At 69.9% G+C, this 54,094-nt stretch carries 55 protein-coding genes and 2 tRNA genes (1 of these 57 cut by a window edge); 30 read left to right on the plus strand and 27 right to left on the minus strand.

Features of this window, described 5'->3' with window-relative positions; translation table 11 throughout:
* The first annotated feature begins 465 nt into the window (after positions 1 to 465).
* Entirely contained in the window at positions 466 to 1,653 is a 1,188-nt protein-coding gene (locus ACFPMG_RS26770) for an arabinose transporter (RefSeq protein WP_417281721.1), read from the plus strand.
* A gap of 6 nt (positions 1,654 to 1,659) precedes the next feature.
* Here ACFPMG_RS26770 and ACFPMG_RS26775 read toward each other — a convergent pair whose 3' ends face one another.
* From ACFPMG_RS26775 to ACFPMG_RS26785, 3 genes are all read right to left on the minus strand, one after another.
* The gene (locus tag ACFPMG_RS26775) at positions 1,660 to 2,610 is read right to left on the minus strand and encodes a flagellar motor protein MotB (RefSeq protein ID WP_376998276.1); all 951 of its coding nucleotides are present in this window, start codon (positions 2,608 to 2,610) and stop codon (positions 1,660 to 1,662) included.
* A 9-nt stretch (positions 2,611 to 2,619) separates the two neighbouring features.
* On the minus strand, positions 2,620 to 3,507 hold the full coding sequence (gene motA, locus ACFPMG_RS26780) for a flagellar motor stator protein MotA (RefSeq protein WP_109070357.1): 888 nt from the start codon (positions 3,505 to 3,507) through the stop codon (positions 2,620 to 2,622).
* 70 nt (positions 3,508 to 3,577) lie between these two features.
* A complete protein-coding gene (locus ACFPMG_RS26785; protein WP_376998277.1) occupies positions 3,578 to 5,986 on the minus strand; it encodes a hypothetical protein in 2,409 nt (802 codons plus the stop codon).
* A 143-nt stretch (positions 5,987 to 6,129) separates the two neighbouring features.
* Here ACFPMG_RS26785 and flgF point away from each other — a divergent pair, with 143 nt between their 5' ends.
* The 10 genes from flgF to ACFPMG_RS26835 all read left to right on the plus strand — a co-directional run bounded on the left by flgF (position 6,130) and on the right by ACFPMG_RS26835 (position 14,033).
* On the plus strand, positions 6,130 to 6,858 hold the full coding sequence (gene flgF / locus ACFPMG_RS26790; RefSeq protein ID WP_376998278.1) for a flagellar basal-body rod protein FlgF: 729 nt from the start codon (positions 6,130 to 6,132) through the stop codon (positions 6,856 to 6,858).
* A gap of 18 nt (positions 6,859 to 6,876) precedes the next feature.
* Positions 6,877 to 7,662 (plus strand): flagellar basal-body rod protein FlgG, encoded by a 786-nt coding sequence (gene flgG, locus ACFPMG_RS26795; RefSeq protein WP_094305780.1) that lies wholly within the window; start codon positions 6,877 to 6,879, stop codon positions 7,660 to 7,662.
* Between the two features lie 5 nt (positions 7,663 to 7,667).
* Complete coding sequence (gene flgA / locus ACFPMG_RS26800) at positions 7,668 to 8,399, plus strand: flagellar basal body P-ring formation chaperone FlgA (protein WP_376998279.1); 732 nt, start codon at positions 7,668 to 7,670, stop codon at positions 8,397 to 8,399.
* Between the two features lie 23 nt (positions 8,400 to 8,422).
* Positions 8,423 to 9,166 carry a flagellar basal body L-ring protein FlgH gene (gene flgH, locus ACFPMG_RS26805; RefSeq protein ID WP_376998280.1) on the plus strand — a complete coding sequence of 248 codons (744 nt, stop codon included), beginning with the start codon at positions 8,423 to 8,425 and terminating at the stop codon, positions 9,164 to 9,166.
* 18 nt (positions 9,167 to 9,184) lie between these two features.
* Complete coding sequence (locus ACFPMG_RS26810) at positions 9,185 to 9,679, plus strand: hypothetical protein (RefSeq protein ID WP_137107356.1); 495 nt, start codon at positions 9,185 to 9,187, stop codon at positions 9,677 to 9,679.
* A gap of 211 nt (positions 9,680 to 9,890) precedes the next feature.
* The gene (locus tag ACFPMG_RS26815) at positions 9,891 to 10,067 is read left to right on the plus strand and encodes a periplasmic nitrate reductase, NapE protein (RefSeq protein ID WP_376998281.1); all 177 of its coding nucleotides are present in this window, start codon (positions 9,891 to 9,893) and stop codon (positions 10,065 to 10,067) included.
* A gap of 7 nt (positions 10,068 to 10,074) precedes the next feature.
* A complete protein-coding gene (locus ACFPMG_RS26820; RefSeq protein ID WP_376998282.1) occupies positions 10,075 to 10,368 on the plus strand; it encodes a chaperone NapD in 294 nt (97 codons plus the stop codon).
* Between the two features lie 43 nt (positions 10,369 to 10,411).
* Entirely contained in the window at positions 10,412 to 12,922 is a 2,511-nt protein-coding gene (gene napA / locus ACFPMG_RS26825) for a nitrate reductase catalytic subunit NapA (RefSeq protein ID WP_376998283.1), read from the plus strand.
* 11 nt (positions 12,923 to 12,933) lie between these two features.
* The gene (locus ACFPMG_RS26830) at positions 12,934 to 13,416 is read left to right on the plus strand and encodes a nitrate reductase cytochrome c-type subunit (RefSeq protein ID WP_035682930.1); all 483 of its coding nucleotides are present in this window, start codon (positions 12,934 to 12,936) and stop codon (positions 13,414 to 13,416) included.
* Positions 13,413 to 14,033, plus strand: a complete 621-nt coding sequence (locus ACFPMG_RS26835; protein ID WP_035682928.1) for a NapC/NirT family cytochrome c — start codon at positions 13,413 to 13,415, stop codon at positions 14,031 to 14,033. Before ACFPMG_RS26830 ends, ACFPMG_RS26835 begins: the two co-directional genes overlap by 4 nt.
* 73 nt (positions 14,034 to 14,106) lie before the next feature.
* Here the strand turns inward: ACFPMG_RS26835 and ACFPMG_RS26840 are convergent, their stop codons facing one another.
* From ACFPMG_RS26840 to ACFPMG_RS26865, 6 genes are read right to left on the minus strand one after another with little or no spacing between them, the layout of a single operon-like run.
* On the minus strand, positions 14,107 to 14,757 hold the full coding sequence (locus tag ACFPMG_RS26840; RefSeq protein ID WP_376998284.1) for a flagellar hook assembly protein FlgD: 651 nt from the start codon (positions 14,755 to 14,757) through the stop codon (positions 14,107 to 14,109).
* Positions 14,758 to 14,772: 15 nt separating this feature from the next.
* Positions 14,773 to 16,113, minus strand: coding sequence for a flagellar hook-length control protein FliK (locus ACFPMG_RS26845; protein ID WP_376998285.1), 1,341 nt, complete (start codon positions 16,111 to 16,113; stop codon positions 14,773 to 14,775).
* Between the two features lie 48 nt (positions 16,114 to 16,161).
* Positions 16,162 to 16,896, minus strand: a complete 735-nt coding sequence (locus ACFPMG_RS26850) for a MotE family protein (protein WP_376998286.1) — start codon at positions 16,894 to 16,896, stop codon at positions 16,162 to 16,164.
* Positions 16,897 to 16,899: 3 nt separating this feature from the next.
* Positions 16,900 to 17,547 carry a DUF6468 domain-containing protein gene (locus ACFPMG_RS26855; protein ID WP_376998287.1) on the minus strand — a complete coding sequence of 216 codons (648 nt, stop codon included), beginning with the start codon at positions 17,545 to 17,547 and terminating at the stop codon, positions 16,900 to 16,902.
* Positions 17,528 to 18,646 carry a flagellar motor switch protein FliM gene (gene fliM / locus ACFPMG_RS26860; protein WP_376998288.1) on the minus strand — a complete coding sequence of 373 codons (1,119 nt, stop codon included), beginning with the start codon at positions 18,644 to 18,646 and terminating at the stop codon, positions 17,528 to 17,530. Before fliM ends, ACFPMG_RS26855 begins: the two co-directional genes overlap by 20 nt.
* Before the next feature lie 17 nt (positions 18,647 to 18,663).
* Positions 18,664 to 19,113 (minus strand): flagellar basal body-associated FliL family protein, encoded by a 450-nt coding sequence (locus tag ACFPMG_RS26865; protein ID WP_244947804.1) that lies wholly within the window; start codon positions 19,111 to 19,113, stop codon positions 18,664 to 18,666.
* Between the two features lie 238 nt (positions 19,114 to 19,351).
* Here ACFPMG_RS26865 and fliF point away from each other — a divergent pair, with 238 nt between their 5' ends.
* The 7 genes from fliF to ACFPMG_RS26900 are packed head-to-tail and all read left to right on the plus strand — an operon-like array spanning position 19,352 to position 24,945.
* Positions 19,352 to 21,049: a flagellar basal-body MS-ring/collar protein FliF gene (gene fliF / locus ACFPMG_RS26870; protein ID WP_376998289.1), complete on the plus strand. Its 1,698-nt coding sequence runs from the start codon at positions 19,352 to 19,354 to the stop codon at positions 21,047 to 21,049.
* Complete coding sequence (locus ACFPMG_RS26875; protein WP_376998290.1) at positions 21,049 to 21,780, plus strand: FliH/SctL family protein; 732 nt, start codon at positions 21,049 to 21,051, stop codon at positions 21,778 to 21,780. Before fliF ends, ACFPMG_RS26875 begins: the two co-directional genes overlap by 1 nt.
* Positions 21,768 to 22,109 carry a flagellar motor switch protein FliN gene (fliN, locus tag ACFPMG_RS26880; protein WP_094305794.1) on the plus strand — a complete coding sequence of 114 codons (342 nt, stop codon included), beginning with the start codon at positions 21,768 to 21,770 and terminating at the stop codon, positions 22,107 to 22,109. Before ACFPMG_RS26875 ends, fliN begins: the two co-directional genes overlap by 13 nt.
* 32 nt (positions 22,110 to 22,141) lie before the next feature.
* Positions 22,142 to 22,924 carry a flagellar type III secretion system pore protein FliP gene (gene fliP / locus ACFPMG_RS26885; RefSeq protein ID WP_376998291.1) on the plus strand — a complete coding sequence of 261 codons (783 nt, stop codon included), beginning with the start codon at positions 22,142 to 22,144 and terminating at the stop codon, positions 22,922 to 22,924.
* Positions 22,925 to 22,928: 4 nt separating this feature from the next.
* Positions 22,929 to 23,252, plus strand: coding sequence for a hypothetical protein (locus ACFPMG_RS26890; protein ID WP_051658806.1), 324 nt, complete (start codon positions 22,929 to 22,931; stop codon positions 23,250 to 23,252).
* Between the two features lie 15 nt (positions 23,253 to 23,267).
* Complete coding sequence (locus ACFPMG_RS26895) at positions 23,268 to 24,290, plus strand: flagellar motor switch protein FliG (protein WP_348770970.1); 1,023 nt, start codon at positions 23,268 to 23,270, stop codon at positions 24,288 to 24,290.
* Positions 24,291 to 24,315: 25 nt separating this feature from the next.
* Complete coding sequence (locus ACFPMG_RS26900) at positions 24,316 to 24,945, plus strand: hypothetical protein (protein WP_376998292.1); 630 nt, start codon at positions 24,316 to 24,318, stop codon at positions 24,943 to 24,945.
* A gap of 29 nt (positions 24,946 to 24,974) precedes the next feature.
* On the opposite strand, the gene ACFPMG_RS26905 is transcribed toward ACFPMG_RS26900, so the two are convergent.
* The gene (locus ACFPMG_RS26905) at positions 24,975 to 25,754 is read right to left on the minus strand and encodes a response regulator transcription factor (protein WP_376998293.1); all 780 of its coding nucleotides are present in this window, start codon (positions 25,752 to 25,754) and stop codon (positions 24,975 to 24,977) included.
* On the opposite strand from ACFPMG_RS26905, the gene ACFPMG_RS26910 reads away from it, so the two are divergent.
* Both ACFPMG_RS26910 and ACFPMG_RS26915 read left to right on the plus strand, forming a co-directional pair.
* A complete protein-coding gene (locus ACFPMG_RS26910) occupies positions 25,753 to 26,031 on the plus strand; it encodes a hypothetical protein (protein WP_376998294.1) in 279 nt (92 codons plus the stop codon). The genes ACFPMG_RS26905 and ACFPMG_RS26910 overlap by 2 nt on opposite strands.
* A 73-nt stretch (positions 26,032 to 26,104) precedes the next feature.
* Positions 26,105 to 26,923 carry a coiled-coil domain-containing protein gene (locus ACFPMG_RS26915; protein ID WP_376998295.1) on the plus strand — a complete coding sequence of 273 codons (819 nt, stop codon included), beginning with the start codon at positions 26,105 to 26,107 and terminating at the stop codon, positions 26,921 to 26,923.
* A 17-nt stretch (positions 26,924 to 26,940) separates the two neighbouring features.
* On the opposite strand, the gene ACFPMG_RS26920 is transcribed toward ACFPMG_RS26915, so the two are convergent.
* From ACFPMG_RS26920 to ACFPMG_RS26930, 3 genes are all read right to left on the minus strand, one after another.
* Positions 26,941 to 27,174, minus strand: a complete 234-nt coding sequence (locus ACFPMG_RS26920; RefSeq protein ID WP_376998296.1) for a hypothetical protein — start codon at positions 27,172 to 27,174, stop codon at positions 26,941 to 26,943.
* 123 nt (positions 27,175 to 27,297) lie between these two features.
* On the minus strand, positions 27,298 to 27,981 hold the full coding sequence (locus tag ACFPMG_RS26925) for a class I SAM-dependent methyltransferase (RefSeq protein ID WP_376998297.1): 684 nt from the start codon (positions 27,979 to 27,981) through the stop codon (positions 27,298 to 27,300).
* 61 nt (positions 27,982 to 28,042) lie between these two features.
* The gene (locus ACFPMG_RS26930) at positions 28,043 to 29,086 is read right to left on the minus strand and encodes an alpha/beta hydrolase family protein (protein WP_376998298.1); all 1,044 of its coding nucleotides are present in this window, start codon (positions 29,084 to 29,086) and stop codon (positions 28,043 to 28,045) included.
* Positions 29,087 to 29,284: 198 nt separating this feature from the next.
* Here ACFPMG_RS26930 and ACFPMG_RS26935 point away from each other — a divergent pair, with 198 nt between their 5' ends.
* A complete protein-coding gene (locus ACFPMG_RS26935; RefSeq protein WP_376998299.1) occupies positions 29,285 to 29,950 on the plus strand; it encodes a MarC family protein in 666 nt (221 codons plus the stop codon).
* 7 nt (positions 29,951 to 29,957) lie between these two features.
* On the opposite strand, the gene ACFPMG_RS26940 is transcribed toward ACFPMG_RS26935, so the two are convergent.
* The 3 genes from ACFPMG_RS26940 to ACFPMG_RS26950 all read right to left on the minus strand — a co-directional run bounded on the left by ACFPMG_RS26940 (position 29,958) and on the right by ACFPMG_RS26950 (position 33,474).
* Positions 29,958 to 31,016, minus strand: a complete 1,059-nt coding sequence (locus tag ACFPMG_RS26940; RefSeq protein WP_376998300.1) for a Glu/Leu/Phe/Val dehydrogenase dimerization domain-containing protein — start codon at positions 31,014 to 31,016, stop codon at positions 29,958 to 29,960.
* A gap of 388 nt (positions 31,017 to 31,404) precedes the next feature.
* Entirely contained in the window at positions 31,405 to 32,166 is a 762-nt protein-coding gene (locus ACFPMG_RS26945) for a DUF2076 domain-containing protein (protein ID WP_376998301.1), read from the minus strand.
* Positions 32,167 to 32,346: 180 nt separating this feature from the next.
* Positions 32,347 to 33,474 (minus strand): AI-2E family transporter, encoded by a 1,128-nt coding sequence (locus ACFPMG_RS26950; RefSeq protein ID WP_376998302.1) that lies wholly within the window; start codon positions 33,472 to 33,474, stop codon positions 32,347 to 32,349.
* 198 nt (positions 33,475 to 33,672) lie between these two features.
* Between ACFPMG_RS26950 and ACFPMG_RS26955 the strand changes: the two genes are divergently transcribed.
* A complete protein-coding gene (locus tag ACFPMG_RS26955) occupies positions 33,673 to 34,350 on the plus strand; it encodes an HAD family hydrolase (protein WP_014200114.1) in 678 nt (225 codons plus the stop codon).
* A complete protein-coding gene (locus ACFPMG_RS26960; RefSeq protein ID WP_376998427.1) occupies positions 34,347 to 35,231 on the plus strand; it encodes a lipid kinase in 885 nt (294 codons plus the stop codon). The genes ACFPMG_RS26955 and ACFPMG_RS26960 overlap by 4 nt, the downstream gene beginning before the upstream one ends.
* A gap of 101 nt (positions 35,232 to 35,332) precedes the next feature.
* Here ACFPMG_RS26960 and kduD read toward each other — a convergent pair whose 3' ends face one another.
* From kduD to gap, 6 genes are all read right to left on the minus strand, one after another.
* On the minus strand, positions 35,333 to 36,097 hold the full coding sequence (gene kduD, locus ACFPMG_RS26965; protein WP_376998303.1) for a 2-dehydro-3-deoxy-D-gluconate 5-dehydrogenase KduD: 765 nt from the start codon (positions 36,095 to 36,097) through the stop codon (positions 35,333 to 35,335).
* A gap of 31 nt (positions 36,098 to 36,128) precedes the next feature.
* A complete protein-coding gene (kduI, locus tag ACFPMG_RS26970) occupies positions 36,129 to 36,965 on the minus strand; it encodes a 5-dehydro-4-deoxy-D-glucuronate isomerase (protein WP_137117881.1) in 837 nt (278 codons plus the stop codon).
* Between the two features lie 56 nt (positions 36,966 to 37,021).
* Positions 37,022 to 37,774, minus strand: coding sequence for a GntR family transcriptional regulator (locus ACFPMG_RS26975; protein ID WP_376998304.1), 753 nt, complete (start codon positions 37,772 to 37,774; stop codon positions 37,022 to 37,024).
* A 136-nt stretch (positions 37,775 to 37,910) separates the two neighbouring features.
* Entirely contained in the window at positions 37,911 to 38,933 is a 1,023-nt protein-coding gene (kdgT, locus tag ACFPMG_RS26980) for a 2-keto-3-deoxygluconate transporter (protein ID WP_376998305.1), read from the minus strand.
* Positions 38,934 to 39,128: 195 nt separating this feature from the next.
* Positions 39,129 to 39,500 carry a hypothetical protein gene (locus ACFPMG_RS26985; RefSeq protein WP_376998306.1) on the minus strand — a complete coding sequence of 124 codons (372 nt, stop codon included), beginning with the start codon at positions 39,498 to 39,500 and terminating at the stop codon, positions 39,129 to 39,131.
* A 202-nt stretch (positions 39,501 to 39,702) separates the two neighbouring features.
* Complete coding sequence (gene gap, locus ACFPMG_RS26990) at positions 39,703 to 40,710, minus strand: type I glyceraldehyde-3-phosphate dehydrogenase (RefSeq protein ID WP_376998307.1); 1,008 nt, start codon at positions 40,708 to 40,710, stop codon at positions 39,703 to 39,705.
* Between the two features lie 312 nt (positions 40,711 to 41,022).
* Between gap and ACFPMG_RS26995 the strand changes: the two genes are divergently transcribed.
* The 4 genes from ACFPMG_RS26995 (at position 41,023) to ACFPMG_RS27010 (ending at position 45,165) form a co-directional block, all read left to right on the plus strand.
* Positions 41,023 to 43,368, plus strand: a complete 2,346-nt coding sequence (locus ACFPMG_RS26995) for a mechanosensitive ion channel domain-containing protein (protein ID WP_376998308.1) — start codon at positions 41,023 to 41,025, stop codon at positions 43,366 to 43,368.
* A 137-nt stretch (positions 43,369 to 43,505) separates the two neighbouring features.
* Positions 43,506 to 43,592, plus strand: a tRNA-Leu gene (locus ACFPMG_RS27000).
* 30 nt (positions 43,593 to 43,622) lie between these two features.
* Positions 43,623 to 43,698: transfer RNA gene (locus ACFPMG_RS27005), tRNA-Ala, on the plus strand.
* Between the two features lie 300 nt (positions 43,699 to 43,998).
* Positions 43,999 to 45,165 (plus strand): PQQ-dependent sugar dehydrogenase, encoded by a 1,167-nt coding sequence (locus ACFPMG_RS27010; protein ID WP_376998309.1) that lies wholly within the window; start codon positions 43,999 to 44,001, stop codon positions 45,163 to 45,165.
* A 24-nt stretch (positions 45,166 to 45,189) separates the two neighbouring features.
* Here the strand turns inward: ACFPMG_RS27010 and ACFPMG_RS27015 are convergent, their stop codons facing one another.
* Entirely contained in the window at positions 45,190 to 45,411 is a 222-nt protein-coding gene (locus tag ACFPMG_RS27015; protein ID WP_376998310.1) for a hypothetical protein, read from the minus strand.
* Between the two features lie 149 nt (positions 45,412 to 45,560).
* On the opposite strand from ACFPMG_RS27015, the gene ACFPMG_RS27020 reads away from it, so the two are divergent.
* Positions 45,561 to 46,400, plus strand: a complete 840-nt coding sequence (locus ACFPMG_RS27020) for a TrmH family RNA methyltransferase (protein ID WP_376998311.1) — start codon at positions 45,561 to 45,563, stop codon at positions 46,398 to 46,400.
* Here ACFPMG_RS27020 and ACFPMG_RS27025 read toward each other — a convergent pair.
* A complete protein-coding gene (locus tag ACFPMG_RS27025; RefSeq protein ID WP_376998312.1) occupies positions 46,386 to 47,321 on the minus strand; it encodes a LysR substrate-binding domain-containing protein in 936 nt (311 codons plus the stop codon). The two genes, ACFPMG_RS27020 and ACFPMG_RS27025, sit on opposite strands and share 15 nt — an antisense overlap.
* Before the next feature lie 133 nt (positions 47,322 to 47,454).
* On the opposite strand from ACFPMG_RS27025, the gene ACFPMG_RS27030 reads away from it, so the two are divergent.
* Positions 47,455 to 48,939: a catalase gene (locus ACFPMG_RS27030; RefSeq protein WP_376998313.1), complete on the plus strand. Its 1,485-nt coding sequence runs from the start codon at positions 47,455 to 47,457 to the stop codon at positions 48,937 to 48,939.
* A gap of 70 nt (positions 48,940 to 49,009) precedes the next feature.
* Here ACFPMG_RS27030 and ACFPMG_RS27035 read toward each other — a convergent pair whose 3' ends face one another.
* The gene (locus ACFPMG_RS27035) at positions 49,010 to 49,423 is read right to left on the minus strand and encodes a winged helix-turn-helix transcriptional regulator (protein ID WP_376998314.1); all 414 of its coding nucleotides are present in this window, start codon (positions 49,421 to 49,423) and stop codon (positions 49,010 to 49,012) included.
* Between the two features lie 115 nt (positions 49,424 to 49,538).
* On the opposite strand from ACFPMG_RS27035, the gene ACFPMG_RS27040 reads away from it, so the two are divergent.
* Positions 49,539 to 50,387, plus strand: coding sequence for an SDR family oxidoreductase (locus ACFPMG_RS27040; protein WP_376998315.1), 849 nt, complete (start codon positions 49,539 to 49,541; stop codon positions 50,385 to 50,387).
* A gap of 82 nt (positions 50,388 to 50,469) precedes the next feature.
* On the opposite strand, the gene ACFPMG_RS27045 is transcribed toward ACFPMG_RS27040, so the two are convergent.
* Both ACFPMG_RS27045 and ACFPMG_RS27050 read right to left on the minus strand, forming a co-directional pair.
* Positions 50,470 to 53,547, minus strand: a complete 3,078-nt coding sequence (locus ACFPMG_RS27045; protein ID WP_376998316.1) for a MexW/MexI family multidrug efflux RND transporter permease subunit — start codon at positions 53,545 to 53,547, stop codon at positions 50,470 to 50,472.
* 10 nt (positions 53,548 to 53,557) lie between these two features.
* On the minus strand, positions 53,558 to 54,094 hold the 3' end of the coding sequence (locus ACFPMG_RS27050) for an efflux RND transporter periplasmic adaptor subunit (protein WP_376998317.1). Its footprint extends 660 nt past the window's final position; only the last 537 of its 1,197 coding nucleotides appear in the window; the start codon falls outside the window, past its right edge; the stop codon is at positions 53,558 to 53,560.

Genomic DNA, 54,094 nt, shown 5'->3' on the forward strand with positions numbered 1-54,094 from the left:
CCGATGGTACTGCGTCTTAAGACGTGGGAGAGTAGGTCGCCGCCAGGTCACCACGGCACACGCCACACCAGCCAAGGACGTGGACGCAGCAGGCTTCAAGCACACTTGACAATCGGCTTCATGAACGGCAAGGCCGGCGCTTTCCCCCCGTGGGAAGCGCCGGTTTTTCGTTGTGTTTGGGATCTCGATGCTGGCCCCTCGCCATCGCTGTCAGGACGGCCACCGGTCAAGCTGGAGCAAGGCCCGTGATGGCATCCAGGCCAACGCGACCTGTTGCATTTCTCCGCGGGATCGGTACCCTGTTCCGCATCGCCAGCCACGCTGGCCGTAAGCGTTCAACGTCAACCAACGCACTCAACGATCCTCGCCGATCGGAGTGCGTTCGCGTGTTCGGACGGACGGCCATCGGCGAGGACCAGTGTGGAGCACTCCATGGGTCCCCAGCAAAGGCCGGATCATAGGCCGGTGTCGGCGCGCGATCCGGCGCAAGGCCGCCTGATCGTCCTGACCGCCCTCCTCTTCGTCTCCTACCTCTGTGTCGCCCTGTCCCTTCCCGTCGTGCCGCTGTTCGTGGCCGGGGATCTCGGGATGGGCAATGTCTGGGCCGGGCTGGGCGTGGGAAGCGCCTTCCTCGCCACCATCCTCAGCCGCGGCTTCGCCGGAACCGTCTCCGACCGACGGGGCGCCAAGCGCGCGGTCGGGCGGGGGCTGGCCTTCTATGTGGCCGGTGGGCTGGTCTCGATGGCTGCCGGTCCTCTATCCTTCTCGCCATGGGCGGCCTTTTCCGTGCTGGTGGCTGGCCGCCTGCTCATCGGCGTCGGCGAAAGCCTCGTCGGGGTCGGGGTGGTCGCCTGGGGGATCGGCATCGTCGGGCCGCAGCGCTCGGGCCGCGTGCTGGCGCTGATCGGGGCGGCGCTCTACGGCGCCTTCGCGGCGGGCGGACCGCTGGGGTTGGCGCTGCTCGACCGCTTCGGTTTCTCCGGCGTCATGACGGTCAGCGCGCTGCTGCCCGCCCTCGGGCTTCTGGCGATCCGGCGGATGGAGGGCATCCCGGCCCATCCCGACGCCGAGCGTCCGCCCTTCCGCAGCGTGCTCGGGCGGATCTGGCGGCAGGGCGCCATCGTCAGCCTCCAGGGCATCGGCTTCGCCGCCATCGGCGCCTTCTTCTCGCTGCACTTCGTCCGCGAGGGCTGGCCCCACGCCGGGCTCGGCCTGACCGCCTTCGGCCTCGGCTTCGTGCTCGTCCGCTTCGCGCTGGGCCATTTGCCCGACCGCTTCGGCGGGCTGCGCGTGGCGATGGGATCGCTGGGGGTGGAGGCGGTCGGGCAGGCGCTGCTGTGGACCGCGGGCGATCCCGTCACCGCGTTGGCCGGCGCCTTCCTGACCGGGCTCGGCTGCTCGCTGGTCTTCCCTGCCATGGGCCGCGAGGTTGTCCATCTCGTCGAGCCGCCGCTCCGCGGGACCGCGCTCGGCGCCTTCGCGGCGTTCCAGGACGTCGCCTACGGCCTGACCGGACCGTTGGCCGGGCTGCTCGCCGACCGGGTGGGCTACGGCGGCGTCTTCCTGCTGGGGAGCGCCGCCGCCGTGCTGGGTTTCCTGACCACCGTCCAACTGCTCCGCGCGCGGCCGGTGGTGAAGACCAGCCCGACCTGAGGGGGCCTATTCCCCTGCCGCGGCCTTCAGGAGGGTGATGCTGATCCGCCGGTTCTGCGGGGCCAGCGGGTTGGCGGCGTCGAGATGGTCGAGGTCGGCGCGGCCCTCCACCCGGACGATCCGCCGGGCCGGCACGCCGGCGGCGATCAGCTCGCGGCGGGCGGCGTTGGCGCGGTCGCTGGACAGTTCCCAGTTGCCATACTTCGCTCCGTCCGCATAGCCCAGCGCGTCGGTGTGGCCGGTGATGCTGAGGCGGTTGGGCGACGAGGCGACGGCGCCGGCGACCAGCCGCATCAGGCGGCGCCCCTGCTCGTTCATCTGGGCGGAGCCGACGTTGTACATCGACACCTTCGCCTGATCGGTGAGCTGCACGCGCAGGCCGACGGAGGTCTGCTCGATGACGACGCTGCCGGCGAGCGCCCCCAGCTCCGGCATCGTCTCCAGCGCCGTGCGCAGGTCGCGCTCGGCCTTCTCCAAACCCTGCTGCTCGCTCAGCGCTGCGGTCTGGCGGTCGAGCAGGGCCTCCAGCTCGGCCCGCGCGTCGCGGTCGGGCCGGCTTTTGCCGCCGGGCGGGTTGGGCATGGGGTCCTTGCGCCCGGCGGGCTCGCGGTCGCTCTCGCCCAGCGAGGCGACGACGGGCGGCGCGGCCACCGGCACGCTGTGCTCCCCCGGCGCGTTGGGGGTGGACAGCGATCCCGTCTTGTCCACCGCCCGCCCGGCGAGCATGCCGTCGGCGCCCGAATTGGACTGGGACAGGGCCACCGGGTTGAAATAGTCGGCGATGCCCTTGCGCTGCTCCACCGTGGTGATGTTCATCAGCCACATGATCAGGAAGAAGGTCATCATCGCCGTCACGAAGTCGGCGTAGGCCAGCTTCCAGGCGCTGTTGTGCTCCTCCTCCTCCTCGCCGTAGCGGCGCTTGATGATGATCGTCGGCTCGATGCGCTTGCGGGGCATGGCGGGGCCTCAGGCGGGCTGGCTCGCCTCGCGGGCCTTCGCCTGCGAGGAAAGGGTGGTGGCGACCTCGACCTCAGCAAGGCTCGGCTGCGTGTCGGCGAACAGCACCTTGCGGGCGAACTCCGCGCAGACCTGCGGAGGGCTGCCGCGCAGATAGGCGCCCAGCGCGGCGCGCACGCAGATGAACAGCGTCAGCTCCGCCTCGCGGCGATGGCGGGCGGCGGCGGCGATCGGGCCGACCAGACCGTAGGACAGCAACACGCCGAGGAAGGTGCCGGTCAGCGCCCCGCCGATCATGTGGCCAAGCACCTCCGGCGGCTCGCTGATCGCGCTCATGGCGTTGATGACGCCCAGCACGGCGGCGACGATGCCCAGCGCCGGCAGCGCGTCGGCCAGATTCTGCAGCGCCTTCGGCACCTGGTTCAGCTCGCGCCCGATGGTCTCGATCTCCTCGTTCATCAGGGCTTCCAGGTCGTGCGGGTTGTCCTGGCCCAGCGCGATCAGGCGCATGTAGTCGCACAGGAAGGTGACGCAGCGCGGCTGGCGGAAGACCGAGGGGTACTGGGCGAAGATCGGGCTGTCGTCCGGCTTGTCGATGTCGCTTTCGATGTTCGACACGCCCTTGGACTTCGCCTGCCGCAGCAGGGCGTAGAGCAGCGAGATCAGGTCCAGATACTCATCCTTGCTGGTGTGCCGGCCGCGGGCCACCGCGCCGATGGTGCGGACGGTGGCGCGCAGCACCGCCATGGAGTTGGCGATGACGTAGCCGCCGATGCCGGCGCCGACGATGATGACGATTTCCACGGGCTGCCACAGCACGCCCATCCGCCCGCCCATGGCGGCAAAGCCGCCGAGCACGCTCAGGAAGACCGCGACGATTCCGAACAGCAAACGCATGATGTGTGTCCTCCGGCTCGGCCGAAAAGAGGGGGCGGGCTCAAGGAGCCGTCGTGTGGGGCGGGGGCCGTCAGGGTGTTTTCCACCGGCGCACCATGCCGGCCAGCGCGTCGGCGGCGGCGAGCTGGCCGCTGACCGTGGCGCTGGACAGCGGCTTGCCCGCCGGGTCGGGCGGGACGGCCAGGGCGTCGAGCAGACCGGCCCAGCGGGTTCCGGCCAGCGCCTTGCCGTGGCGCTCCGCGGCGGCGGTGACCGCCGCTTCGTCGCCCGCCCGGAAAGCGGCCAGCGCGTGGAAGGCGATGTCGTCCGGCAGGGGCGTGCCCGGCCCGCCCAGCAGCTCGGCGTAGGCGGCGCGGGCTGCCGGCCACTCGCCGGCCCGGAACAGGCTGTCCGCCCGGATGCGCGCCGCGTCGGGGCCGGTCAGGCCGCGCAGCGCGTCGAAGGCGCGCATCGCCTCGCCCTCGGTGGCGAAGGCTTCGGCGCGCAGCAGGGCGCGGCGTTCGGCGGCGGCGGCGTCCGGCGCTGGGCCGGCGGTGTGGTCCAACACGGCCAGCGCCTCCGACCCGCGCCCGGCGTCCAGCAGCACGCGGGCCAGCTCCAGACCGACCGCCGCGCGTTCGGCGCCGCGCGCGGTCTCGGCGACGGTGTGGAGCAGGCGCGCAGCCTCCAGCGTGAAGCCGCCGTGGGCCAGCAGCCGGGCGAGCCGGCGCTGTTGCGTTCCGGCATCGTCGTCGGTCAGCGCCACCGTGCGGCCGTAGCGCACCTGCAGGGACAGCGCGTCGAGCGCGCTGCCCGGGGTCGTCTCCAGATGGCCGATCACCGCGTCGAGGAGCCCCCGCCCGGTGGTCAGCGCCGCGCGCCCGCGCGCCGTCGCGCCGAAGCGGCGGCCGAGCAGGCCGAAGATGTCGAGCGCCGCGTCGATCCGCCCGGCGCGGGTGTAGGCGGCGCCCAGCGCGGCCAGCGCATCCGTCTCGACGTCGCCGCCGCGCCAGGCGTAGCGCAGGCTTTCCAGCTCCGCGATGGCGCCGGGATCGTCCAAAGCGCCGCTGGCCAGCCGCAGCTCGATGGAGCGCACCTGGGCGCGGTGGCCGTAGAGGTTGGGGAGGGCGGCGGCGCGCTTGTAGTGGGTCAGCGCCTCGGCCGTCTCGTTGTGCAGCTCCGCCAGACGCCCGCGGAAGAAGTCGAGCCGCCCGTCGGTGGAGCCAATGCCGTCCAGCGTGATCATCTCCAGCACGATCAGGTTCAGCGACGGGCCGTCCGCCGCCTCACCCGCCGATTCGGCGAGCAGGGTCAGCAGGCGGCCGCGCAGGTCGGCGGGGTAGGACAGCAGCCGCTTCAGCGCGATGGGCAGGCTCGATTTCGCCGCGGCCCAGCGGCTGGGGGCCAGGGTGGCGCTGCGCCAGACGTGATGGTCGGCGGTGGCGGGGGTGGGCTGGGAGCGGACGAACTGGCTGTCGTCGGGATCGGCGGTGCCGTCCAGCGCGCGGAAGGCGTCGCGCAGCAGGCGCAGCTCGTAGCGCTGGTCCGGCCCCGGCGTCAGGCTCTCCGCGGCGTCCAGCGCGGCGCGGCCTTCCTCCGGCAGGGCGCGGGCCAGCGTGAAGCGGGCCATGGCGAGCAGCGCGTCCACCCGCGCGCGGCCCTGGCTCTCGGCGATGCGCTGCTCCAGATGCTGCTTGCGCGCGGGGTAGTCGTCGCCGGCCCAGGCGTCCAGGTCGAAGGCGCGGATCGGCGGGTCGGTCTGGACGGCGGGGGCAGGGGCCTGAGGCGCGGCCGGCGGCACGGCGGCCACCGTCCGGGCGGGCTCCGGCTTCGGTGGCGGGGCAGGGGGTGGGGCCTTGGCGACCGGTTGCGGCGTGGCCGACGGCGGCGGCTGCACCACGGGCGGCGCCTGCACGACTGGCTGCGCTTGGGCGCTGGCGATCGGGATCAGCCGCTCGGCGAGGCTGGTGGACGCTGCTTGGGCGGGCGCTGTTGGGGCCGGCGCCGGTTCGGAAACCGGCGGCGGCGCGATCATCGGAAAGACCGACGCGCCGGGCGCCTCGGCCAGCAGAACGCCTTCGGATGCCGGCACGGGAGCGCCCGGCTTGCGCGCCGGCCGCGGCGGGTCGGTGACGTCGATGAAGGTGATCCGCCGCTCCCGGCGCACGATGACGCGGGCGCCGCAGGGCCAGTCCATGGTCAGGCTGCGTCCCTCCTCCCCGGTCTGGAAGCCGGTCAGGCGCCGCGAATAGGTGCCGTTCAGCGCGTCCAGCGGCCAGGGAACCGCCTGCGAGAAGGCAACGCGCCCGCCGCAGCTTCCCACATCGACCGCCGGGGCGCCCTGCGCGTTGACCAATGCCAGACGCGAGAAATCGGCGTGGTCGCCCGTCTGCACAGTGATGGGGGCGGGAGTGGAGTCCGTGGCGCTCGCGGGCGCCGTCAGGGCGGTGGTGACCGACAGCAGGGCCAGGGAGATGGACAGGGTCCGGCAGGGATGCATCGCGACTGCCCCAAATTTTATCTAAATCGGAATCAAATCCCCCAAGACACCGGTCAGTTCCCGTCGTGGCGCCTCAGGTTGAAACCCGGCTTTAAACTGCATCACCTAGGTTAAGGCGGCGTTCAAACCGAAGGTGTCCGGCGATGGAGAATCCCCTTTACATTGGATTGTCGCGGCAAGTGGCGTTGCGCCGGCAGCTCGATGTCGTGGCGAACAACATCGCCAACATGAACACTGCGGGGTTCCGCGGTGAACGCATGCTGTTCGAAGCGGCGATGGAGCGTGGCGGCATGAAGCCGTCCGACAAGATCGCCTTCACCATCGACCGCGCCACCTACACCGACTTCACCGCCGGCAGCCTGAAGCCGACTGACAACCCCTATGACGTGGCGCTGGATGGCGACGGCTGGCTCCAGGTGCAGACGCCGGACGGCCTGCGCTACACCCGCGACGGGCGGATGCGGCGCGACGTCGACGGGCAGCTCGTGAACGCCGGCGGCTTCCCCTATCTGGACGACAACCAGCAGCCCATCGTCATCCCGGCCGACCGCAGCCGGATGGAGATCGGCAGCGACGGGCTGGTCTCCGCCGACAACGAGATGATCGCCCGGCTGCGCGTCGTCCGCTTCGAAAGCCCGCAGGCGCTGGCCCAGACCGGCGACGTGCTGTTCGACGCCGTGGACGCCCAGCCGCTGCCGGCCCCCGACACCCGGATCATCCAGGGCAAGGTGGAGCAGTCCAACGTCCAGTCCATCGCCGAGATGTCGCGGATGATGGAGCTGACGCGCGACTACCAGTCGGTCACCCGCATGATGGACGACGGGCAGGACCTGCTGCGCTCCGCCATCAACCGCCTCGGCAAATCCGCTTAAAATCAGGAGATTGCGTCCATGCGCGTGCTCAGCATCGCTTCGACCGGCATGATGGCCCAGCAGTTGAACGTCGAGGTCATCTCCAACAACATCGCCAACATCAACACCACCGCCTTCAAGCGCGGGCGCGCCGAGTTCCAGGACCTGATGTACCAGTCGGAACGGCGCCAGGGCAGCCAGTCCACCGATGCCGGCACCATCATCCCGACCGGCATCGAGGTCGGCCTCGGCGTGCGTCCGGGGGCGGTCAACCGCATCAACACGACCGGCAACCTGACCTCCACCGGGAACGAGCTGGACCTCGCCATCGAGGGGCGCGGCTACTTCAACATCCGCATGCCGGCGGGCGAGACCGCCTACACCCGCGCCGGCGGCTTCAAGCTGTCGCCGGAAGGCACCATCGTGACCAGCGACGGCCACCCGGTGCTGCCGGAGGTCACCGTTCCGCAGGGCACGCGGGAGATCGCCGTGAACGCCTCGGGCGAGGTGCAGGCCTTTGTCGACGGGCAGACCCGCCCGCGCGTGCTGGGCCAGCTCGTGATGACCGTGTTCGTCAATGAATCCGGGCTGGAGGCGATGGGCGACAACCTCTACCGCGCCACCCCCGCCTCGGGCGAGCCGCAGGACGGCACCGGCGGGCAGGCGGGCTTCGGCACCATCCGGCAGAAGTATCTGGAATCCTCCAACGTCAACGTCGTCCAGGAGATCACCGAACTCATATCCGCCCAGCGCGCCTACGAGATGAACGCGAAGGTGGTCGAGGCCGGCGACCAGATGGCCTCCACCCTCTCCAACATGCGGTGACCGCCATGCGGCGTTCCGTTCGTCATCTGGCCGGACTCGCGGTCGCTCTGCAGCTGTTTGTCGTGCCCGCCCAGGCGGCGTACCTGTCCGACGGCGAGGGAGCGGTGGAGGCGCTGCTGGCGCAGGAGCTGGCGGCCTCGCTCGGCCCGGCGGTGCCGCCGGACGCGCGGGTGTCGGTGGTGCTGACCGTGCCCTTCTCCGGCCCGGTGGAGGCGGTGCGCGACCTGTCCTACGACCCGCGTGGCGGCCTGATCCGTGCGTTGGTCAGCAGCGACGGGCGCATTCTGGAGATCAAGGCCAAGGCCGAGATCATGGTCGAGGTGCCGGTGCCGACGCGCCGCATCCTGCCCGGCGAAGTGATCGCCGACAGTGATCTGACCACCATCCCGATGCCGCTGGAGCGGTTGAACGGCGCCGTCGTCACCTCGCGCGACAGCTTGGCCGGGCTGGCCAGCCGCCGCCAGCTCTCCGCCGGGCGGCTGATCCAGACCTCCGCGGTCGGCGCCCCGCTGGTGGTTCAGCGCAACAAGCCGGTCAGCCTCGTCTACGAGGACGGGCCCCTGCAGCTGATGGCGCGCGGTCGTGCCCTGCAGGACGGCGGGGTGGGGGAGCTGGTGCGGGTGATGAACGTTGCCAGCAACATCGTCGTCACCGGGACCATCACAGGGCCGCAGACCGTCACCGTCACAGGGCCGCCGGACGCCATGCCGGCCAATGCGGCTCCCGCGAAATTCTGAGTCCAGTCAAGGACACCACCGCCATGCGCACGCTCCCGCCCCGCACCTTGGTTCCGATCCTCGCCCTGACGGTGGCGCTCGCCGGTTGCGGGCGGCTGGCCGACGTGGGGCAGGCGCCGCGCCTGTCGGAGATCTCCAATCCGGCCATGGCGCCGGAGGCGCGCGTCATCTCCATGCCGATGCCGCGCCCCAACACGAACGAGCAGGTGCCGAGTTCGCTGTGGCGCACCGGGTCCCGCGACTTCTTCCGCGACCCGCGGGCCAAGCAGGTGGGCGATCTGCTGACCGTCATCATCAACATCGCCGATCAGGCACAGTTGCAGAACCAGACGCAGCGCCAGCGTTCCAACGCCGAGTCGGCGGGCTTGCCGAACTTCTTCGGGCTGGAGTCGCGGCTGCCCGCCGTGCTGCCCGACGCGGTGGATCCGTCCAGCCTCGTCGACATGGACAGCTCCTCCTCCTCCTCCGGCACCGGGACCATCCAGCGCAACGAGCGCATCGCCATGCGCGCCGCGGCGGTGGTGACCGAGGTGCTGCCCAACGGCAATTTCGTGATCGCCGGTCGGCAGGAGGTGCGGGTGAATTACGAGCTGCGCGAGATGCGCATCGCCGGGGTCATCCGGCCCGAGGACATCACCAACGTGAACACCATCGACTACGACAAGATCGCCGAGGCGCGGATCACCTACGGCGGGCGCGGCCAGATCACCGACGTCCAGCAGCCGCGCTACGGCCAGCAGGTCTTCGACATCATCATGCCCTTCTGAGCGGGGGGAGACGCGACCATGGCGGATCGCCCCGGACCCAGCCGATACTCGGTCTTCGTGCTCTGCGCCGCCCTGGCGGCGGCGGTCGGCTACGGCATCGGGCGCCTGCAACTGACGCTCGGCGCCGAGGAGAAGGCTGTGGAGCAGACGGCCGGCGCCGGGCCGGACCTGCCCACCGACGGCCCTGGCCCCTTCTACGTGGAGGTCGGGCAATTGATGGTGCCGGTGCTGGTGGAAGGCCGCACCAACGCCTTCATCCTGACCCAGATCACCCTGCAGACGGGCAGCGTTGAGCAATCCAACCTGCTGCGCCGCCATCTGCCCCACGCGCGCAACGCCCTGCTTCAGGCCCTGTTCGGCATGGCGGGAGCAGGCGCCTTCGACGGCCCGTCGGTCGATCCCGCCGCCGTCGCCAAATCCCTGAAGCAGGCCGCCGCCGAACAGCTCGGCCCCGATCTGGTGCGCGGCGTGCTGATCGACCGCCTGATGCGCCAGGAAAACACCCGGCTGTAACACGCCCGATCCCGGTTCGCTTCCTCAACCCCTCCCCCGCGCCCAGCGGGGGAGGGGTTTTGCGTTGGCGTGCGGCAAAACGTCCGAAACGACGAAAGTACCGGTACTTAGGGGCTGGGTCGGTGCCGGCACTTGACCTCGGTCAAGCCACTCATGATGCGAAAGGATGAAGCTCCGCGGCGATACCATTCGATCAATCCATGGGACCGCCATGACCGCGCCGCCCGCCCGCACCGCCGATACCGCCGCCCCGACCCGCCGCTTCGAGGGGTTCGTTTTCTTCGCCCTCTCCATCCTGATATGGCCGTTCCTGGCGATCGGGCTGGTCGGGGCCTACGGATTCTCCGTCTGGATGTACCAGATCCTGTCCCACTCCGGCGGGATGTGAGGCGGCCATGCCCAAACTGCACATTTCCAGCCTCGTCATCCAGCACGCGCCGGACCGCACCGCCGCCCTGAAGGAAGTCGTCGCCGCGCTCGACGGCGCCGACTGGCACGCGTCGGAGAACGGCAAGGCCATCGTCACGCTGGAAACCGCGACCGAGGCCGAAGTCCTGGACCGCATCGCCGACATCAACGCCATGGCGGGCGTCCACACCACCACGCTGGTCTACCACCACTACGAGGACGCCGAGCGCTGCGCGGAGCCGATGCCCGCCGACACCGCTCTCGTTCCCCACGCCCATTGACGTCCGTCCAAAAAAAGACGACCCGCCCCAGGAGGCACCCCCTATGTCCCTGACCCGCCGTGATTATTTGAAGGTCCAAGCCGCCGTGACCGCGGCGGCGGCGGCCGGTGTGAGCCTGCCGGCCGCCCTCCAGACTGCCGAGGCCGGCACCCTGACGGCCGGCGCCGACGCCAAGCTCACCTGGTCGAAGGCCCCCTGCCGCTTCTGCGGCACCGGCTGCGGCGTCATGGTCGGCGTGAAGGAGGGGCGCATCGTCGCCACCCACGGCGACGTGAAGGCCGAGGTCAACCGCGGCCTGAACTGCGTGAAGGGCTATTTCCTGTCCAAGATCATGTACGGCGAAGACCGGCTGACCCAGCCGCTGCTGCGCATGAAGGACGGCCAGTTCCACAAGGAAGGCGAATTCACCCCGATCAGCTGGGACCAGGCCTTCGACATCATGGCCACCAAGTGGAAGGAGACCCTGAAGAAGAAGGGCCCGACCGCGGTGGGCATGTTCGGTTCCGGCCAGTGGACGATCATGGAAGGCTACGCCGCCTCCAAGTTCATGAAGGCGGGCCTGCGCTCCAACAACCTGGACCCCAACGCCCGCCACTGCATGGCGTCGGCGGTGGTCGGCTTCATGCGCACCTTCGGCATGGACGAGCCGATGGGCTGCTACGACGACATGGAGCAGGCCGACGCCTTCGTGCTCTGGGGCTCCAACATGGCGGAGATGCACCCCATCCTGTGGACCCGCGTCACCGACCGCCGGCTGACCCATGAGGGCTGCAAGGTCGCCGTCCTGTCCACCTACGAGCACCGCAGCTTCGACCTCGCCGACATCGGTCTGGTCTTCACGCCGCAGTCCGATCTGGCGATCCTCAACTACATCGCCAACCACATCATCAAGACGGGCCGGGTGAACCAGGAGTTCATCGCCAAGCACGTCAACTTCAAGCGCGGCCGCGACGACATCGGCTACGGCCTGCGGCCCGAGCATCCGTTGGAGCAGAAGGCGAAGAACGTCGCCAAGGCCAACGAGTCCGACCCGATCTCCTTCGAGGAGTTCGCGAAGTTCGTCGAGCCCTACACGCTGGAGAAGGCGCACGAGCTGTCGGGCGTGCCGAAGAACCGGCTGGAGGCGCTGGCCGAGCTGTACGCCGACCCGAAGGTGAAGGTCATGTCCTTCTGGACCATGGGCTTCAACCAGCACACCCGCGGCGTCTGGGCCAACAACCTCGTCTACAACATCCATCTGCTGACCGGGAAGATCAGCCAGCCGGGCTGCGGCCCCTTCTCGCTGACCGGCCAGCCCTCGGCCTGCGGCACGGCGCGCGAGGTCGGCACCTTCTCGCACCGGCTGCCCGCCGACATGGTGGTCACCAACCCGGAACACCGCAAGCACGCCGAGGAGATCTGGAAGCTGCCGGAAGGCACGATCCCGGACAAGGTCGGCTACCACGCCGTCCAGCAGGACCGCATGCTGAAGGACGGCAAGCTCAACGCCTACTGGGTCCAGTGCAACAACAACATGCAGACGGCGCCGAACACGGCGAACGAGACCTACCTGGGCTACCGCAACCCGGAAAACTTCATCGTCGTGTCGGACGCCTATCCGACGGTGACAGCGCTGGCCGCCGACCTGATCCTGCCGACGGCCATGTGGGTGGAGAAGGAAGGCGGCTACGGCAACGCGGAGCGCCGCACCCAGGTCTGGCACCAGCTCGTCGGCGCGCCCGGCGAGGCGCGCTCCGACCTTTGGCAGATCATCGAGTTCTCCAAGCGCTTCAAGATCGAGGAGGTGTGGCCGGAGGAGCTGATCGCCAAGAAGCCCGAGGTGCGCGGCAAGACGCTCTACGACGTGCTGTACTGCAACGGTCAGGTCAACGCCTTCCCGCTGTCGGACTGCGACCCGGCCTATGAGAACCGCGAATCGCAGGCCTTCGGCTTCTACGTCCATAAGGGCCTGTTCGAGGAATACGCCGCCTTCGGGCGCGGCCACGGCCACGACCTTGCCCCCTACGACATGTACCACCAGGAGCGCGGCCTGCGCTGGCCGGTGGTGAACGGCAAGGAGACGAAGTGGCGCTACCGCGAGGGCTTCGACCCCTACGTCCCGGCGGGCGAGGGCGTGCGCTTCTACGGCAACAAGGACGGCAAGGCGAACATCTTCGCGCTGCCCTATGAGCCGGCGGCGGAATCGCCGGACAAGGACTACCCGTTCTGGCTCTGCACCGGCCGCGTGGTCGAGCATTGGCACTCCGGCTCCATGACGCTGCGCGTCCCGGAGCTGCGCAAGGCCTTCCCCAACGCCGTCGTCTTCATCCATCCCGACGACGCCAAGGACCTGAACCTGCGGCGCGGGCAGGAGGTGCGCATCGCCTCCCGCCGTGGCGAGGTGCGGGTGCGGGTCGAGACGCGGGGCCGCAACAAGCCGCCGCGGGGCCTCGTCTTCGTGCCCTTCTTCGACCACACGGTGCTCATCAACAAGGTGACGCTGGACGCCACCGACCCGCTGAGCAAGCAGACCGACTTCAAGAAATGCGCGGTCAAGATCATTCCTGTCGCGTGAGGAGCCCGTCCATGAAGACCCGCATCACCTTTGCCGCCCTCGCGCTGGCCGCGGCCATGCCGCTCCTGGTGTCCGGCGTGTTCGCCGCGGACGGGGCCGCCCCCGCGAAGGTTCCCTCCGGCCCGCACCCGATCACCCAGGAGATCCCCGCCGACCCGATGGCGAAGGAGATCACCGACGATCACAAGCGGGCGCGGAACTACGCCGACCAGCCGCCGCTGATCCCGCACGCGATCCGCGACTACCAGATCGACCTCAACATCAACAAGTGCATGACCTGCCATGACCGCAAGAACACCGAGGGCTCGCAGGCCCCGATGATCTCGGTCACCCACTTCCAGGACCGCGACGGCCAGACGCTGGGCGCGGTCAGCCCGCGGCGTTACTTCTGCACCCAGTGCCACGTGCCGCAGACCGACGCCCAGCCGATCACCGGCAACCGCTTCCGCGACATCGACAGCATTCTGGCCGGTGGAAAGGAAGGCGCCAAATGAAAGGCCTTCTGAGTCTCGCCGGACGCTTCTGGCGCGTCTTCTCGCGGCCCAGCGTGCATTTCAGCCTGGGCTTCCTGACGCTGGGCGGCTTCCTGGCCGGCGTGATGTTCTGGGGCGGCTTCAACACCGCCCTGGAGGTCACCAACAAGGAAGCCTTCTGCATCTCCTGCCACGAGATGAAGAACAACCCCTACGAGGAGCTGAAGCAGACCATCCACTTCACCAACCGCTCCGGCGTGCGCGCCACCTGCCCGGACTGCCACGTCCCGCACGACTGGACGCACAAGATCGGCCGCAAGATGCAGGCGTCGAAGGAGGTCTGGGGCAAGATCTTCGGCACCATCGACACCCGCGAGAAGTTCCTCGACAAGCGGCTGGAGCTGGCCACCCACGAATGGGACCGGCTGAAATCCAACAACTCCCTGGAATGCCGCAACTGCCACAGCGCGGAATCCATGGACATCACCCGCCAGAACCCGCGGGCGGCCAAGATGCACGAGACCTACCTGTTCACCGGCGAGCGGACCTGCATCGACTGCCACAAGGGCATCGCCCACCGGCTTCCCGACATGAAGGGCGTCGAGCCCGGCTGGACCGGAACCGTGTCGGCGAAGTGACGCGCCGCTTCGAAACAGAAAGCCCCTTCCTCCGAGACCGGAGGAAGGGGCTTTCGTTTTTTGGAGACGGATATTACGACGCGGACAGGATGTCCGTGCTCTTCACGACGGCGCCGCCCTTCAGGACGAACTGGGTCTCGCCGTTGACGCTGCGCACCTCCTTCACCGTGTCGGTCGTCACGGTGGCGGTGGTCAGCGACGTGCCCGCCTTGTCCTTCGCCGTCACGCGCACGAGGTAGCTGCCGTCCGCGGCGGTGGCGCCGTCGCTGCGCTTGCCGTCCCAGGTGAAGGTCTGACGGCCGGTCTTCGGGCTGCCGGGCGCGCTGTAGATCACCTGCCCGGCGTCGTTCACCACCTCGATCTTCACCGACGCGGCAGCCCCGTCGATGGCGTAGGCCATCTCCGCCTTGCCCTCCGAGAGGCTGATGCGGTCCGACGCGGCCTCCACCTTGCGGCCCAGATAGGCCATGTCCAGCCGCATGCCGCTGTTCTTCAGCGTGTCCAGCACCTGCCCCAGAGTCTGGTTCGTCTGCACGCCCTGTTCCACCGTGGAGAGCTGGGCGAGCTGCGTCATGAATTGGGTGGCGTCCATGGGTGACAGCGGGTCCTGGTTGCGCAGCTGCGCGGTCAGCAGTTTCAGGAACGCCTCGTAATCCACCGTCTGCTTCTTCGCGGCGGCGGAGGGGGGTGTGGTGGCCGTGTTGGTGGCCGCGGTCGTGGTCATGGCGGGTCCTTGCGGCTAGACGGAGATGTCGACGAGGCCGTCGATGGGGCGAGCGGCGCGTTCGGGGGGCAGCGCGCCGGAGGAATCGGCGAGGCGGAAGGCCCGTCCGGGGCCGTCCTCCCGTCCGCCCGTCCCGTTGCCCTGGCCGGAGAAGGCGAAGCCGCGCGGCTCGCCGTCGCCGCGCAGCGAGAAGTTCAGGGTGCCGCCGTCCAGCTCGAAGCCGGCGTCGGACAGGGCGCGCTCCAGATGATGGATGTCCCGGCGCAGCAGGGCCAGAGTCTCCGGGCTTTCGGCCTGGACATGCAGGGCGACGCGGGCGCCGCTCAGTTCGGCGACGACGCGGACGGGGCCGAGCTCCTCCGGCTTCAGGTCGATGTGGAACTCGCCGCCCCCGGCCTCGGCGACGCGCACCAGCTGGCCGGCCACCTGGGCGGCGGGGAGCCGCGCCGCGGTGGTGTCGCCGGGATGCGCCGCGTAATGGGCCGCCGCGTGGGCCGCCGGCGGGGCGAGGGTGGAGGGCGGCGGCGGCGCGCCGACGGGGTCCGCCGGGGAAGGGAGCGCCGACAGGGCTTCCGGTCCGGCCGGCGGGTTGCCGCGTCCCTGCCCCTGGCCCGGATTCTGGCCGGTGCCGCCGTTGGACGCGGTGTTGCCGCCCGCCTGGGCCATCGCCTGCTGAAGCTGGGGGGAGGGAGCCTGCGTCGCGTCGCCCTTGGCGGGCGTCGCGGCATCCTTGGCCTGGAACAGTGGGGCCGAGTCCGGCTTGGCGCCGGAAGCCGGCAGGGAAACGGACGGGGTGGCGGGTGCCGCGGAGTCGGTCGTGGCCTCCGGCGTCGTCCCGGCCGGCCCGGCTTCCGGGATCGCCGCGGCGGTGGGCGCCATGGACAGCGGCGCGGCCGGCGGCTGTGGACCAGGTTGGGCCTGCGGCTGTGGCTGTGGCTGCGGCGCCGCGGCGGCCTCCGCCGGGGGCGCCGCGACGGGAGGCACTGTGGGCAGGCCGGTGGTCGACGGCACCGGCTCCGGCAAGGTTCCGGCCGCCGCGAGGCCCGGCGCCGGCGCCGCCGGCGTCGGCGGAGGTGGGGTCAGCAGCGGCAGGAGTGCCGCCAGGGCGGCGTCGGCGCCGGCCGGCGCGCCACCGGTCTGGGCGCCACCGGTCCGGGGGGCGGCATCGGCCAGGTCGGTGGGTTCACCATCGGGGTCGGCGCCGCCGCGTGCCGCCGCGTCGTCCAGCAGGTCGGCGAAGGGCGTTCCGGACGCCTCGCGCTCGCCCGGCGCGCCGGGGGACGGCGCCGCCGTCGCCTCCGTGGAACGGGCGGGGCGGGGCGGCGGGGCGGCGATGACGTCAGGAAGGCTGGGCATGATGTCTCTTTGTCGGGCAGCCGCTTGTCTGGCAAACCGAAGCCGGGCTCAGTTCGTCGGCGTCTGCATCAGGCGGACGGGAAGCGGGGCGGGCGGCGGCGGACGGTCGCCGGGCAGGGCGCGCCGTTGCAGGACGAGGCGGGTGACCTCGCGCGCCTTGCCGTCCTCCAGCTCCGCGATGATCGGGGCGGAGCGGCGCTCGGCCATGCGGTCCAGCACGTCGATGATGATGTCGGTTTCCAGGTCGTTGAAGATGCGCGCGGCGTCGCGCGGCTTCATCGTCTCGTAGATCGTCACCATGCGCTTCAGATCCTCCGCCTGGAGGTTGGAGCGCTGCTGCATCAGCGCCTCCACGTCGCGCTTGATGGCGCTCAGCTTCTGGATTTGGGCGGTGGCGCGGGTCTCGGCGGCGGCCAGCACCGCTTCCGCCTCGCCGAGATGGCGGGTGCGGGCGTTCACGTCGGCCTTCTGCTCCGCGATGGCGGCGCGCAGGGCCGGGTCGGTGCAACTCGCCGCAGGCAGGGCGGCGTCCGTGGGCGGGGCCGCCGGGGTCGCCGGCAAGGCCGCCATCGCAGGTGATGCCATCATGGCGCCCGGCTGCGGCGCGGCGTCCGGAAACGCCTCCGCGCCGCCCTTCAGGTCCTTGGCCCAGGGGCGCTCATGCTTGCCGAATTCACGGTCGAACTGCTGGGCGACCACCGGCAGCCCTTCCATCAGCGAGCCGAGCTTGAGCGGCAGCACCATCAGGATCGCCACCAGCGTGATGGGAAGTACGCGCAGCATGGCTCAGCGCTCCGGTCCGATGGCCCGCAACCGGGCGTAGAAGGCGTTTGCGGCCTGCTGCCGCGCGCCGCCGGTTTCCACGGTGGGTTCGGTGGTGGCTTCGGCGGCAGTTTCCACGGCAGGCGGCGGTTCCTCTGCCGGGCGGGCGGCGGCCCCGGCCAGCGCGGCGACGCGCATCGGGCGGAAGCCGTCCTCATCCTCCGCCGCATCGCGGTCCAGCGCGGGAGCGACGTTCGCGGGGGCGGGCTCCGGGTCCGTGACGGCGGCAGGCGGCGGGACAGGGCGGGGCCGCGGACGTGGCGCCGGACCCTCTTCCAGGCGGCGGACCAGGGCGCGGGCCTCCTGCACGGACGCCTCGATGCGCTTGGACGCCCGCTCGCAGGAGCCGAGCACCAGCGCCGCCTCCTCGGTCACGCCCTTGGCGCGGTCGAGCCCGTCGGACAGCTTGGCCGAGGCCTCCGTCGCGGCGGCGACCAGCCGCTGCACCGAAGCCTCGGTCTCGTCGATGGTCTTGGAGAAGGTGCCGATCAGCGCGCCGATCTCGGCCTGGCTGGAGCGCATCACCTTCAGCCGCTTGTTGACGATCACCAGGAACACCGTGGCGGTGACGAGCATGACCGCCAGAACGGCGTCAATGAGGAATGAGACCATCGATCAGCTCCTGCTTGGTCTCCAGGTCGGTGTCGATCTTGACGGAGATGTTGCCGTTGCGCTGGCCCATGTGGCCGGCGAAGAGGGGGGTGGTCTTGCTCTGCAGCACCACCGGCGCGTCGGGGTCGATGCGCAGCTTCAGCGAGGTGCCCTTTTCCCAGTTCAGCACCTCGCCCAGCGAGACCTGGGTCTGCTGCAGCACCGCGACGAGGTCCAGCTTGGCGCGCATCAGCTCGGCCTTCAGGTGGCTTTCCCACACCGTGTCGTGGCCGAACTTCTCGCCCATGAAGGTCTGCACCAGCTTGCCGCGCACCGGCTCCAGCGTGGCGTAGGGGATGACCACCTCGGCGTGGCCGACGCGGCGCTCCACCTCCACCGCGATGCGCACGCGGATGACCGCGTTGGTGGCGCGGGTGATGGTGGCGAATTGCGGGTTCGTCTCCAGCCGGTCGAAGGTGAAGTCGATGGGCGTGATCGGGTCGAAGGACTGGCTGAGATCCTGGAGGATGACCCGGATCAGCCGCTCGGTGATCTTGCGCTCGATGGAGGTGTAGGTGCGCCCGTCGATGCGCCGGGCGCGGCTGCGCCGCCCGCCCAGCAGCACGTCCATCATGCAGTAGATCAGCGCGCTGTCGACCGACACGACGATGTGGTTGTCCCACTGCTCCGCCCGCGCGACGCCGACCAGGGCCGGAAGCTCGATGGTGTCGAGGAACTCGTTGTAGCGCAGCCAGTCGATGCGCAGCAGGCTGGCCTCCACGCTGGTCGAGGAGAACTGGCGCAGCGACGTGTTGAGCAGCCGGACCATGCGGTCGAAGACCACGTCCAGCATCGGCAGCCGGTCCTTGTTGACCGTCGTCGTGCTGATCAGCCGCTCGATGGCGCGGGTCTGCCCGGCGGATTCCGTCTGCGGCCCGACGGCGAAGTTCAGCAGGCGGTCGATCTCCTCCTGGTTCAGCTCCTTGGTGTCGGCCATCAGGGTGGCGGTCTCGGACCCGCCGGAATCACCGTCCAGGCCCCAGTCCAGATCGTCCCCGGAACCGTCGCCATGGCCGCCGCCATGCTCGCCGCCGTCGTCCGTGTCGATGGGAGTGCTCATCCGTTCCTCTGGGTCGGCTATTGGGTGAGAAGGCTGCGCAGCAGGACGTCGGACACCGTGTCCGGGCCGAGGATCAGGTTGAAGCGGCGGCGCAGCTCCCCGCGCAACCGCAGCAGACCGGCGGAGCCGCGCAGGTCGTGCTGGTCGATGTTGCGCAGGAACTCCTGCTGGGCGTTGACGAGGTGGGGCATCGCCTGCTCCACCCGGCCGCGGTCCTTGGGCGCCAGCGCCAGCGTCACCCCGATCTTCATGAAGCGCGACGGCGTGTCGGGGCGCAGGTTCACCAGCAGCTCCGGCATGTCGAGCGTCGCCTGGGCCGGCTCGGCGATGGGCGTGCCCTCGAACAGCCGCGCCACCCCGTCCGGCCCGACGGCCATCCAGTAGCCGCCGAACCCGGCCGCGGCGACGCCGCACAGGGCCGCCGCGCCAATCGCCAGCCGGGCCAGCGGCAGCACGATGACGTACATCCGCTGCCGGCCCGGCGTTCCCGTCCTTGCCTTTCCAGCATCTGTATTCATCGCGGCCGGCGCCTCCAAAATACCGAAAATTTGAGAGACTGTTTTAAACGATCAAGTTTTAGCGACTTCCTTCCGGTCTATCTTCGCGGCTTTTACTCCGCTTAAAAGTCATCCCGGTAGGTTGTGAAGGCTCACGGGGTGAACATTACGGTCCCCGCTTTTCGGAAACTTTAAAGGTGCGGGTGTCGTGACGGGACTGATCGACAATCTGCGGACGCTTGGGCGCACGCGCCTTCTGGTGCTGGCCGGCACGGGTGTCGGCATCGTCCTGGCGGTCGCCACCATGGCGGTTCTGCTGTCGCGGCCGCACATGACGCCGCTCTACACCGGTCTGGAACCGGCGGAGGCCGGGCGCATCGTCAAGGCGGTGGAGGCCATGGGCGTGCCGGTGTCCGCCGCCTTCGACGGCACCGCCGTCCAGGTGCCGGAGGCCGAGGTGCCGCGGCTGCGCATGCTGCTGGCCGAGAAGGGCCTGCCGTCGCGCGGCGGCATCGGCTACGAGCTGTTCGACACCGACAAGCCGCTGGGCATCACCAGCTTCATGCAGCGGATGAACCGGCTGCGCGCCATGGAAGGCGAGCTGGCCCGCACCATCGAGACGCTGTCCGGCATCGAGGCGGCGCGCGTCCACATCGTGCTCCCCGACCGTGAGGAGTTCTCGCGCGCCGCCCCCACCCCGACCGCCTCCATCGTGGTGCGCATGCGGGGCCGGGCGCCGCTGGAGCGGCGGCAGGCGCTGTCGATCCGCCACCTCGTCTCCGCCGCCGTGCCCAACCTGAAGCCGAGCGCCGTCACCGTGCTCGACGCGTCCGGCGAGGTGCTGCTGACCGAGGAGGACGGCGACGCCCGCTCCTCGGCGAAGGTCGACGGGCTGCGCGCCGGGCATGAGACGCGCATCTCCCGCGCCATCGAGCAGATGCTGGTGGCGCGGCTGGGGCAAGGGAACGTTCGCGTTCAGGTTGCTGTCGACGTCGAAACCAAGCGCGAGGTCGTGCGCAGCCAGAGCTTCGACCCGAACAGCCAGGTCGTCCGCTCCACCCAGACGGTGCAGGAGCAGGACCGCAGCCTGGACAGCACGGGCGAGCCGCCGGTCACCGCCGAGCAGAACCTGCCGCAGCGCGAGGTCCGCGCCCAGGCCCAGAACAACCGCTCCTCCTCCGACTCCAAGCGCCAGGAGGAGACGATCAATTACGAGATTTCCAACGTCGCCCGGGAAACCGTGATCGAGCCGGGCGACATCCGCCGGGTCAGCGTCGCCGTGCTGGTCAACGGCACCTGGGCGACGGCGCAGGACGGCACCCGCAGCTACGAGGCCCGCTCGCCCGAGGAGCTGCAGCGCATCACCGAGCTGGTGCGCTCCGCCATGGGGTTCAGCGAGGCGCGCGGCGACCGGGTCACCGTCGACAACCTGGAGTTCGTCAACTTGGCCCCCGAGCTGGGCGCCCGCGAGCCGATGGCGGAGATCGTCGACACGCTCAGCCGCAACGTGATGACTCTGATCCAGTGGGTGATCCTGCTGGTGCTCTGCGGGCTGCTGATCGTGCTGGGGCTGCGCCCGCTGATCCGCCGCGTCTTCCCGGCGCCGGAGCCGGTGGCGGCGGAAGCCGCCGCCCCGGCGCTGGCCGCGGGAGCGGCGATGCCGCAGCTCGCCGGTCCGGCCATGGGCGGCGATCCCGCCATGCAGGCGGCCCAGCTTGCCGATATGGGTGAGCCGGCGGCGGCCCTGCCGGGCATCGAGGAGACGATGGACCAGCTCATCGAGCTGCGCACGGTGGAGGGCCGGGTGCGCGCCTCCTCCATCCGCCGGCTGGGCGACATCGTCGACCAGTATCCCGATGAGGCGATCGACATCCTGCGCTCCTGGCTCTACGAGGAGGCGGTCTGATGGGCTACCCGCGTTACCGCTTCGACCTGCGCTTCGACAGCACGGCCCAGGCGGCGGCGCAGGCGGCGGCGGAGTTCGGCGCCCCTCCTGAGCCGGACCCCGTCGATCCGCTCGACGAGATCGTCCATTCCGAACGCCACCTTCAGGCCGCGGTCCACGGCGCCGAAGTCCGCGCCTTCGCCGAGGGCGTGGAGCAGGGCCGGCGCGAGGGGGCGGCGGAGGCCGCGGCCCGCACCGACGCCGCTCTGGCGCAAGCGCTCTCCCACCTCGACGAGCAACTCGCCGCATTGGACGACCGCTTCGCCGAGGCCCTGCGCGGGGTCGAGGCGCAGGGGTCGGCGGTGATGCTGGCGCTCGTCCGCCGCCTCGCCCCGGCGTTGCTGGAGCGGATCGGGGCGGCGGAGACCGAACGGCTCGCCACGGACGCCCTGCGGCTGGCCGGCGGGTCGCCGCGGCTGCGGCTGCGCGTCCATCCCGATCTGGCGGAGCCCGTCCGGGCCCGGCTGTCCGACCCGGAGTCGCTTGGCTTCAAGGGCGCGCTGGAGGTCGCCGCCGACCCCTCCCTGGCGCCCGGCGGGCTCGACGCCGCGTGGGAGGCCGGGGGCCTGCGCTACGACCCCGCGGCGGTGGAGCGCGCCGTCGACGGCCTATGCGACCGCGCGCTGGCCGCCCTTTCCACCGAACATGACCTCTTCACCGACACGGAAAGCACCGCATCATGGCCCCACTGAACCTCGACGTTCTGGAAGACGACGCCAAGCCCGCCGAGAAGGACGCCGCCGGGATTCCCGCCGCGGCGGTCGCCGGAGGATCGATGAACGCCATCTACAACGTCCCGGTGGACGTGCAGGTGGTGCTCGGCCGCACCAGCATGCTGGTGGCGCAGCTCCTGAAGCTCGGCCGCGGCGCCGTGGTGGAGCTGGAGCGCAAGGTGGACGAGCCGGTGGAGGTCCTGGTGAACCACCGTCTGGTCGCCCGCGGCGAGGTGGTGATCGTCGAGGACCAGCGGCTGGGCGTCACGCTGACCGAGATCGTGCGCACCGATCTGGCCATTGATTGACCCCCCTTGTGCCGCATCCACGGGGTCCCGCCATGATCCGACGCCTGCTTCCGCCCGCCCTTGCCCTGGCCTTCGCCGCGCTGCTTCCCGCGGCGGCCTGGGCGCAGGGCAGCGGGCTGGACCTGTCCTCCATCGGCAGCGCGCTCGGCAGCGCCACGGGGGAGAGCGGGTCGCTGTCCGGGCGCGTCATCCAGGGCATCGTCCTGCTGACGGTGCTCAGCGTGGCGCCCGGCCTGCTGGTCATGGCGACCTCCTTCACCCGCATCATCGTCGTGCTGTCGCTGCTGCGCTCCGCGCTCGGGCTTCAGCAGTCGCCGCCGAACATGGTGCTGATCAGCCTCGCCATGTTCCTGACCTTCCACATCATGGGGCCGGTCTTCGACGCGGCGTGGCAGGACGGGCTGCGCCCCATGCTGAACGAGCAGGTGACCCAGGAGCAGGGGCTGGAGCGGATGGTCGAGCCCTTCCGCAACTTCATGGCCTCCCAGGTGCGGGACAAGGACCTGTCGGCGTTCGCCGGCTTCTCCGGCAAGCCGGAGGCGGAGCAGCCGAAGACGGCGGCCACCGCCGACCTGCGTGTGCTGGTCCCGGCCTTCCTGCTGTCGGAGCTGCGCCGCGCCTTCGAGATCGGGTTCCTGATCTTCCTACCCTTCCTGGTGATCGACATGGTGGTGGCGGCGGTGCTGATGGCGATGGGCATGATGATGCTGCCGCCGGTGATGATCGCGCTGCCCTTCAAGATCATCTTCTTCGTGCTGACTGACGGCTGGTTCCTGATCGCCAACAGCCTGATCCGCTCCTATGGGGGAACCTGACGCGATGACCGAGCCCCGGCTGCTGCCCGCCGTTCCCTCCGCCGGCCTGTCGGCGCCGCCCGCCGCACCCCCCGCCGGGGCGTCGGGGATGGCCGACAGCGTGACCGCCTTCGCCCGACGGCGGGGCGTCACGGTGGACGACGAGACGGCCGTCGTCACCCTCCTGAACGCGCTCGACCCGAACCCGCTGGTGCCGCACCGCATGGTGCTGGTCGCCGGCAGCGTCCTGGCGAACGTCTTCCGTCACGACCGCCTGCAGGGCGACCGCCCGCTGGAGCGGGATGACGATTCCGACCACTCCACCCTGACCGCCGACCGCTTCTTCTGAGGTGCCAGCATGGGCATGCCGATCAAGATCCGAGACAATTTCAAGAGCCTGAGCGGGTCGGAGAGGACCGCGGTGATCTTCCTGGCGCTGGGCGAGGAGCGCGGCTCCCGCCTGATGGAGAAGCTGGACGACGACGAGATCCGCATGGTCAGCCGCGCCATGGCCAGCCTGGGCAACGTCACCTCCAACCTCGTCGAGGCGCTGCTGCGCAGCTTCACGGAGCGCTTCGCCAACACCGGCTCCGTCGTCGGCTCCTACGACAGCACGGAGCGCATGCTCTCCCGCTTCCTGCCCGACGACCGCGTGTCGGAGATCATGGGCGAGATCCGCGGCCCGGCGGGCCGCACCATGTGGGAGAAGATGTCCAACGTGAACGAGGCCGTGCTCGCCACCTATCTGGCGGGCGAGTACCCGCAGACGGCGGCGGTCATCCTGTCGCGCATGCGCAGCGACCACGCCGCCAAGGTGCTGCCGCTGCTGGCCCCGGCGCTGCGGCTGGAGGTGATCGAGCGGATGATCCAGATCGAATCCGTGCAGCGCGAGGTGCTGCTGGACATCGAATCCATCCTGCACAACGAGTTCATGGCCAACTACGCCCGCACCCACGGCGCCGACACGCACGAGCGGATGGCCGACATCTTCAACCGCATCGACCGCGACACCATGGCGGACATCTTCACCGACCTGGACGCGGTGATGCCGGATTCGACCCACCGCATCCGCCAGCTCATGTTCACCTTCGAGGATCTGCTGCGGCTCGACCGGGTGTCGCTCCAGGCGGTGATCCGGCGCTGCGACACCGGCCAGCTCGCCATCGCGCTGAAGGGCGCGGAGGCGCTGCAGCGCGACCATTTCCTGTCCGTCCTGTCCGAGCGCGCCCGCATGATCCTCCAGGACGAGATCGAGAACATGGGGCCGGTGCGGATGCGCGACGTGAATGAGGCGCAGGCGGAGATCGTGCAGGTCGCCAAGGCCATGGCCGACGACGGAGCGATCGTCCTTCCGCAAACGGACGAGTCGGACGCCGTCGTCTATTGATGGCCGTCTACGGATGGGTGTGCTGATGCCGGACGCGGTCGCCGAGGTTGGCCATCTGCTGGCGGTGGTCGAGGCGCTGGACCCGCGGGCGGCGCAGGAACTGCGCGGCGGGTTGCCGCGCTGCGATTCCACCTTCGGCCTCGGGCTGGCCTTCTTCCTGGCGGCGACCGCCAACGGCGCGCGGGCGTGGCTGGGGCCGAAACGCTGCCGGCTGCTGGAGCAGCTCGACGGAGGTGCGCTGCTGGACGATCTCGATATGGCGCTGGCGCCGCGCCACCGCCGCACCGCCGACGGGCGGGAGTGGCGGGTGATGAGCATCCCGGTGATGGACGGCACGGCGGCGGGCGGCTGCCGCGGCCTGCTCTGCGCCATTTCCGACGGGGCGGACCTTCAGACGGGAAGCGCTCTGGTCCTGCAGATGCGGCTCCCGGCGCTGGGGGCGGTGCAGCTCGTCGCGGCGGGGGAGGGGCGGCGGTTCGACGTGACGCTGCAGACCGGCGGCGGCCTGTCCTCCGCCGCGCTGGCCGACATGCAGGACGGATTCGCCGGCGCCATGGGCGACGCGGGCCTGGGCGGCGACCTGACGGTGGGAGCGCTGGCCGGGGCTTGGCTGGATCTGGAGGAGGAGGCGCTCAGCGCGGACTGGTCGGGGTAGGGTGGGGGCCCGACGCGAGCACCTCTCCCTCACCCCGCCAGCCGCGCCTCGCCACCCCCGCGCCCAAACCCCACATACCCCGGCAGCACGCGGCGCGCCGGCAGGGCCGGGGCAGGGTCCTCATGCTCGGGCGGGGCCTCGAACTTGTAGCCGCGTCCGTAGACGGTCTCGATGTAGCGGGCGCCGCCGGTGGCCTCGGCGATCTTCTTGCGGAGCTTGCAGATGTAGACGTCGATGACCTTGTCCAGCGGGTCGGCACCGGACAGGCCGTAGACCTCGTCGTAGATGTGCTCCTTGGAGACCACGCGGCGGTGGTGGGCGGCGAGCACGCCGAGGATGGCGTGCTCGCGCTGGCTCAGCCGCAGCCGCTCGCCGCCGACCTCCGGGTCGCGCCCGTCGAGGAACACCGTCAGCCGGCCGACCCGCACCGCGTTGCTCAGCAGGCCGCGCGAGCGCCGCCGCGCCACCTCGATGCGCGCCCGCACCTCGGCGCTGACCACCGGCTTGACCAGCACGTCGTCGGCCCCGGCGTGCAGCAGCTCCACCGTCGTCGCCACGCAGCGCCGGTCGAGCAGGCAGAGGATCGCCGCCCCGACCTGATGCGCCCGCAGCGCCGCCACGCAGCGCGCCGGATCGTCGACGCTGCCCAGGACGATGGCGTCGTAGCCAAGTCCTTCCGCCCCCTGCTGTCGCAGAAGCTCCTCCAGCCCGGCCCAGTCCTGGCGGTCGTAGCGGATCTTCCCCATGCCGAGCTGACGGCCGAGCGCGTCGGCGATCAGGGGGTTCGGTTCAACCAGAACAGCACGCATGGGGTTCTCCGCAGCATCGGATCGACCAGGGCGATTGATTTGCTTTTTAGGAAAAGTCTTTTTCGCGCCTGCAAACATCATTCAAAAAACCAATCGAAATCCGTACTGTCAATCGTTGGTGTTAATACCTTGGCGAGAGGTGGGAGTCGGCGTTAAAGCGGTTTTAAAACCCGTTAACAAACTTGATTTTGGAAAACTTGCCGACGAAATTCCTGAAAATACAAAACGAATTCTCGGCAGTGCTTTTTGCCGGACCGTCTCCGGCTCCGGCCCATAAAAAAGGTTCCTGTGCGCGGCGCGCCGGACGCGCTACTGTGGCGGTGCAGGCCCGACTGTCAGGATAAGCCGCGATGACCGAGATGATGCCGCTCTCCAACGCCGAGGATACGACACCTCCGCCCGCGGCGCCGGCCAAGCGGACCACCCGTCAGCGCTCGGCGAAGGCGCCGTCGGAGGAAACCACGCAACTCTTGCGCGTCTATGGCGATCAGGTCGCCACGCTCGGCGAACAGATCGCCAAGGCGGAGGCCGCGGCGGACAGCGAACGGGCGGAGCGGCTGCGGGTGATCGCCGAGCACGCCTCCGAGCGTGAACGCTGGCGCGAGGCCATCGGGGAGGTGGAGCGGGCGCGTTCCGGGGAGGTCGGGACCCTCCAGGGCGACCGCGAGGCGGAGCGCGACCGCATCAACCAGCTCGTCGAGACGCTGATCGCCGAGACCTCGGCGCGCGAGCAGGGCATGGCCCGCGCGCTTCAGGACGCGGAGGATCGGCTGTCCGCGGTGAACGCGGAGATCGCCGCCCTGCGCTTGTCCCACGCGGTGGCGCTGGACCGCCTCCAGGCCGACCGGGAGGCGGAGCGCAAGCGCATCGGCGGCCTCGTGGAACGGCTGATCGCCGACACGGAGGCGCGGGAGCGCGGCTTCCGCCAGCGCATCGAGTCGGCGGAACGCCGCAGCGAGGAGGCGCAGGCGGCCTTGGAGCAGGAGCGCCGGACCGGCGCGGAGCTGGAAAAGCGGTTGGAGCGGTTGACCGGCACGCTGGACGGCCTGCGCCGCGACCGCGAGGCCGAGGTCGCCGCCTATGAGGCGATGCGCGACCAGTGCCGCATTCTGGTGACCGAACTGGCGCGGCGGCAGAGCCCCTGGTGGCGCCGCCTGTTCCGGAGGTGAGCGTCCGGCGCTGAGCGTTACTCGTCCTTCGTGTCGTCGCCGCCTCGGAAGGGCGCGGTCGCCACGTGGGCCGTGGCCGACACCACGTCGCCAGCGACGCTGACCGCGGACCCGGCGACGCTGGCCGCCGTGTCCACCGTGGCGACCACCACGCCGCAGCCGGTCAGAAACAAGGCCGCCGGGAGGAGCAGGACGGCGGCGGACAAGCCGAAGCGGGGCAGGCCGGAGCGGGACAAGGCAGGGTGGGGCATGGTCTTCGGCCTTCGAAAGGGTTACGCCGCTCCACTATGCCCCGGACGCGCGATGGCGCGCCTGTGACCAAACGGCGGCGCTCATGCTGGCACGCCGCCGTGTCGCCGCCAAGCGGTCCGTGCTTACGGCAGCCTCTTGAAGACCATGCGCCGCATCGGCTGGTCGAAGGCGGTCATCCCCTCCGCGTCGGTCCGCCCGTTGGCGGCGAAGCGGCGGCGGACCTCGGCCTCCACCGGGGGCAGGCGCTCGCGCCGCGCCGGGTCCACGGCGGTGACGTGGGTCAGGTAATGATCGGCGTCGCGGTAGCGCACCACCGTGCCGTAGACCGTCTCCTCCACCGCCTGCAGCGGCAGCGGCGGGTGCTTCAGCGTGTCGTAGGCGGCGGCGCGCACCTCCGTCTCGTCCTCGATGGGCAGGATGACCTCGAAATAGGCGCCCTCGGCGATCGGCTCGACCACCACCAGCGTGCCGCCGGGCTTCAGTGCCCGCGCCGCCTCGGCCATCGCGTCGGCCATGACCGCCAGCGGCAGGTGGTGGAAGCTGTTGGAGTAGACGATGGCATCCACCGACGCGTCCTCCAGGGGCAGCGCCTCACCCTTGCCGACGCGGTAGTCGGCTCCGGCCACCGGCTCCGCCTTGCGGGCGCGGGCAAGCTGGCCCTCGCTGATCTCGATGCCGATGGCCCGGGCGCCGAGCCCCGCGAAGTGGCGGGTCAGCGACCCATCGCCGCAGCCGACATCCACCACGGTCCGGTCCCGCGGGTCCAGAACCTCGGCCAGGGCATCTTTCAAGGTCATCGTCGTCATGGTGCGTTTCCGTTTTTCTTGATGGTCGGCAGGTGTTGGGCGGCGTTCCGGCCCCGGTGGGTCAGGGCGCGGCGTTGAGCGTCCGCCGGAAATAGTCGAGGACCTCGTCGTTCAGCCGCGCGTGGAAGCCGGCGCGGTCGAAGCCGGGCGGGTCCTGCACCGTCGCGCCGAAGCGGGCGGCGGCGCTGGCCGGGACCGGCGTCAGGAAGGCGTAGTGGCCGGCGCCGGGAACGAGGTCGTATTCCGGCGGCCGGGGCAGCAGGCTGCGCACCCGCGCCACTTGGAGGGCGCCGCTCTCGTCGCCCTTCTCCGCCTCGTAGAGCCGGACCGGGACGGTGACGTGGGACAGCGCGCCGTCCCCGAACAGCGCGCCGACCGGGTCCATCAGCAGCAGCGACCGGATGCGGGGGTCGGTGGCGGCCTCCAGCCGCTTCGGCGCGGTCGCGGCGGCGGTCTTGGCGCCCGCCGGGCAGAGGGTCCGGTCGTCGGGATGGGTGGCGCAGATCTGGGCCAGCCGCCCCGGATCGGCGACCCCGCCCGCCGCCGCCAGCGCCGCATGGCCACCGGCCGCGTAGCCGAGCACGCCGATGCGCTGCCGGTCCACCCGGAAACCCATCGGCGAGGAGTCCAGCACGGCGTCCAGTGCCGCGCGGAGCTGCAGCGGCAGCTCCGGCCACAGCGGCACGGTGCCGATCCGGTCGCCCTTGCCGGCCCTGGGGTCAGCGCCCGGTTCCATGCCGCCGAGATGGGTCACGAGGGCGGTCATCATCCCGCGTCGCGCCAGGAACAGGGCGACGCTGACCATCGCCAGCCCGTTGCGCGACGGTCCCTGGGTCATCATCACCAGCGGCACGGAATCCAGAGCGAGCCCGCCTTCCGGGGCGACGTTCAGGTGATAGGGGCCCCGGCGGATCGGCTGGACGTGGTCGCGCGTCGGGTAGAGCAGCAGGATCGGCACCGTCTTGCCCGTGCCCGGATCGGCGTAGGCAATCTGCGACACCGCCGCCCGGAACTGGGCCGGTGTTTCCGCCCGCGTGGGCAGGGCCGCCGGAAGCAGCCCGGTCAGCAGAAGAGCCAGAACCCATCGCCGTGTTCGCCGACCCATCGCAACTCCTCCGGAATCACGTCACGAAGCCTTCCCCGCAGGGGGGAGTGTGGCCGTCTTGCCGGCCGAACGGCAAGAGCGGCGTTTCGTCCCTGAACAACGAAGTTTGGGAAATCATGGCGCCTTGCCAAGGGACGGGCCGGCCTGTACCACGGCGGTGAGCCCCGCCAACCGCCAAGGCAAAGGTCGGCCCGTCCCATGTTCGACAGCTTCCTTCTCGCCTTCACGGCGCTGTTCTCGATCGTCAACCCCATCGCCATGGCGCTGATCTTCAGTCAGGTCACGGCGGAGCGCAGCCCGAAGGAGCGCGCGCAGCTCGCCACGCTGGTCGCCGTCTATTCGGCCATCGTCATGCTGACGGCCCTGTGGGCGGGGTCCTATGTGCTGAACTTCTTTGGAATCTCGCTGGCGGCGCTGCGGATCGCCGGCGGCTTCGTGGTGGCGGAGCGTGCCTGGGCGCTGCTGAGCGCGCCGGAAGCGCACGAGGCCCGCAAGCAGGAGCAGGCCGCCCCGGCGGAGGAGGCGGGGGAGTCCGATGTCGGGGAGTCGGCCTTCTTTCCCCTGACCATCCCCTTCACCACCGGTCCCGGCACCATCTCCGTCGCCATCGCTCTGGGCGCCACCCGCCCCAGGGGGAGCGAAGGGCTCACCGAATTCTTCATCGGCGTGTCGGCGGCGGCGCTGGCCATCGCGCTGCTGATCTGGCTGTCCTACCGCTCCGCCGACCGGCTGGTGGCGCTGCTCGGCCACACCCGCGCCCGCGTGCTGACGCGGCTGTTCGCCTTCCTGCTGTTCTGCGTCGGCGTCCAGATCCTGCTGACCGGCCTCCTGGACGCCTTCCCGGTGCTGGCCGCGGCGCGTTAAGGCCGTTTCAGCGTGCGCGGCCTATGCGCTGGCGGGCCATCCGGTCGGCGACGGCGGCGGTCGGTTTGCGCTCCATGTCGGCGCGGGCGAAGATCTCCGTCAGCGTGTCGGCGATCCGCTCGATGTGGGTCATCACGCGGGCGTGGTCGTAACCGGCGCGCTCGTAATAGACGTCGATCACCCCGCCGGCGTTGATGACGTAATCGGGGGCATAGAGGATGCCGCGGTCGGCCAGCGCCTGCCCGTGCCGGGCCTCGGCGAGCTGGTTGTTGGCAGCACCCGCGACGACCGGGCAGGTCAGCCGCGGGATCGTGCCGTCGTTCAGGACGGCGCCCAGCGCGCAGGGGGCGAAGACGTCCACCTCCAGGTCGAAGATGGCGTCGGCGGGCACCGGGGTGGCGCCGACGCGGTCGGCCACGCGGCGGGCCTGCGCCTCGTCGATGTCGGCGACCCACAGCCGCGCCCCGGCCTCGGCCAGATAGCGGGCGAGATGCCCGCCGACGCTCCCCACGCCCTGGATGGCGACGGTCAGCCCCTCCAGGTCGGTGCGGTGCAGGCGATGGCGCACCGCCGCCCGAAGCCCGACAAAGACGCCGTAAGCGGTGGAGGGGGAGGGGTCGCCGCTGCGCGTGCCGCCGCCCGCGGTCGCCTTCTCGACCACGCCGGAGACATGGGCGGTTTCCAGCGCCATGGTCTTGATGTCGGGAACCCCGGTTCCGGAATCCTCGGCGACGATGTAGCGCCCACCCAGCCGTTCGACGTGGCGCCCCATGGCGCGCAGCAGCGCCTCGCTCTTGTCGGTGCGCGGGTTGCCGATGATGACCGACTTGCCGCCGCCCAGCGGCAGGCCGGCCAGGGCCGACTTGTAGGTCATGCCGCGCGACAGGCGCAGCACATCGCGCAGGGCCTCCTCGTCGCTGGCGTAGGGCCACATGCGGCAGCCGCCCAGCGCCGGGCCGAGCGCGGTGTCGTGGACGGCGACGATGGCGCGCAGGCCGGATGCGGCGTCGGAGCAGAAGACCACCTGCTCATGGTCGTCGAAATCGGGATGGTCGAACAGTTGCACGGTTTCCTCCAGCTCTTTTTCTTTTTGAAAAAGCGGAAATCAACCGTGGCGCAAAGCTCGGGCGTTGCGCGCGGCAGGGTTCCGCGCGCCGTGCGATGGTTCGGCGTGTCCGCTTTTCCTTGCCCTGTGCTTCACCCCTTCTTGATCGGGTGGGGGAGTAACGGGGCGTTCTCTTGAAGGAAACTAGATGCGCATGAAATTGCTGGCAAGGCGGACGGTCGGCCGGCCTGCAAAAAGCAAGGAGATGAGCGCCGGGGCGGTCCGGAATCGGAAAAGTGTCGCGGACGGGACCACGAACGATAATTTCCGGTCCGCTCTCAAGACGGGGAGGGGGGCCGGGGACCGGCCGGGCGGTGGGGGGAGGCCGCCCGGCCGGTCCCCACGGGGATCAGAATTCCTCGTCCCCGCCGAAACCGCCCCACGAATCCTCTTCGCTGGGGATCTCCTCGGCCACCTGATCGACGGCGCCCTGGGCCTCCTGGGCGATGGCCTCGCCGCCGCCGGAGAAGGCGCTGGACAGCGCACTGCCGATCAGCATGCCGCCGGCCACGCCCATGGCGGTCTGCATGGCGCCGGCCATGAAGCCGCCGCCGGCCCGCTGCGGCTGCTGGGCGTAGGCCGCGACGCGCGGGTCGCCGTAGGCCGGGGCGGCGCCGGGCGCTTGACCCCAGGGGGAGCCGCCGGGGCGCTGCTGCGGAGCCGGGGCGGGCTTGGCGGCGGCGCCGCCACCGAACAGGCCGCCGAAGATGCCGCCGCCGCCGGCCGCCGCGGCCGGGCGCTCCTGAAGCTGGCGCTCCAACTCCTGGTTCTGGTTCTGCGAGGCGGCGAGCGCCTGCTCCAGCATGACGATGGTCTGCGCCATCAGGTAGGGCGCGCCCGGCTGGCGGGCGATGGTGTCGCGGATGTGGGCTTCGGCCTGCGGGTCGCGGGGGCCGGACTGGGCCTCGGCCTGACGCAGCTTGGCGAAGAGGTCGTCAATGATCTGGCGTTCGGTCTGGTCCATGGCGGTGCTCGTGCTCTCGGTGGTTTGAGGGATGGTCCGGGCGTGCCCCGGCGCGTCGTCCATTGGCTGGGCGGCGGCGTCCGGAGGGGGCCGGACAGGTGTGGAGGGTGTGGGAGAGGTCTGGAGATCGCGGGTCCATGGGAGCATTCAGTCCCTCCAAGTGCGGTCACGCCCGTCGGCGCAAGAGCAGGTGAAGAGATCCGACATCGCGACCACGTCTAAGTCGCCAGAGGGGCCCGGATCACAGGTCCCGGAGACGTGGGGAGGGCCGGGAAACCTGTCAAGAGAGGGGGGCGTCAGAAAAATAACGGAGATAACAGCGCTGCGTTATTCCGGCCGCGTGCGCGCCTCGAAACGCCGGCGGTCGCTCTTGTCGCTGAGCACGAAGGCGAAGGGGCGCAGCGCGTCGATGTGGCTGAGTGCGATGGCGATCAGGACGGTCATCGGCACCGCCAGCACGGTCCCGGCGGCCCCCCACAGCCAGCTCCACAGCAGCAGCGAACTGACGATCACCAGAGGCGAGATGGCGAGCTGCCTGCCCTCCAGCCGCGGACCGATGAAGTTGCCCATCACCTGCTCGATCACCAGCAGCCCGCCCGCGACCATCAGGGCGGTGGTCGATCCGCCCTGGGCCAGCGCCATCAGCACGGGCAGCGTGGCCGCTCCCACCGACCCGATCACCGGGATGTAGTTCAGCAGGAAGGCCAGGAAGCCCCACAGGAACAGGAAATCGATTCCGAACAGCGACAGCCAGCCGATGTAGAGCGCCCCGGTGATCAGCCCCAGCGTCGTGCTGACCAGCAGGAAACGGCGGAACTGCTGGGCGATGGCGGTGACCGCGGTGACGGTGGTGGCGCAGCGCTCCGGCCCCAGCGTCTTGACGATCTTCTCCCGCCAGACCGGCGCCTCGACCAGCATCAGCAGGGCGAGGAACAGGACGATGACCAGCGTCGAGACGGCCTCCCGCGCCGCCGCCAGCACCGACGCGACGAGGCCGGACAGCGCCTCCGCCCCGCCGCCTCCGTTGTCGCTGCCATTGCCGCCCGAACCGCCGAGAAACCGTTCGCGCAGACCGTCGATCCAGCCGTTCGCCTGCTCCCACAGGCGTTGCAGCTCCTCGGCGTGGCGCGGCACCTCGCCGGCCACGCGCTGGCCGACGAACCACAGGCCCCCGGCGAAGACGGCCAGCACCAGCAGCACCGTCAGCATGGCGGCGAGCGGGCCGAGCAGGGCCAGCCGCGGCGGCACCCGGTCGCGCACCCAGCGCCCGACCGGCGCCACGGCGACCGCCACGAAGAAGGCTCCGGCCAGCGGAATGAGCACCGGCGAGGCCGCGCCGAGGCCCCATAGGACGGCCAGGGCGGCCAGCAGGCCAACCAGCCAGAGGCCGAGCGTCATCCGGTCGATGGACCAGCGCCAATTTCCGTTCGCGTCCTCACGCTGTGCCAAGGTCATCCGCTCCCCGCCGTTGCGCCGCGCTGCCGGTTGGGCAGCATGAGCTTGACGCGGAAGCGGCTCCGAAGTTCCGCAACGCCCCGGTCCCGGCGGGAGCGCAGAATTGCCACCGGGGGGACGTTGCGGCGCAGCGGGGCTGCCACCAACTCACTGGGGCCGGCTCCGCCGGAGCGGGATTCAGCCTTGGGGACACACGCCATGGACCGCATCAACACGGCTTTCCTGTTCGACCTCGACGGCACGCTGATCGACAGCGTCTACCAGCATGTGCTGGCCTGGCAGGAGGCGCTGGACCATGAGGGGATCGAGCTGTCGGTCTGGCGCATCCACCGCAAGATCGGCATGAGCGGCGGCCTGTTCGCCAACATGCTGCTGCGCGAGACCGGCCTCGCCATCAGCCCGGAGCTTCTGGAGCGGCTGCGCCGCCGCCACGCCGAGGCGTTCCGCGGGCTGGCCGGGCGCGTCCGCCCGCTGCCCGGCGCGCAGGAGCTGCTGTCCCACCTGACGGCGGCGGGCATCCCCTGGGCCATCGCGACCAGCGGGCGGATCGAGACGGCGCGCTCCGGCCTGGAGGCCCTGGGCGTCGACCCGGACACGGTGCCGGTGGTGACGCGCGATCAGGTGAAATACGCCAAGCCCGACCCCGACCTGTTCCTGGCGGCGGCGGAGCGGCTGGGCGTCGCCATCGAAACGGCCATCGTGGTCGGCGACAGCGTGTGGGACATCCTGGCCGCGCGGCGTGCCCGCGCGCTGAGCATCGGGCTGCTGTCCGGCGGCTACGGGCAGGACGAGCTGGAGCGGGCCGGCGCCTTCCGCGTCTATGAGGACCCCGCCAGCCTGCTCGAGCATCTGGACGAGGTGGGAGGCCGACGCTGAGCGCCGACCGGCGCCGCGCGCTGCTGATCGTCAACGGAAAAGCCCGCCAGGGGCAGCGCGCGCTCGACGACATCCGGGAGGAGGCCGCGACGGCGGGTGTCGCCCTGGTCCGCGCCGAGTGCCGCGAGCGCGAGGACATCGCCGAGGCGATCCGCGACCATGCCGATTCCGTGGACATGGTCATCATCGGGGGCGGCGACGGCACGCTGAACGCCGCCGCTCCGGCGCTGGCCGACACTGGTCTGCCGCTCGCCATCCTGCCGATGGGCACGGCGAACGATCTGGCGCGCACGCTGGGCATTCCGTTGGACATGCGGGAGGCGGCGAAGCTGGCGGTCAGCGGCCCGATCCGCCGGATCGACCTCGGTGAGGTCAACGGCGTGCCCTTCTTCAACGTCGCCAGCATCGGCCTCAGCGTCGAACTGGCCCGTGAGCTGACGCGCGAGATGAAGCGGCGCTGGGGTGTGTTCGGCTACGCCGTGGCGGCCTTCCGCGTGGCGCGGCGCATGGCACCCTTCCGCGCCGAGATCCGCATCAACGGAGCGCGGCACCGCGTCAAGTCGGTGCAGATCGGCGTCGGCAACGGGCGCCATTACGGCGGCGGCATGACCGTTCAGGAGAACGCCGCCCCCGACGACGGGCAGCTGGACGTCTACAGCATCGACCTGCGCGGCTGGTGGGAGTGGCCCCTGCTGTACCCGGACTTCCGCCGCGGGCGGCACGGCCACTGGAAGAACGTCCATGCCTGGTACGGGCAGGAGGTGGAGATCACCACCCGCCACCGCCGCCCGGTGAACACGGACGGCGACATCACCACCCATACCCCGGCGCGCTTCCGCGTGCGGCCGGGAGCCGTCGCGGTGATCGCGCCGCCGCGGTGAGGCGAGGGGGACCGCCCCCGGATGGCCGTAAAAAAGCCGGGCGCCCCTGCGGGCGCCCGGCCGTCGTCCCGGCCTTCGTCACCGAACCGGCGATCCCCGCCTCAGCGGGCCAGCCAGCCGCCGTCCACCGGCAGGATCGTGCCGTGGATGTAGTCCGACGCGTCGGAGGCCAGGAACACCGCCGGGCCGCCCATATCGGCGGGGACGCTCCAGCGGCCCGCCGGGATGCGGCCCAGGATCTCCGCGCTGCGCTGCTCGTCGGCGCGGATCGCCGCCGTGTTGTTGGTGGCGACGTAGCCCGGCGCGATGGCGTTCACGTTGATGCCCTTGCCCGCCCATTCGTTGGCGAGCAGGCGGGTGATGCCGGCCACGCCGCTCTTGGAGGCGGTGTAGGAGGGCACCCGGATGCCGCCCTGGAAGGACAGCATAGAGGCGATGTTGATGATCTTGCCCTTGCGGCCCTGGCCGATGGCGTAGCGGCCGAAGGCCTGGCAGAGGAAGAAGACCGTCTTGATGTTGATGTTCATCACGAGGTCCCAGTCGGCCTCGGTGAAATCGACGGCGTCGGCGCGGCGGATCATCCCGGCGTTGTTGACGAGGATGTCCAGCCCGCCGAGCGTGCCCACCGCCTCCTCCACCAGACCCTGCACCGGGGCGATGCTGGTCAGGTCGGCGGTCATGGCGTGGAAGCGGCGGCCCGTGGCCTCGACGAGGCTTTTGGTCTCGTCGAGGGGGATGACGTCGACGGCGGCGATGTCGGCGCCGGCCTGGGCCAGCGCCAGGGCGATGCCCTGGCCGATGCCGGTGTGGGCGCCGGTCACCAGGGCGACCTTGCCGGTGAGATCGAAGGGATGTGCCTGAGCCATTGTCTTGCTCCTTATTCTTGGCGTCCGGGGATCAGCGCAGGTCTTCCATGGGGATGAAGTCCATGTCGGTGAAGTCCTGGTTGTCGCCGGCCATGGCCCAGATGAAGGTGTAGTTGCGGGTGCCGACGCCGGAGTGGATCGACCAGCTCGGCGAGATCACCGCCTGCTCGTTGGCGACGACGATGTGGCGCGTCTCGGTGGGCTCGCCCATGAAGTGGAAGACGCGGGCCGGTTCCGGCAGGTCGAAGTAGAAATAGACCTCGCAGCGGCGGTCGTGCGTGTGGCACGGCATGGTGTTCCACATGTTGTTCGGCTTCAGCACGGTCATGCCGAGCACGAGCTGCGCGGTGCGGCAGACGTCCGGGTGGATCATCTGGTAGATGGTGCGCTCGTTCGACTGGGCCGGGTCGCCCATGTGCACGGCCTTGGCCTGCGCGATGGAGATCTTCATCGTCTCGAAGCGGGCATGGGCCGGGGCGCTGTTCAGGTAGAACTTCGCCGGGTTGGCCGGGTCCAGGCTCTCGAATCGGACGTCCAGGCTGCCCATGGTGATGTAGAGGCAGTCGCGCGGGGCCAGCTCGAACACCGCGCCGTCCACCGTGATGCGCCCCGGGCCGCCGACGTTGACGGCGCCCAGCTCGCGCCGGTCGAGGAAGTTGGCCGAGCCGATGGCCTTGGCCGACTCCAGCTTCAGCGGGCCGGACACCGGCATGGCGCCGCCGACCACGAAGCGGTCGATGTGGCTGTAGGTGAGGACGATGTCGTCCGCCTCGAAGATGGACGGGACGAGGAAATGGTCGCGCAGCTTGGTGGTGTCGTAGTTGCGGACGTCATCCTGGTGTGACGCGTGGCGGACGGTGATCTTCATGGCGGTATCCTCGTGTGTGTTTTTCGGGGCCGGTGGGGGCCAAATCAGGGGCCAAATCAGGGACCAGTGAAGAAGAACGGGTTCGCCCCCTGGGCCTGGGGGATCGAGGTCAGCAGGCCGTCCAGGTGAACGGCCATGCGGTCGGCGGCCAGCGCCGGGTCGGCGTCGGCGATGGCGTCCACGATCGCCGCGTGCTCGGCCAGCACATGGGTGAGGCGCCCCGGCTCCGGCAGGGTCAGGCGGCGGTAGCGGTCCACCTGCACCTTCACCTGCTGCGCCATGCTCCACAGGCCGGGATAGCCGGCGATCTCCGCGATCAGGGCGTGGAACCGTTCGTCGGCCTCGTGGAAGGCGTTGAGGTCGCCGTCCTCCACCGTCTCCTGCTGGAGCAGCAGATTGGCCCGCAGGCCGGCGATCTGGCTGCCGGTGGCGCGCTGCGCCGCGTAGCGGACGGCGGTGCCCTCCAGCGAGGTGCGGATGACGATGGCCTCCGGCAGGGCGTTCACCGGGATGCGGGCGACGAAGGTGCCGACCTGCGGGAAGATCTCGATCAGCCCCTCGTCGGCCAGCCGTTGCAGCGCCTCGCGCACCGGGGTGCGGCTGACGCCGAAGGCTTCGGCGATGTGCTTCTCGACGATGGGTTCGCCCGGATTGCGGCGCATCTCCACGATCTCCGCGCGCAGCGACCGGTGGATCGCCGCCATGGTGGAGGCGCCCCGCGCCGGCCCGCGGGCGGGCTTCACCGCGCTCCGCTGGGTGGCGGGACGGTCGCTGCTGGCGTCGGGCGTCGGGGTGGTCGGCATGTCCATGGCTGCACCTGTGTCGCCGGCTCGGCCGGTCCTATGGAGCATATTAGTATATCAGTGTCGCGGTGCAAGCCGGAAATCACGGGGTCCGCAATCTCCGGCTTTTGCCTGGGATGAAGCGGCGCTCAGTCGGTCGCCGTCACTCGGCGGGGGCGGGCTGGGCCGGCAGGGCGTCCGTTTGGGTGGCCTTCTGGGCGGCCAGATAGCGCGGGGAGAGGACGCCGAACCGGCGGGCCCACCAGGCGGTCAGGATCGGCGTGAGCAGCGAGGTGACGACGACGCTGGTGGCGACCAGGGCGGTGGCGGCCGGGGCGCTCGGCGCGAAGCTCGGCTCGATGGAGGCGATGATCGGCGGGACCGTCACGGCGGCACCGGCGGTGGAGGCGGCGCCTATGCCGGCGGTGCCGTTGCCCTTGGCGAGCAGGATGTCGGCGACGACCAGCGTGAAGCCGGTGATGGCGATGACCGAGAGGCCGAGGACGATGCCGAGCAAACCGGTGTTCAGGATGACCGCGAAGTTCAGGTTGTTGCCGAGCGCGAAGGCGAAGAAGGGCACCATCACCGGCACGGCCTGACCGAAGAACTTGCGGAACTCCTGGTCCAGGTTGCCGAGCGCGAAGCCGACCAGGAAGGGCAGCAGGGCGCCGACCATGGTCTGCCAGGGGAAGGCGGCCAGACCGGCCAGACCCAGCGTCGCCATCGTCATGAAGGGGCCGGATTCCAGGCACATCAGGCAGAAGGCGCCGGATTCCTCCTTGGTGCCGTACTGCTGCATCAGCGCCATGTACATGCCGCCGTTGGTGTCGTTCATGGCGGCGATGATCGCCAGCACCGACAGGCCGGTGAAGAAGCCCGAACTGACGCCCTCGTGCGGGATGAACCAGGAGGCGATGATGCCCATGGTGGCGGCGGTGAGGATCTTCACGGTGACGAGCACGCCGCTCTTGCGCAGGACCAGCGGGGTGGCCTTCAGGCTGATGCTGGCGCCGATGCAGAAGAACCAGACGGACAGAATCGGCAGGGTGCCGGTGATCAGGCCGTTGGTGAAGGACCCGAAGAACTTGCCCGTGTTCGGCGCGAAGGTGTTCAGGCAGGCGCCGAGGAACAGGGGAAGGATCATCATCCCGCCGGGGATGCGGTCGATCCGGGATTTGATGTTCATAGTCGGTACTCCTGGGGCGGTCCGACTGGGCCGTCGATGGAATGGCCGCGGTAGCGGCTGCCGGTTGCGGCGAATGGAGGGGGAGCATGCCGCGCATCCCCTGCGGGGGCGGTGCTGGTCCGGTGGCCGTCGGGCCTGACCAAGGATCGCGCCGTCGATGGGGTGAATACTAGTATATTAGCGCTGCGAGGCAAGTCAGGAGAACTGCGTATCCCGTCGGATGACACTCTGTCGCAGGTCGTGGGATGACGGCTCGGCGCGGCCGTTCCCGTGCGCCGGAAGCGCCGCTGCCGTGTCGGAAAGTGCAAGCGTGGCAACGGCTTGCAGCGCCTCGTGGACGCGGTGGTAGGCGGCTTCGATGCGCAGGATGGACTGTTCGCCACCGTCCAGCCGGGCGGTTTCCCGGAAGAGGGCGAGGGCGGTGCGGCCGAAATCCTCGAAGTGCGCGTGCAGGCCGTGGTCGTCCAGGGCGAAGACCGGCGTGGTCAGGAAGGCCCGCCGCAGGGCGTCGGCGTCGCGCTCCAGGGCGGCGATGCGCGCGGTCGGCGGGTCGGAGGTCCGGGACATGCCAGGGCTCCTTCAGAGGGTGTTTTCAAAAAAGCGGGGTTTGAAAACTGGTATTTTAGTTTCTGAGGGGACGAGAGCCGCCTTGCCCCCACCCTATCCCTCCCCCGCTTCGCAGGGGAGGGGACTGCCGCCGCTTCGCGATACACTCCCTCCCCTGCGTGAGCGGGGGAGGGCCGGGGTGGGGGCAAAAGCGGCTCCGCCCTTACTTGGCGTTGGCCATGGCGACGGCGGTGTCGCTCATGCGGTTGGAGAAGCCCCACTCGTTGTCGTACCAGGTCATGATGCGGACGAAGTTGCCGTCGATGACCTTGGTCTCGTTCAGCGCGAAGATCGAGCTGTGCGGGTCGTGGTTGAAGTCGGTGGAGACCAGATCCTCGGTGTAGGCGCCCAGGATGCCCTTGAGCGGGCCGTTGGCGGCCTCGGCGATCGCCTTGGTGATCTCCTCCACCGAGGTGGCGCGCTTGGCGGTGAACTTGAAGTCGACCACCGAGACGTTGGGCGTCGGCACGCGCATGGCGGTGCCGTCCAGCTTGCCCTTCAGCTCGGGCAGCACCTTGCCCACCGCCTTGGCGGCGCCGGTCGAGGTCGGGATCATGTTCAGCGCCGCGGCGCGGGCGCGGTGCAGGTCCTTGTGGTTGGTGTCGACGATGCGCTGATCCCCCGTGTAGGAGTGGATCGTCGTCATGAAGCCCTTCTCGATGCCGATCAGGTTGTTCAGCACGAAGGCCACCGGGGCCAGGCAGTTCGTCGTGCACGAGGCGTTCGAGACGATGCGGTGATCGGCCTTGAGCTGGTCGTGGTTGACGCCGTAGACCACCGTGATGTCCTCGTCGGTGGCCGGGGCGGAGATCAGCACCTTCTCGGCACCCGCCTCCAGATGCTTGGCGGCGTCGGCGCGCTTGGTGAAGATGCCCGAGCATTCCATGGCGATCTGGATGCCCAGATCCTTCCACGGCAGCTTGGCCGGGTCACGCTCCTGCACGACCTTGATCGAGTGGCCGTTGACGATCAAGGCGCCGTCCTTGACCTCCACGGTGCCGGGGAAGCGGCCGTGGACGCTGTCGTACTTCAGCAGGTGGGCGTTGGCCTTGAGGTCGGCCAGGTCGTTGATCGCCACGACCTCCACGTCGTTGCGGCCGCTCTCGTAGATGGCCCGCAGAACCAGACGGCCGATGCGGCCAAAACCGTTGATCGCTACCTTCACGGACATGCTGTTCTCCGCTGGTGTTCGCGGCCCTCGATGGGATCAGGGGCGGCGCCGGCCAGGGCCGGTTGGAAAGGGGGCGCCGGATCGGGCGGCCCGCCGCGGCAAGGCGCGGGCGCTTCCGGTGTTCGCCGAGATATATACTAGTATATTAGATGAGAGCGCAAGAGCGGGCGGCCGGTCGGGCGGTGCGCCGGACAAAATGTCGCGGTTGCTGCGTTGCAAGACAAACCGCGCCCGGCGCTGTTGGCCTGGGTTGGACCCGTGAACCGGACCGCTCCAAAGGTCTTTCCCGACAACCGGAACCGCCAGAGGACGATGACTTCCGACGACCGTGCCCCACGGCTTTCCGCCGCCCGCTTCCGCGCCTTGCGCGGCCTTCTCGCCCTTCTTCTCCTGCTGACCGCCGCGCTTGGGGGCATTGCGACCCCGGCGTCGGCGCAGATCCCGACGCCCACCCCGCCGGCCCAGGCCGAGGCGGCCCCCAACCCGGAGGAGATCGCCCGCCTGCGCCAGACGCTGGAGGACCCGGAGCGCCGCGCCGCCCTGCTCGGCCAACTTCGCGCCCTGGAGCAGGCGGAGGCCGCCACAGTTCCGGCGGAACCGGAGGGGATCGGCACCCGCCTGCTCACGCTGCTGTCGAACCGGCTCGACGGGCTGGGGCAGGAGGCCGCGCTGGCCGGTGACGCCCTGCTGAACGCGCCGCAGGGGCTGCATTGGCTGGAGCGGCAGGTTTCCGACCCGGCGCAGCGCGCCGCCTGGGGCTGGCTGGTCGCCGAGCTGGTGCTGGTGGTGGTCGTCGGGCAGGGCGCCCGGCTGATCGCCATCCGCACGCTGCGGCGCCCGCGCGCCATGCTGGCGGCGCGGCCTATCCCTTCGACCCTCGCCAAGGTGCCGCTGCTGCTGGTGCGCTCGCTGTTCGATCTGGCGCCCATCGTGGCCTTCGCCGCCGCCGGCTTCGGCGTGCTGGCGCTGTTCGACCCGCCGCCGGTGGTGCGGGTGCTGGGCGTCACCTTCCTCAACGCCAGCATCTTCGTGCAGATCGTGCTTCTGGTGGTCCGGGCGCTGCTGGCCCCGGCCTCACCCAACCTGCGGCTGATCCCGATGAGCGACGGCTCGGCCCTGCGGCTGCTGCGCTGGTGCCGGACCATCGCCATCACCACGCTCTACGGCCTGTTCCTGGCCGAGGCGGCGCGGCGGCTCGGCCTGCCGGCGCAGAGCCACAGCGCGCTGGTCACGCTGGTCGGTCTGGTCGTCGCCGTCATGCTGGCGGTGCTGGTGCTGCAGAGCCGGGAGGCGGTGGCGGCACGCCTGCGCGGCGGGATCGCGGCGGCGCAGCCGCTGTCCGACGTGGTGTCGCCGGTTCCGCCCGGACGGCGGGCCGCCGGAGCGGGGCGGATGCTGCGCGCCGCCGGCCGCCGCGTGGCCGACGTCTGGCACGCCATCGCCATCCTCTACATCATCGTGCTGTTCGGCATCTGGGCGCTGGAGATCAGCGGCGGGCTGCTGTTCGTGGTCCAGGCGACGGCGGTGACTCTGGTCGTCGCCGGCATCGCGCGGCTGATCGGGCGGGGGATCACCCGCGCCGCCGCGGCGATCCTGGAGCGCATGGACCGCCGGCGCGGGCATTCGGCCTGGGCGGCGGGGCGGCTGCGCCGCTATGTCGCCCCGATGGCGCGGCTGCTGCACGCTGCGGTGGCCGTGCTGGGCGGGCTGCTGGTGCTGAGCGCCTGGGGGCTGGACGTCTGGGGCTGGCTGCAGACGGCCATTGGCCTGCGCATCGTGGCGTCGGGCCTGTCGCTCCTGCTGGTCGGCGCCATCGCGCTCGCCGTGTGGGAGGTGACCAACGGGCTGATCGAGCGCCATTTGGCGACGACGGACCGCAACGGGCGGGCCATCCAGCGCAGCGCGCGCGTGCGCACCCTGCTGCCGCTGCTGCGCAGCGCCCTGCTGGTGGTGCTGCTGACGCTGGTCACGCTGATCACCCTGTCGGAGCTGGGGCTGAACATCGGGCCGCTGCTGGCCGGTGCCGGCGTGGTCGGCCTCGCCGTCGGCTTCGGTGCGCAGACGCTGGTCAAGGACGTCATCACCGGCCTGTTCATCCTGTTCGAGGACACCATCTCGGTCGGCGATGTCGTCAATGTCGGCGGCAAGGGCGGTCTGGTGGAGGGGATGAACATCCGCACGATCCGCCTGCGCGACTTCGACGGGACGGTCCACACCATCCCCTTCAGCGCGGTCACCAGCGTGTCGAACATGACGAAGGACTTCAGCTACTACGTGTTCGACGTGGCGATCCCCTATCACGAGAACGCCGACCGCGTGGTTTCCGTGCTGCACGGCATCGGCGACGAGCTGCGCAAGGACCCGCGCTTCGCGCCGCTGATCCTGGAGCCGCTGGAGGTGCTGGGCGTCGATTCCTTCCAGGAGTCCGCGGCGGTCATCAAGGCGCGGATCAAGACGCTGCCCATCCAGCAGTGGAACGTCGGGCGGGAGTTCAACGGCCGCATGAAGGCGCGCTTCATCGAGCTGGGAATCGACTTCCCGCTGCCGCAGCGCACGCTGCACATCGCCCGCGGCGCGGCCGAGGTGTTGGCCGGGATGGGCGGCGAGGCGGGGGCGGCCAACGCCGGCCGGATGCGCCACGCCGGGGCGGCGGAGTAGGGGGCTCGGTGCTCCCTTCCGCGGTCTTGCAAAAAAGTGACGGAGTCGTGTCGATTTCGCTTGAGCCCCGCTATCGGCACGGCTATATCAGCGCTCCCGCGTCACCCCAAGAGATGCGGGGTGCAAGAGTAGACGACGCGCTTGTGGCGGAATTGGTAGACGCGCTAGGTTCAGGTCCTAGTGGCTGAAAGGCCGTGGGGGTTCGAGTCCCTCCAAGCGCACCAACACCTCTTGTGTTGGTCTGAGGTTATAGTGGGGCCATAGCTCAGCTGGGAGAGCGCTACAATGGCATTGTAGAGGTCAGGAGTTCGATCCTCCTTGGCTCCACCATCATAAAGCCGGCAACCCCGACGGGTTGCTGGCTTTTCCCATTTCTGGCCCTCCTGTTTTCAGGCCGACGCCAACGAGGCTTCAAGGGGCGCTCCGTCCTCCGTCACCGGAGCCTGGGGTGGCTGTGGTCCCGACGGGCCCGGTCATGGATCGGAGGCGTATCGGGAGAGCCGGTCAGGTTCAGGCGGGAGAGCGGATCAAAGGATCGGGGGAATGGGGGTGACATGGGGCCGGGCGTCTTGTTCGTGGCGGTGGCGCCCCCACCTACCCATCGACAGCGACGATGCGGGAGGACGAGGAATGCGCATGGGCCGAACCGCCGCCCTGATGACCGCCACCACCCTTGCGGCTTGCCTGAGCGTCACCGACGCGAGCGCCGTGGACAAGGTGTTCAAAACCGAAAAGGCGATGGTGTCGGTGAAGACCGTCGCCAGCGGCCTCAGCCATCCCTGGGGACTTGCCTTCCTGCCCGACGGGCGGATGCTGGTGACCGAGAAGGACGGCCGGCTGCGCATCGTGGCGCCGGATGGCTCGGTGTCCGCCCCGGTGAAGGGTGTGCCGAAGGTCGACGACCGCGGGCAGGGTGGCCTGCTCGATGTGGCGCTGGACCCGGATTTCGCGCAGAACCGCTTCGTCTATCTCAGCTTCTCCGAGCCCGGATCGGAGGACGGCACCAATTCCACCGCCGTGGCGCGCGGCGCGCTGAACGCCGACGGTACCGCCCTGACCGACGTCCGGGTGATCTTCTCGCAGAAGCCCAAAGTGGAAAGCCGGATGCACTACGGGTCCCGGCTGGTCTTCGACCGGCAGGGCCATCTCTACGTGACGCTGGGCGAACGCTCGCTGGAGCGGTTCCGGACGCAGGCGCAGGATCTCGACTCGCATCTGGGCAAGGTGGTGCGGATCAACCGCGACGGCTCCGTGCCCGCCGACAACCCCTTCGTGAACCGGTCCGGCGCGCTGCCGGAAATCTGGTCCTACGGCCACCGCAACATCCAGGGCGCCGCCCTGAACCCGCAGACCGGCGCGCTGTGGATCAACGAGCACGGCCCGCGCGGCGGCGACGAGGTCAATGTGCCGGAGCCGGGGAAGAATTACGGCTGGCCGGTGGTGTCCTACGGCGTGAACTACAACGGGACGCCAATCGGGACGGGCAAGTCGAGCGCGCCCGGCATGGAGGAACCGGTGTACCAATGGACTCCGGTCATCGGCTCCTCCGGCATGGCCTTCTACACGGCGGACACGGTGCCGGGCTGGAAGGGCAGCCTGTTCAACGGCGGGCTGGCGACCAAGGAGGTCGTGCGGCTCGAACTCGACGGCAACACGGTCAAGCACGAGGAGCGCATGTTCCGCGACCTCGGCAAGCGCATCCGGCAGGTCAGCCAGGGTCCCGACGGGGCGCTCTATCTGCTGACCGACGAGAACCGGGGCGAGATCCTGCGGGTGACTCCGGCGGGCAAACCGTAAGCGCCGGTTCAGCGGCCCTCGTTTTTAGCGGCCCTCGTTGCGCCGGTGCGGTTTCTTCAGGCGCTCGGCCGCCATCAGGTCGCTGCGGCTGACGCCGATGTCCCTCAGCAATCGGTCGTCAAGGCGGTCGGGGGTGGCGGCCCGTTGCCTCCGGCGCTCCTTCAAGCTGCGGCAGGCTCCCAGCAGGGCGGCGAGTGACTTCGGCAGGGTTGCGCCCAAGGCGCGGACGGTGGACAGGGTCGGCATGGGCGGTTCCTCCGTTCGGGCGGGGACTGCCGCCCCGCGTTGCCGGTCCTGTCTAACGGGCTTTGGCCGGTGGGGAAGTGGCCCCCTTCACACCGGCCCCGCGCTTTCCGGACTTCCGATGGGACGGCAGGGGCGCTACACAGGCGCCCATGCCAGCCATCATCCCCCCTTCCATCATCCCTATCGACGACCCGAACGACCCGCGGATCGCCGCCTATCGCGACGTGAAGGAGCGCGACCTCGTGGGGCGGGAAGGGCGGTTCATCGCCGAAGGAGCGGTGGTGCTGCGGACCCTGCTGACCGCCTCGCGCCATGAGACCCTGTCGCTGCTGATCGCGGAGAAACGGATCGCCGGGCTGGTGCCGGTGCTCGACTCGCTGCCCGCAGGGGTGCCGGTCTACAGCGCCCGGCAGGAGGTGCTGGACGCCATCGCCGGCTTCCCCCTGCACCGCGGCATCCTGGGGCTGGGGCGGGCGGCGGCGATGCCGGAGCCGGACGCGCTGCTGGCCGGGCTGGGGCCGCGGGCGACCGTCCTGATGCTGTGCGGGATCGGCAACCACGACAATGTGGGCGGCATCTTCCGCAACGCGGCGGCCTTCGGGGTGGACGCGGTGCTGCTCGATTCCGGCTGCTGCGACCCGCTCTACCGCAAGGCCATCCGCGTGTCGGTCGGCGCGGCGCTGCGTGTGCCCTTCGTCCGGATTCCGGCGGGAACCGACCCGGTCGCCCTGCTGGAGCGGCAAGGCTTCGCCGTCCTCTCGCTGAGCCCGGCGGGGGCGGTGACCCTGGCGGGCCTGCACCGTCCGGAGCGGGCGGCGCTGCTGCTGGGGTCGGAGGGGCCCGGCCTGCCGGCGTCCGTCCTGGCGCGGACACGGACGGTGCGCATCCCCATGGCGCCGGATTTCGATTCCCTGAACGTCGCCACGACCAGCGGGATCGTCCTGCACCACCTCGCCTTCATGGCGGAGCCGGAGTCAGGCGTCGGCTGAGCCGTCGATCCGGCGCAGGCCGGGCGGGGTGGCGTCGCGCAAGCTCTGGGCGAGCGCGCGGAAGCCGGCGGCGCGCGGGTCGCTGGCCCGCCAGACCAAGCCGATGATGCGGCCGGGCGGGTCGCCCTGGAAGTTGCGGTAGGCGACCAAGCCACCCACCGTCGCCGCCTCCCCATTCCCCGTGGCCAGCCGCGGCATCAGCGTGTAGCCGGTGCCGCTGGCGACCATGTGGCGCAGCGTCTCCAACCCGGTGGCGTGGCGCATGCCGCGGGTGGTGGCGCCGCAGGCGGCGAGCGCCTGATCACGCAGGCAATGCCCCTCCTCCAGCAGCACCAACTCGCCGGGGTCGAGGTCGGCCAGGGCGATGGAGGGCAGGCTTTCCAGCCGGTGGCCGGTGGGATGGGCCAGCACGAAGGGTTCGAAGAACAGCGCGTCGCAGGTCAGTCCCTCCGCCTCGACGGGCAGGGCGAGCAGGACCGCGTCCAGCCGCCCCTCCCGCAATTCCTCCAGCAGGCCGTCGGTGCGGCCCTCTGACAGCACGAGTTGGACGTCGGGCAGGTGCCGGCGCATCGCGGGCAGGGCGTGGGGAAACAGGTACGGGCCAAGCGTCTGGATCGCCGCGATGGCGAGCGGACCGTGCAAGACCCCCGCTGTCCCGCGGGCGAGCGCCAGCAGGCGGCGCGCCTCCTCCAGGACGACGCGGGCCTGGCGGATCACCACCTCTCCCTGCGGGGTGGGCAGCACGCGGCGGCTCGTCCGCTCAAACAGGGGGATGCCGAGCAGGTCTTCAAGCTTGCGGATCTGCGCGCTCAGCGACGGCTGGCTGACCGAGCAGCGCTCCGCCGCCTTGCCGAAATGACGCTGTTCGGCCACCGCCACCACATATTCCAGATCGCGAAGGGACAGGCCGGCGAGATTCATAGGATCATGCTATCGAAGCATTTGAAACGATGTCTTGGATATATCAACGAAGCGGCGGGATAACCAGGGGGCAAAGCGGTCGCGCCGACCGACAAGACGACGGCCGATAAGAAACGCAAAAAGGAGTTGAGCCATGAGCACCCCGACCACCGCTGGCCTGACAACGGGAGCCGGCATCCCCGTCGCCGACAACCAGAATTCGTTGACCGCCGGCCCGCGCGGTCCGGTGCTGATGCAGGATTTCCACCTGATCGAGAAGCTGGCCCACTTCAACCGCGAACGCATTCCGGAGCGGGTGGTGCACGCCAAGGGGGCCGGCGCTTACGGCGTCTTCCGGGTGACCCGGGACGTGACGCCCTACACCGCGGCCAAGTTCCTGTCGGACGTCGGCAAGGAGACGGAGGTGTTCCTGCGCTTCTCCACCGTCGGCGGCGAGAAGGGCTCCGCCGATGCCGAGCGCGACCCGCGTGGTTTCGCCGTCAAGTTCTACACCGAGGACGGCAATTACGATCTGGTCGGCAACAACACGCCGGTCTTCTTCATCCGCGACCCGCTGAAGTTCCCGGACTTCATCCACACGCAGAAGCGCAACCCGGCGACCAACCTGAAGGACCCGACCGCGGTGTGGGACTTCTTCTCGCTGTCGCCGGAGACGATGCACCAGCTGACGATCCTGTTCAGCGACCGCGGCACGCCGCGCGGCTACCGCCACATGGACGGCTTCTCCAGCCACACCTTCTCATGGATCAACGCGGCGGGTGAGCGCTTCTGGGTCAAGGTCCACTTCAAGACCCGCCAGGGCATCCAGAACTTCACGGCGGATCAGGCCGTGCGCATGGCCGGCGTCGATCCCGACCACGCCACCCGCGACCTTTTCGCCGCCATCCGCGACGGTGATTTCCCGGCCTGGACCGTCTCGGTGCAGATCATGCCGGAGGTGGAGGCCGACACCTGCCGCATCAACCCGTTCGACGTGACCAAGGTGTGGCCGCACGCCGATTACCCGCTGGTCGAGGTCGGCGAGCTGGTGCTGAACCGCAACCCGGAGAACTTCTTCGCCGAGGTCGAGCAGGCCGCCTTCAGCCCGGCCAACGTCGTGCCCGGCATTTCCTTCAGCCCGGACAAGATGCTGCAGGGCCGGCTGTTCGCCTACGCCGACGCGCACCGCTACCGGCTGGGCGCCAACCATCAGGCGCTGCCCGTCAACCGCCCGCACGCCGCGGAGGTCCGCAACCACCAGCGCGACGGCGCCATGCGCTTCGACGGCAACGGCGGCGGTAGCCCGAACTACGAGCCGAACAGCTTCGGCGGGCCCGTGCAGAACCGCGCGGTGGCCGAACCGCCGCTGCGCATCTCCGGCGATGCCGCCCGCTACGACCACCGCGAGGGCAACGACGACTACGCCCAGGCCGGCGCTCTGTTCCGCCTGATCGGGGCGGAGGCGCAGGAGCGGCTGATGGACACCATCGCCAACTCGCTGGGGGAGGCGCCGGGTTTCATCCAGCGGCGCCAGTTGAGGCACTTCTTCGCGGCGGACCCCGCCTATGGCGCGGGCATCGCGAAGCGGCTGGGGGTGACGGCAGCCGCGGCGACCGAAGAGGCGGCCGTGGCCGGCTGAGCCCAACTCCTGAACATGCGGCACCGCCGGACGCACCCCCTCGCGTCCGGCGGCTTTTTTGTGGGACGGGTCAGTCCACGGCGGCGTTCTGGCGGTCTGCCCAGCCTTCGGCGATCCGCGGCAGGTTGAATTCGATCCAGTCGGCGAGGAGGCGCACCTTCTCCGCGGCTTCCCGCCCCAGCGGCGTCAGGCTGTAGTCGACATGGGGCGGCACCACATCATGGGCGGTGCGTTTGACCAGCCCGTCGCCCTCCAGCCATTGCAGCGTCTGGGCCAGCATCCGCTCGCTGACCCCGCCGATGGTGCGGCGGAGTTCGCTGAAGCGCAGCGTTCCGCTTTCCAGGGCGATCAGAACCAGGACGCCCCAGCGGCTGGTGACGTGCTTCAGCACCTCCCGCGAGGGGCAGGCCGCGGCCATCAGATCGCCGCGCTGCATGCGCTCCGACAGCGGCAGCGGAATGTAGTCATCGTCCGGTTCCGGCATCGCCGTTCTCCCGCAGGAAAAATCTTCATACTTACATTTATGTACGTACTTACGAAAAGTAAGCAAGTGGCTTAGGTAGGTGGTCACCACCCAACCGCAAACGGGACACCCGACCATGACCATCGCCGTCACCGGTGCCACCGGCCAGCTTGGCCGCCTCATCATCGCCCGCCTGAAGGAGACGGTTCCGGCCTCCGGCATTGTCGCTCTGGTGCGCTCCCCCGCCAAGGCCGCCGACCTGGGGGTCGAGGCCCGCGAAGCCGATTACGGCAACCCCGACGCGCTCTCCCGCGCGCTGGCCGGAGTCGACACGCTGCTGCTGATCTCGTCGAACGAAATCGGGCAGCGGGCGGCGCAGCACCGCAACGTCGTCAACGCCGCGAAGGCAGCGGGCGTCGGCCGGATCGTCTACACCAGCCTGCTCCACGCCGACCGCTCGCCGTTGAGCCTCGCCGAGGAGCACCGGGTGACGGAGGCGGACATCCAGGCGTCGGGCATCCCCTTCACGATCCTGCGCAACGGCTGGTACACGGAGAACCACACCGGTTCGGTCGGCGCGGCGCTGGCCGGGGGCGCCTTCATCGGCAGCGCTGGCGACGGGAAAATTTCCTCGGCCACGCGCGCCGATTACGCCGACGCGGCGGTGGCGGTGCTGACCGGCACCGGCCATGAGGGCAAGATCTACGAACTGGCCGGCGACGAGGCCGTGACGCTGGCCGAGCTGGCCGCGGAAATCTCCCGCCAGTCCGGCAAGGACATCCCCTACCGGAACCTGCCGGAAGCGGACTACGCCGCCATCCTCGCCGGCTTCGGCCTTCCCGAGGCCTTCGCGAAGGGCATCGCCTCCTGGGACGCCGACGCGTCGAAGGGCGCGCTGTTCGACGATGGACACCAGCTTTCGGCGCTGATCGGGCGCCCGACCACGCCGCTGTCCGCCGCCGTGGCCGCCGCCTTGCCCCGATAAGGCGGGCCGGCAAAGAAAAAGACCCCCTCGCCCGTGCAAGGCGAGGGGGTCTTTTTTTGAAGAGGCTACGGTATGACGACGCTTACTGCGAGGCCGCCGCGATCTCCCGCGCGCGGCGGGAGACCGACGCCGCGTAGTGGTCCTTGGCCAGCACGGTATAGACCGCCGGCAGGACGAACAGCGTGAACAGCGTGCCGATCAGCATGCCCGACACGATCACCAGACCGATGGAGAAGCGGCTGGCCGCACCGGCGCCGGCGGCGGTCAGCAGGGGCAGGAGGCCCACCACCATCGCCGCCGTGGTCATCAGGATCGGGCGCAGACGGACGCGGGCCGCGTGCTCGATGGCGGTGCGGCGGTCCACCCGCTCGTTGATCTGCATCTCGCGGGCGAACTCCACCATCAGGATGCCGTGCTTGCTGATCAGGCCGATCAGCGTCACCAGACCCACCTGCGTGTAGATGTTCATGGTGGACAGGCCGAAGAACAGCGGCAGCAGTGCTCCGCAGATCGACATCGGCACCGAGATCAGGATCACCAGCGGGTCGCGCAGCGATTCGAACTGCGCGGCCAGCACCAGATAGATGACCACCAGCGCGAAGACGAAGGTGACCATGAGCTGGCTGCCCTCGGTCACGTACTGGCGCGACTCCGACAGGTAGGAATGGCCGAAGCCGGCGGGCAGGACCTCGCGGGCCTGCCGCTCCAGGAACTCCACGGCCTGGCCCATCGTCACGCCCGGCATCGGCACCGCGGAGAAGGTCGCGGAGGGAAGCTGGTTGTATTTGGTCAGGGCGTTCGGCTCCGTCGCCATCTCGATCGAGACGACGGTGGACAGGGGGATCTGCGCGCCGTTGCCCGCCGTGACGTAGTAGCGGGTCAGCGTCTCCGGCGTCAGGCGCTTGTCGCGCGGCACCTGCGGGATGACCTCGTAGGAGCGGCCGTTCAGGTTGAAGCGGTTGACGTAGTTGCCGCCGACCAGGACCGCCAGCGTGTCGCCGATCGACTGCATGGACAGGCCGAGGTCCGCCGCCTTCGACCGGTCGACGTGCAGCCGGATGACCGGGCTGTTGAATTGCAGGTCGCTGTCGGTGACGATGAACATGCCGCTTTCCATGGCGGCGGTCTTGATGCGCTCCATGGCGTTGAAGATGGTCTGGTAGTCGCCGGGGCTGTTGATGACCATCTGCACCGGCAGGCCGCCGGTGGAGCCGGGCAGGGCGGGCGGCGACACCAGGAACACCTGCGTGCCGGACACCTTGCCGAGATCGGCCTGGACCAGCGGCTGAAGCTCCTTGGCGCTGCGGGTGCGCTCGTCCCATGGCTTCAGGATCATGCCGGCGAAGCCCTGGGTCAGGGTCGGCATGCCGTTCAGCACGAAGCGGGTGTCGGTCTCCGGATAGTGGGTGAACACCTCGTCCATCTCGCGGCCGTAGGCGTCCATGTAGTCGAGGTTGGCGTACTGCGGCCCCTTGGTGATGCCGAACAGAATGCCCTGGTCCTCCTCCGGCGCCAGCTCCGACATGGTGTTGGCGAAGAGGAAGCCGACGCTGAGCAGAATGCCGAAGCCGAACAGCAGGGTCGCCGCCCGGTAGTCCAGCGCGCCGCCCAGACGCCGCCCGTACCAGCCGGACAGCTTCTCGAAAGTGCGGTCGACGAAGCGGGCGAAGCGGCCCTCGTTCATGTCGCGGGTCAGCAGGAGGGAGCACATCATCGGCGACAGCGTCAGCGCCACCACGCCGGAAATGATGACCGACCCCGCCAGCGTGAAGGCGAACTCACGGAACAGCGCGCCGGTCAGCCCGCCGAGGAAGCCGATGGGGGCGTAGACCGCGGCCAGCGTGATGGTCATGGAGATGATCGGCCCGATGATTTCCCGCGCGCCGATCAGCGCGGATTCGACGGGTGATTTTCCCTCCTCCAGGTGGCGGTGGACGTTCTCCACCACCACGATGGCGTCGTCCACCACGAGGCCGATGGCCAGCACCATGGCGAGCAGCGTCAGCAGGTTCAGGCTGAAGCCCATCGCCAGCATGATCGTCGCCGCACCCACGATGGACAGCGGGATCGTCACGATGGGAATCAGCACCGACCGGAAGGAGCCCAGGAACAGGAAGATCACCACGATGACGATGCCGACCGCCTCCAGCAGCGTCTTCTGCACCTCGTCGATGGAGGCCTGGATGAAGCGGGTGGAGTCGTAGACGATCTCCATCTTCAGCGACGGCGGCAGGTTGCGCTCCAGCTCCGGCACCAGCTTGCGGATATCCTCCACGATGGTCAGCGGGTTGCCGGTCGGCGTGGAGTTGATGCCGATGAAGATCGCCTGCTGGCCGTTCATCGACACGCTGGCGTCGGAGCTTTGCGCGCCCAGATCGATCTCGGCGATGTCCTTCATGCGGACCAGCGCGCCGTCCTTGGACTTCACCACCATCTGCCGGAACTGCTCGACGTCGGTCAGGCCGGTGTTGGTGGTGATGTTGGAGACGACGAAGACACCCTTCGCCTGCCCGGGGGCGGACTGGTAGTTGTTGGCCTGGATCGCCGCCCGCACGTCGGCGGCGGCGATGTTGCGCGCGGCCATCCGGTCGGGGTCGAGCCAGACGCGCATGGCGAAGGTCTGGCCGCCCAGGATCTGCGCCTCGGCGACGCCGGAGACGGTGGACAGCAGAGGCTGCACGACGCGCGTCAGATAGTCGGAGATGGCCGCCCCGGACAGCTCCGGGCTGGCGAAGCCCATGTAGAGGATGGAGGTCGTCTCGCCCGTGGACTTCAGGATCACGGGGTCGTTGGCCTCGCGCGGAAGCTGGTATTTGACCTGCTGCACCTTCGACATCACGTCGGTCATCGCGACGTTGGGGTTGAAGTTCAGCCGGATGTAGGCGGTGACGAGGCTCACCCCCTGGGTCGAGGAGGAGGTGATGTAGTCGATGCCTTCCGCGGTCGCCACCGCCTGCTCGATGGGCGTCGTGATGAAGCCCTGCATCAGGTCGGGGGAGGCGCCGGGGTAGGAGGTGGTGATGGTGATGACGGTGTTCTGCAACTCCGGATACTGCCGGATCGGCAGATCCGTCAGCGAGCGGACGCCGACCAGCAGGATCAGCAGGCTGACCACCAGAGCCAGGACCGGCCGCCGGATGAAGATGTCGGTGAATGACATGGCCGGGTCCTCAATTGCGCGGAACGGTCTGCGGCGGCACCAGCGCGCTCGCTTCCGTCGGCACCACGGCGGCGCCGTTGTTCAGCTTGAGCTGGCCGGAGGACACCACCCGGTCGCCGGGCTTCACCCCGTCGAGGATCTCCACCTTGCCGTCGAAGCGGTCGCCGGTCTTGACCGGGACGCGGTTGGCGACATGGCCGTCCTTGCCCTCGCCGTCCTTCTGGGCCGCGACGACGAAGACGCTGTCACCGTAGACCGTGTAGTCCACCGCGGTTTCCGGAACGACGATGCGGTTCGCGGCCGGCGGCTGGACGACGCGGATGTTGGCGAACATGCCGGGCAGCAGCTTGCGCTCCGGGTTCTGCAGCGTGGCGCGCACCTTGATGGCGCGGGTGTCCGGGCTGACCTGCGGCTCGATGGTCGAGATCACCGCGTCGAAGTTGGCGCCGGGGGCGGCGTCGGCGGAGATCAGCACCGGCTGGCCGACGCGGATCTGGCTCAGCGCCTGCTCGGGCAGGGTGAAGTCGACGAACAGGTTGGCGAGGTC

Origin of the sequence: Azospirillum himalayense (assembly GCF_042657465.1) — a bacterium.
Taxonomy (GTDB): Bacteria; Pseudomonadota; Alphaproteobacteria; order Azospirillales; family Azospirillaceae; genus Azospirillum; species Azospirillum himalayense.

Excerpts from the sequence above, each read along its gene's own strand:
- ACFPMG_RS27025 (WP_376998312.1), bottom strand. The coding sequence starts at position 47,321 with ATGAATCTCGCCGGCCTGTCCCTTCGCGATCTGGAATATGTGGTGGCG.
- ACFPMG_RS26895 (WP_348770970.1), top strand. The coding sequence starts at position 23,268 with ATGCCGATCAAGATCCGAGACAATTTCAAGAGCCTGAGCGGGTCGGAG.
- ACFPMG_RS26985 (WP_376998306.1), bottom strand. The coding sequence starts at position 39,500 with ATGTCCCGGACCTCCGACCCGCCGACCGCGCGCATCGCCGCCCTGGAG.
- ACFPMG_RS26935 (WP_376998299.1), top strand. The coding sequence starts at position 29,285 with ATGTTCGACAGCTTCCTTCTCGCCTTCACGGCGCTGTTCTCGATCGTC.
- flgA (WP_376998279.1), top strand. The coding sequence starts at position 7,668 with ATGCGGCGTTCCGTTCGTCATCTGGCCGGACTCGCGGTCGCTCTGCAG.
- ACFPMG_RS26875 (WP_376998290.1), top strand. The coding sequence starts at position 21,049 with ATGGGCTACCCGCGTTACCGCTTCGACCTGCGCTTCGACAGCACGGCC.
- flgG (WP_094305780.1), top strand. The coding sequence starts at position 6,877 with ATGCGCGTGCTCAGCATCGCTTCGACCGGCATGATGGCCCAGCAGTTG.
- ACFPMG_RS26785 (WP_376998277.1), bottom strand. The coding sequence starts at position 5,986 with ATGCATCCCTGCCGGACCCTGTCCATCTCCCTGGCCCTGCTGTCGGTC.
- napA (WP_376998283.1), top strand. The coding sequence starts at position 10,412 with ATGTCCCTGACCCGCCGTGATTATTTGAAGGTCCAAGCCGCCGTGACC.
- fliP (WP_376998291.1), top strand. The coding sequence starts at position 22,142 with ATGATCCGACGCCTGCTTCCGCCCGCCCTTGCCCTGGCCTTCGCCGCG.
- kdgT (WP_376998305.1), bottom strand. The coding sequence starts at position 38,933 with ATGAACATCAAATCCCGGATCGACCGCATCCCCGGCGGGATGATGATC.
- gap (WP_376998307.1), bottom strand. The coding sequence starts at position 40,710 with ATGTCCGTGAAGGTAGCGATCAACGGTTTTGGCCGCATCGGCCGTCTG.
- ACFPMG_RS26820 (WP_376998282.1), top strand. The coding sequence starts at position 10,075 with ATGCCCAAACTGCACATTTCCAGCCTCGTCATCCAGCACGCGCCGGAC.
- ACFPMG_RS26810 (WP_137107356.1), top strand. The coding sequence starts at position 9,185 with ATGGCGGATCGCCCCGGACCCAGCCGATACTCGGTCTTCGTGCTCTGC.
- ACFPMG_RS26905 (WP_376998293.1), bottom strand. The coding sequence starts at position 25,754 with ATGCGTGCTGTTCTGGTTGAACCGAACCCCCTGATCGCCGACGCGCTC.
- fliN (WP_094305794.1), top strand. The coding sequence starts at position 21,768 with ATGGCCCCACTGAACCTCGACGTTCTGGAAGACGACGCCAAGCCCGCC.
- ACFPMG_RS26835 (WP_035682928.1), top strand. The coding sequence starts at position 13,413 with ATGAAAGGCCTTCTGAGTCTCGCCGGACGCTTCTGGCGCGTCTTCTCG.
- ACFPMG_RS26865 (WP_244947804.1), bottom strand. The coding sequence starts at position 19,113 with ATGTACGTCATCGTGCTGCCGCTGGCCCGGCTGGCGATTGGCGCGGCG.
- ACFPMG_RS26890 (WP_051658806.1), top strand. The coding sequence starts at position 22,929 with ATGACCGAGCCCCGGCTGCTGCCCGCCGTTCCCTCCGCCGGCCTGTCG.
- ACFPMG_RS26915 (WP_376998295.1), top strand. The coding sequence starts at position 26,105 with ATGACCGAGATGATGCCGCTCTCCAACGCCGAGGATACGACACCTCCG.
- ACFPMG_RS26775 (WP_376998276.1), bottom strand. The coding sequence starts at position 2,610 with ATGCCCCGCAAGCGCATCGAGCCGACGATCATCATCAAGCGCCGCTAC.
- ACFPMG_RS26845 (WP_376998285.1), bottom strand. The coding sequence starts at position 16,113 with ATGCCCAGCCTTCCTGACGTCATCGCCGCCCCGCCGCCCCGCCCCGCC.
- ACFPMG_RS26840 (WP_376998284.1), bottom strand. The coding sequence starts at position 14,757 with ATGACCACGACCGCGGCCACCAACACGGCCACCACACCCCCCTCCGCC.
- ACFPMG_RS26900 (WP_376998292.1), top strand. The coding sequence starts at position 24,316 with ATGCCGGACGCGGTCGCCGAGGTTGGCCATCTGCTGGCGGTGGTCGAG.
- ACFPMG_RS26830 (WP_035682930.1), top strand. The coding sequence starts at position 12,934 with ATGAAGACCCGCATCACCTTTGCCGCCCTCGCGCTGGCCGCGGCCATG.
- ACFPMG_RS26850 (WP_376998286.1), bottom strand. The coding sequence starts at position 16,896 with ATGCTGCGCGTACTTCCCATCACGCTGGTGGCGATCCTGATGGTGCTG.
- ACFPMG_RS27030 (WP_376998313.1), top strand. The coding sequence starts at position 47,455 with ATGAGCACCCCGACCACCGCTGGCCTGACAACGGGAGCCGGCATCCCC.
- ACFPMG_RS26955 (WP_014200114.1), top strand. The coding sequence starts at position 33,673 with ATGGACCGCATCAACACGGCTTTCCTGTTCGACCTCGACGGCACGCTG.
- ACFPMG_RS27045 (WP_376998316.1), bottom strand. The coding sequence starts at position 53,547 with ATGTCATTCACCGACATCTTCATCCGGCGGCCGGTCCTGGCTCTGGTG.
- ACFPMG_RS27010 (WP_376998309.1), top strand. The coding sequence starts at position 43,999 with ATGCGCATGGGCCGAACCGCCGCCCTGATGACCGCCACCACCCTTGCG.
- ACFPMG_RS26920 (WP_376998296.1), bottom strand. The coding sequence starts at position 27,174 with ATGCCCCACCCTGCCTTGTCCCGCTCCGGCCTGCCCCGCTTCGGCTTG.
- fliM (WP_376998288.1), bottom strand. The coding sequence starts at position 18,646 with ATGAGCACTCCCATCGACACGGACGACGGCGGCGAGCATGGCGGCGGC.
- ACFPMG_RS27040 (WP_376998315.1), top strand. The coding sequence starts at position 49,539 with ATGACCATCGCCGTCACCGGTGCCACCGGCCAGCTTGGCCGCCTCATC.
- ACFPMG_RS27015 (WP_376998310.1), bottom strand. The coding sequence starts at position 45,411 with ATGCCGACCCTGTCCACCGTCCGCGCCTTGGGCGCAACCCTGCCGAAG.
- motA (WP_109070357.1), bottom strand. The coding sequence starts at position 3,507 with ATGCGTTTGCTGTTCGGAATCGTCGCGGTCTTCCTGAGCGTGCTCGGC.
- kduD (WP_376998303.1), bottom strand. The coding sequence starts at position 36,097 with ATGGCTCAGGCACATCCCTTCGATCTCACCGGCAAGGTCGCCCTGGTG.
- ACFPMG_RS26950 (WP_376998302.1), bottom strand. The coding sequence starts at position 33,474 with ATGACCTTGGCACAGCGTGAGGACGCGAACGGAAATTGGCGCTGGTCC.
- ACFPMG_RS26995 (WP_376998308.1), top strand. The coding sequence starts at position 41,023 with ATGACTTCCGACGACCGTGCCCCACGGCTTTCCGCCGCCCGCTTCCGC.
- flgF (WP_376998278.1), top strand. The coding sequence starts at position 6,130 with ATGGAGAATCCCCTTTACATTGGATTGTCGCGGCAAGTGGCGTTGCGC.
- ACFPMG_RS26855 (WP_376998287.1), bottom strand. The coding sequence starts at position 17,547 with ATGGTCTCATTCCTCATTGACGCCGTTCTGGCGGTCATGCTCGTCACC.
- flgH (WP_376998280.1), top strand. The coding sequence starts at position 8,423 with ATGCGCACGCTCCCGCCCCGCACCTTGGTTCCGATCCTCGCCCTGACG.
- ACFPMG_RS27020 (WP_376998311.1), top strand. The coding sequence starts at position 45,561 with ATGCCAGCCATCATCCCCCCTTCCATCATCCCTATCGACGACCCGAAC.
- ACFPMG_RS26910 (WP_376998294.1), top strand. The coding sequence starts at position 25,753 with ATGGGGTTCTCCGCAGCATCGGATCGACCAGGGCGATTGATTTGCTTT.
- kduI (WP_137117881.1), bottom strand. The coding sequence starts at position 36,965 with ATGAAGATCACCGTCCGCCACGCGTCACACCAGGATGACGTCCGCAAC.
- ACFPMG_RS26975 (WP_376998304.1), bottom strand. The coding sequence starts at position 37,774 with ATGGACATGCCGACCACCCCGACGCCCGACGCCAGCAGCGACCGTCCC.
- ACFPMG_RS26945 (WP_376998301.1), bottom strand. The coding sequence starts at position 32,166 with ATGCTCCCATGGACCCGCGATCTCCAGACCTCTCCCACACCCTCCACA.
- ACFPMG_RS26925 (WP_376998297.1), bottom strand. The coding sequence starts at position 27,981 with ATGACGACGATGACCTTGAAAGATGCCCTGGCCGAGGTTCTGGACCCG.
- ACFPMG_RS26930 (WP_376998298.1), bottom strand. The coding sequence starts at position 29,086 with ATGGGTCGGCGAACACGGCGATGGGTTCTGGCTCTTCTGCTGACCGGG.
- ACFPMG_RS26815 (WP_376998281.1), top strand. The coding sequence starts at position 9,891 with ATGACCGCGCCGCCCGCCCGCACCGCCGATACCGCCGCCCCGACCCGC.
- ACFPMG_RS27035 (WP_376998314.1), bottom strand. The coding sequence starts at position 49,423 with ATGCCGGAACCGGACGATGACTACATTCCGCTGCCGCTGTCGGAGCGC.